The 55944-nt window shown below is 74.2% G+C and carries 50 protein-coding genes and 3 pseudogenes (2 of these 53 cut by a window edge); 30 read left to right on the forward strand and 23 right to left on the reverse strand.

From position 1 onward, the window contains the following. On the forward strand, nt 1–464 hold the 3' portion of the coding sequence (locus tag ACLGIH_RS02560) for a hypothetical protein (RefSeq protein ID WP_416523557.1). 316 nt of this gene lie to the left of the window's left edge; only the last 464 of its 780 coding nucleotides appear in the window; its start codon lies off the left edge, out of view; it ends in the stop codon at nt 462–464. Nucleotides 465–1083: 619 nt separating this feature from the next. On the opposite strand, the gene ACLGIH_RS02565 is transcribed toward ACLGIH_RS02560, so the two are convergent. Together ACLGIH_RS02565 and ACLGIH_RS02570 are read right to left on the reverse strand one after the other, a co-directional pair. Next, a complete protein-coding gene (locus tag ACLGIH_RS02565; RefSeq protein ID WP_416523558.1) occupies nt 1084–1806 on the reverse strand; it encodes an FAD binding domain-containing protein in 723 nt (240 codons plus the stop codon). 235 nt (nt 1807–2041) lie between these two features. Then, a complete protein-coding gene (locus ACLGIH_RS02570) occupies nt 2042–2479 on the reverse strand; it encodes a DNA-binding protein (protein ID WP_416523559.1) in 438 nt (145 codons plus the stop codon). A 122-nt stretch (nt 2480–2601) separates the two neighbouring features. Between ACLGIH_RS02570 and ACLGIH_RS02575 the strand changes: the two genes are divergently transcribed. Together ACLGIH_RS02575 and ACLGIH_RS02580 are read left to right on the forward strand one after the other, a co-directional pair. Then, a complete protein-coding gene (locus ACLGIH_RS02575; protein WP_416523560.1) occupies nt 2602–3465 on the forward strand; it encodes a DMT family transporter in 864 nt (287 codons plus the stop codon). 317 nt (nt 3466–3782) lie between these two features. Beyond that, entirely contained in the window at nt 3783–4238 is a 456-nt protein-coding gene (locus ACLGIH_RS02580; protein WP_416523561.1) for a hypothetical protein, read from the forward strand. A gap of 37 nt (nt 4239–4275) precedes the next feature. On the opposite strand, the gene ACLGIH_RS02585 is transcribed toward ACLGIH_RS02580, so the two are convergent. Next, the gene (locus ACLGIH_RS02585) at nt 4276–6654 is read right to left on the reverse strand and encodes a glycoside hydrolase family 65 protein (protein WP_416523562.1); all 2379 of its coding nucleotides are present in this window, start codon (nt 6652–6654) and stop codon (nt 4276–4278) included. Beyond that, complete coding sequence (locus tag ACLGIH_RS02590) at nt 6651–6818, reverse strand: hypothetical protein (protein ID WP_416523563.1); 168 nt, start codon at nt 6816–6818, stop codon at nt 6651–6653. The genes ACLGIH_RS02585 and ACLGIH_RS02590 overlap by 4 nt, the downstream gene beginning before the upstream one ends. Before the next feature lie 414 nt (nt 6819–7232). Between ACLGIH_RS02590 and ACLGIH_RS02595 the strand changes: the two genes are divergently transcribed. Further along, nucleotides 7233–7685: a flavodoxin family protein gene (locus ACLGIH_RS02595; protein WP_416523564.1), complete on the forward strand. Its 453-nt coding sequence runs from the start codon at nt 7233–7235 to the stop codon at nt 7683–7685. A gap of 22 nt (nt 7686–7707) precedes the next feature. Here the strand turns inward: ACLGIH_RS02595 and ACLGIH_RS02600 are convergent. From ACLGIH_RS02600 to ACLGIH_RS02625, 6 genes and pseudogenes are all read right to left on the reverse strand, one after another. After that, nucleotides 7708–8163, reverse strand: a pseudogene (locus tag ACLGIH_RS02600) (tetratricopeptide repeat protein); the annotation flags it as partial. Between the two features lie 105 nt (nt 8164–8268). Further along, nucleotides 8269–8654: pseudogene (locus ACLGIH_RS02605) on the reverse strand (VOC family protein). A 269-nt stretch (nt 8655–8923) separates the two neighbouring features. After that, nucleotides 8924–9595, reverse strand: a complete 672-nt coding sequence (locus ACLGIH_RS02610; protein WP_416529266.1) for a lytic polysaccharide monooxygenase auxiliary activity family 9 protein — start codon at nt 9593–9595, stop codon at nt 8924–8926. A gap of 252 nt (nt 9596–9847) precedes the next feature. After that, the gene (locus ACLGIH_RS02615; protein WP_416523565.1) at nt 9848–11998 is read right to left on the reverse strand and encodes a DUF1996 domain-containing protein; all 2151 of its coding nucleotides are present in this window, start codon (nt 11996–11998) and stop codon (nt 9848–9850) included. Nucleotides 11999–12211: 213 nt separating this feature from the next. Further along, on the reverse strand, nt 12212–12361 hold the full coding sequence (locus ACLGIH_RS02620) for a hypothetical protein (RefSeq protein ID WP_416529570.1): 150 nt from the start codon (nt 12359–12361) through the stop codon (nt 12212–12214). Between the two features lie 11 nt (nt 12362–12372). Next, a pseudogene (locus tag ACLGIH_RS02625) lies at nt 12373–12740 on the reverse strand (MFS transporter); the annotation flags it as partial. A 250-nt stretch (nt 12741–12990) separates the two neighbouring features. On the opposite strand from ACLGIH_RS02625, the gene ACLGIH_RS02630 reads away from it, so the two are divergent. The 11 genes from ACLGIH_RS02630 (at nt 12991) to ACLGIH_RS02680 (ending at nt 25697) form a co-directional block, all read left to right on the forward strand. Continuing rightward, entirely contained in the window at nt 12991–13443 is a 453-nt protein-coding gene (locus ACLGIH_RS02630; protein ID WP_416523566.1) for a hypothetical protein, read from the forward strand. A gap of 90 nt (nt 13444–13533) precedes the next feature. Next, on the forward strand, nt 13534–14331 hold the full coding sequence (locus ACLGIH_RS02635; protein WP_416523567.1) for an SDR family NAD(P)-dependent oxidoreductase: 798 nt from the start codon (nt 13534–13536) through the stop codon (nt 14329–14331). Nucleotides 14332–14494: 163 nt separating this feature from the next. Then, nucleotides 14495–15193, forward strand: coding sequence for a class I SAM-dependent methyltransferase (locus tag ACLGIH_RS02640; RefSeq protein WP_416523568.1), 699 nt, complete (start codon nt 14495–14497; stop codon nt 15191–15193). Between the two features lie 201 nt (nt 15194–15394). Continuing rightward, nucleotides 15395–16513 carry a substrate-binding domain-containing protein gene (locus tag ACLGIH_RS02645; RefSeq protein WP_416523569.1) on the forward strand — a complete coding sequence of 373 codons (1119 nt, stop codon included), beginning with the start codon at nt 15395–15397 and terminating at the stop codon, nt 16511–16513. 249 nt (nt 16514–16762) lie between these two features. Then, nucleotides 16763–18094: an ABC transporter substrate-binding protein gene (locus tag ACLGIH_RS02650; protein ID WP_416523570.1), complete on the forward strand. Its 1332-nt coding sequence runs from the start codon at nt 16763–16765 to the stop codon at nt 18092–18094. Between the two features lie 25 nt (nt 18095–18119). Further along, nucleotides 18120–19109: a carbohydrate ABC transporter permease gene (locus tag ACLGIH_RS02655; RefSeq protein WP_416523571.1), complete on the forward strand. Its 990-nt coding sequence runs from the start codon at nt 18120–18122 to the stop codon at nt 19107–19109. Next, the gene (locus ACLGIH_RS02660; protein ID WP_416523572.1) at nt 19106–19969 is read left to right on the forward strand and encodes a carbohydrate ABC transporter permease; all 864 of its coding nucleotides are present in this window, start codon (nt 19106–19108) and stop codon (nt 19967–19969) included. Before ACLGIH_RS02655 ends, ACLGIH_RS02660 begins: the two co-directional genes overlap by 4 nt. Continuing rightward, a complete protein-coding gene (locus tag ACLGIH_RS02665) occupies nt 19966–20997 on the forward strand; it encodes a hydroxyacid dehydrogenase (RefSeq protein WP_416523573.1) in 1032 nt (343 codons plus the stop codon). The genes ACLGIH_RS02660 and ACLGIH_RS02665 overlap by 4 nt, the downstream gene beginning before the upstream one ends. Nucleotides 20998–21002: 5 nt before the next feature. Further along, nucleotides 21003–22901 (forward strand): DUF2264 domain-containing protein, encoded by a 1899-nt coding sequence (locus ACLGIH_RS02670; RefSeq protein ID WP_416523574.1) that lies wholly within the window; start codon nt 21003–21005, stop codon nt 22899–22901. A 164-nt stretch (nt 22902–23065) separates the two neighbouring features. Then, a complete protein-coding gene (locus tag ACLGIH_RS02675) occupies nt 23066–23305 on the forward strand; it encodes a hypothetical protein (protein ID WP_416523575.1) in 240 nt (79 codons plus the stop codon). 112 nt (nt 23306–23417) lie between these two features. After that, a complete protein-coding gene (locus ACLGIH_RS02680) occupies nt 23418–25697 on the forward strand; it encodes a catalase (protein ID WP_416523576.1) in 2280 nt (759 codons plus the stop codon). Nucleotides 25698–25730: 33 nt separating this feature from the next. Here ACLGIH_RS02680 and ACLGIH_RS02685 read toward each other — a convergent pair whose 3' ends face one another. Both ACLGIH_RS02685 and ACLGIH_RS02690 read right to left on the reverse strand, forming a co-directional pair. Further along, on the reverse strand, nt 25731–26612 hold the full coding sequence (locus tag ACLGIH_RS02685; RefSeq protein WP_416523577.1) for a diacylglycerol/lipid kinase family protein: 882 nt from the start codon (nt 26610–26612) through the stop codon (nt 25731–25733). Nucleotides 26613–26687: 75 nt separating this feature from the next. Further along, nucleotides 26688–28286 carry an FAD-binding oxidoreductase gene (locus ACLGIH_RS02690; RefSeq protein ID WP_416523578.1) on the reverse strand — a complete coding sequence of 533 codons (1599 nt, stop codon included), beginning with the start codon at nt 28284–28286 and terminating at the stop codon, nt 26688–26690. 71 nt (nt 28287–28357) lie between these two features. Here ACLGIH_RS02690 and ACLGIH_RS02695 point away from each other — a divergent pair, with 71 nt between their 5' ends. Beyond that, entirely contained in the window at nt 28358–28975 is a 618-nt protein-coding gene (locus ACLGIH_RS02695; protein WP_416523579.1) for a TetR/AcrR family transcriptional regulator, read from the forward strand. After that, complete coding sequence (locus tag ACLGIH_RS02700) at nt 28972–30579, forward strand: glycerol-3-phosphate dehydrogenase/oxidase (protein WP_416523580.1); 1608 nt, start codon at nt 28972–28974, stop codon at nt 30577–30579. Before ACLGIH_RS02695 ends, ACLGIH_RS02700 begins: the two co-directional genes overlap by 4 nt. 364 nt (nt 30580–30943) lie before the next feature. On the opposite strand, the gene ACLGIH_RS02705 is transcribed toward ACLGIH_RS02700, so the two are convergent. Then, entirely contained in the window at nt 30944–31222 is a 279-nt protein-coding gene (locus ACLGIH_RS02705; protein WP_416523581.1) for a hypothetical protein, read from the reverse strand. 342 nt (nt 31223–31564) lie between these two features. Here ACLGIH_RS02705 and ACLGIH_RS02710 point away from each other — a divergent pair, with 342 nt between their 5' ends. Then, nucleotides 31565–31930 carry an STAS domain-containing protein gene (locus ACLGIH_RS02710; RefSeq protein WP_416523582.1) on the forward strand — a complete coding sequence of 122 codons (366 nt, stop codon included), beginning with the start codon at nt 31565–31567 and terminating at the stop codon, nt 31928–31930. Between the two features lie 25 nt (nt 31931–31955). On the opposite strand, the gene ACLGIH_RS02715 is transcribed toward ACLGIH_RS02710, so the two are convergent. Further along, a complete protein-coding gene (locus tag ACLGIH_RS02715; protein WP_416523583.1) occupies nt 31956–32396 on the reverse strand; it encodes an ATP-binding protein in 441 nt (146 codons plus the stop codon). Nucleotides 32397–32768: 372 nt separating this feature from the next. On the opposite strand from ACLGIH_RS02715, the gene ACLGIH_RS02720 reads away from it, so the two are divergent. Together ACLGIH_RS02720 and ACLGIH_RS02725 are read left to right on the forward strand one after the other, a co-directional pair. After that, nucleotides 32769–33971 carry a glycoside hydrolase family 64 protein gene (locus ACLGIH_RS02720; RefSeq protein WP_416523584.1) on the forward strand — a complete coding sequence of 401 codons (1203 nt, stop codon included), beginning with the start codon at nt 32769–32771 and terminating at the stop codon, nt 33969–33971. Between the two features lie 221 nt (nt 33972–34192). After that, nucleotides 34193–34597 carry a VOC family protein gene (locus ACLGIH_RS02725; RefSeq protein ID WP_416523585.1) on the forward strand — a complete coding sequence of 135 codons (405 nt, stop codon included), beginning with the start codon at nt 34193–34195 and terminating at the stop codon, nt 34595–34597. Between the two features lie 52 nt (nt 34598–34649). On the opposite strand, the gene ACLGIH_RS02730 is transcribed toward ACLGIH_RS02725, so the two are convergent. Next, entirely contained in the window at nt 34650–35993 is a 1344-nt protein-coding gene (locus ACLGIH_RS02730; protein WP_416523586.1) for a glycoside hydrolase family 10 protein, read from the reverse strand. A 361-nt stretch (nt 35994–36354) separates the two neighbouring features. Between ACLGIH_RS02730 and ACLGIH_RS02735 the strand changes: the two genes are divergently transcribed. Further along, nucleotides 36355–38898, forward strand: coding sequence for a SpoIIE family protein phosphatase (locus ACLGIH_RS02735; protein ID WP_416523587.1), 2544 nt, complete (start codon nt 36355–36357; stop codon nt 38896–38898). 112 nt (nt 38899–39010) lie between these two features. Next, nucleotides 39011–41743, forward strand: a complete 2733-nt coding sequence (locus ACLGIH_RS02740) for a SpoIIE family protein phosphatase (protein ID WP_416523588.1) — start codon at nt 39011–39013, stop codon at nt 41741–41743. 101 nt (nt 41744–41844) lie between these two features. On the opposite strand, the gene ACLGIH_RS02745 is transcribed toward ACLGIH_RS02740, so the two are convergent. Further along, nucleotides 41845–42018 carry a CsbD family protein gene (locus ACLGIH_RS02745; RefSeq protein ID WP_416523589.1) on the reverse strand — a complete coding sequence of 58 codons (174 nt, stop codon included), beginning with the start codon at nt 42016–42018 and terminating at the stop codon, nt 41845–41847. A 167-nt stretch (nt 42019–42185) separates the two neighbouring features. On the opposite strand from ACLGIH_RS02745, the gene ACLGIH_RS02750 reads away from it, so the two are divergent. After that, nucleotides 42186–42332: a hypothetical protein gene (locus tag ACLGIH_RS02750; RefSeq protein WP_416523590.1), complete on the forward strand. Its 147-nt coding sequence runs from the start codon at nt 42186–42188 to the stop codon at nt 42330–42332. Nucleotides 42333–42354: 22 nt separating this feature from the next. Here ACLGIH_RS02750 and ACLGIH_RS02755 read toward each other — a convergent pair whose 3' ends face one another. Further along, on the reverse strand, nt 42355–43806 hold the full coding sequence (locus ACLGIH_RS02755; RefSeq protein WP_416523591.1) for an MFS transporter: 1452 nt from the start codon (nt 43804–43806) through the stop codon (nt 42355–42357). A 190-nt stretch (nt 43807–43996) separates the two neighbouring features. Between ACLGIH_RS02755 and ACLGIH_RS02760 the strand changes: the two genes are divergently transcribed. Beyond that, nucleotides 43997–45361 (forward strand): FAD-dependent oxidoreductase, encoded by a 1365-nt coding sequence (locus ACLGIH_RS02760; RefSeq protein ID WP_416523592.1) that lies wholly within the window; start codon nt 43997–43999, stop codon nt 45359–45361. 76 nt (nt 45362–45437) lie between these two features. Here ACLGIH_RS02760 and ACLGIH_RS02765 read toward each other — a convergent pair whose 3' ends face one another. Genes ACLGIH_RS02765 through ACLGIH_RS02780 form a run of 4 tightly spaced genes read right to left on the reverse strand, consistent with a single transcriptional unit; the run spans nt 45438 to nt 47611 of the window. Beyond that, entirely contained in the window at nt 45438–45812 is a 375-nt protein-coding gene (locus ACLGIH_RS02765) for a roadblock/LC7 domain-containing protein (protein ID WP_416523593.1), read from the reverse strand. Nucleotides 45813–45870: 58 nt separating this feature from the next. Then, the gene (locus ACLGIH_RS02770; protein ID WP_416523594.1) at nt 45871–46401 is read right to left on the reverse strand and encodes a roadblock/LC7 domain-containing protein; all 531 of its coding nucleotides are present in this window, start codon (nt 46399–46401) and stop codon (nt 45871–45873) included. 38 nt (nt 46402–46439) lie between these two features. Then, entirely contained in the window at nt 46440–47216 is a 777-nt protein-coding gene (locus ACLGIH_RS02775; RefSeq protein WP_416523595.1) for a hypothetical protein, read from the reverse strand. Next, on the reverse strand, nt 47213–47611 hold the full coding sequence (locus ACLGIH_RS02780) for a hypothetical protein (protein WP_416523596.1): 399 nt from the start codon (nt 47609–47611) through the stop codon (nt 47213–47215). The genes ACLGIH_RS02775 and ACLGIH_RS02780 overlap by 4 nt, the downstream gene beginning before the upstream one ends. A 399-nt stretch (nt 47612–48010) precedes the next feature. On the opposite strand from ACLGIH_RS02780, the gene ACLGIH_RS02785 reads away from it, so the two are divergent. From ACLGIH_RS02785 to ACLGIH_RS02795, 3 genes are all read left to right on the forward strand, one after another. After that, nucleotides 48011–49108 (forward strand): YihY/virulence factor BrkB family protein, encoded by a 1098-nt coding sequence (locus tag ACLGIH_RS02785; RefSeq protein ID WP_416523597.1) that lies wholly within the window; start codon nt 48011–48013, stop codon nt 49106–49108. 38 nt (nt 49109–49146) lie between these two features. Continuing rightward, on the forward strand, nt 49147–49497 hold the full coding sequence (locus ACLGIH_RS02790) for a hypothetical protein (RefSeq protein ID WP_416523598.1): 351 nt from the start codon (nt 49147–49149) through the stop codon (nt 49495–49497). Between the two features lie 334 nt (nt 49498–49831). Further along, complete coding sequence (locus ACLGIH_RS02795) at nt 49832–50941, forward strand: hypothetical protein (protein WP_416523599.1); 1110 nt, start codon at nt 49832–49834, stop codon at nt 50939–50941. A 34-nt stretch (nt 50942–50975) separates the two neighbouring features. On the opposite strand, the gene ACLGIH_RS02800 is transcribed toward ACLGIH_RS02795, so the two are convergent. Further along, nucleotides 50976–51662, reverse strand: coding sequence for a maleylpyruvate isomerase N-terminal domain-containing protein (locus tag ACLGIH_RS02800; protein ID WP_416523600.1), 687 nt, complete (start codon nt 51660–51662; stop codon nt 50976–50978). 101 nt (nt 51663–51763) lie between these two features. Here ACLGIH_RS02800 and ACLGIH_RS02805 point away from each other — a divergent pair, with 101 nt between their 5' ends. The 3 genes from ACLGIH_RS02805 to ACLGIH_RS02815 are packed head-to-tail and all read left to right on the forward strand — an operon-like array spanning nt 51764 to nt 55472. Further along, a complete protein-coding gene (locus ACLGIH_RS02805; protein ID WP_416523601.1) occupies nt 51764–52312 on the forward strand; it encodes a (2Fe-2S)-binding protein in 549 nt (182 codons plus the stop codon). After that, nucleotides 52313–53305 (forward strand): FAD binding domain-containing protein, encoded by a 993-nt coding sequence (locus ACLGIH_RS02810; RefSeq protein WP_416523602.1) that lies wholly within the window; start codon nt 52313–52315, stop codon nt 53303–53305. Nucleotides 53306–53330: 25 nt separating this feature from the next. Then, nucleotides 53331–55472, forward strand: a complete 2142-nt coding sequence (locus ACLGIH_RS02815; RefSeq protein ID WP_416523603.1) for a xanthine dehydrogenase family protein molybdopterin-binding subunit — start codon at nt 53331–53333, stop codon at nt 55470–55472. A 122-nt stretch (nt 55473–55594) separates the two neighbouring features. Here the strand turns inward: ACLGIH_RS02815 and ACLGIH_RS02820 are convergent, their stop codons facing one another. Then, a protein-coding gene (locus ACLGIH_RS02820) for a hypothetical protein (RefSeq protein ID WP_416523604.1) crosses the window boundary here: on the reverse strand, nt 55595–55944 show its 3' end. 1072 nt of this gene lie beyond the right edge of the window; the window shows 350 of its 1422 coding nt (coding positions 1073–1422); its start codon lies beyond the right edge, outside the window; it ends in the stop codon at nt 55595–55597.

The following is a 55944-nucleotide window of genomic DNA, read 5'->3' on the forward strand; positions in this document are numbered from 1 at the left end:
CCGTCAAGTCCCCGGCGCGGAAGGGCTCGGCGGGCAGGACGTCGTCGGGCAAGGCGTCGTCGGCCAAGGCCCCGTCGGGCAAGGCGTCGTCGGTGAGGAAGGCGGGTGCGCGAAAGTCCGCGGCCGAGAAGCCGGCTTCGGCGCGGCAGGCCCGGCCGACCCTGGTGGCGCTCGTCCGCGACCACCTCGCCGGGCAGCAGGAGCCGCGCTCCGCCGCCGAAGTCGCCGCCGCACTCGGCCAGGAGCACCCCGAGCGCGGGATCAAGGCCAACGTCGTGCGCACCACGCTGGAGGGCCTGGTCGCCAAGAACCAGGCGCAGCGCACCAAGCAGGGCACGTCGGTCTACTACACCGCCTCGGAGGCCGCGCAGTCCGCGCCGGACACCGCCGCCCAAGCCGCCCCGGACGCCGCGCAGTCCGCGCCGGAGACCGGGTCGGAGCCGGAGTCGTCCGTCCAGGAGTGACCGGCGCACCGCCTGTGCCGGCGGGGACCGGTCGAGCCGGCGGGGGCGCCTGGGCCGGTCACGGACGAGGGCGGCCGGGGAGGGTCCGCCGGGCAGGCACCACGCCGCACTGACGGGGCCGCGGCCGGGCGCCGCCTCACCGCACCGACGGGGGACTGCGCTCCCGTGAGCGCCCAGCCCCTCCGCCGCCCGGGGGCGGCGGCGTCCGCCCCGGCCCGGGACGCTCGTGGAGGCGTGTCCGCCCCGCGGTTCCCCCGACACGCGCGACCGCGTCGTCGTGCGGCGGATCGCACCGTCCACCGCCTCCGCCCACGGCCGTCCTGCGCTCTCCTCCCGGGCCGCCGAGTGCTTCCCCGCCCGCCAGGTCCCGGAGCACCGACGGCACGCTCTCGTCGTCGGCACCGGCCCGGTCGGCCGGGAACGCGTCGTGCCGCCGGACGGGCCGCACGAGGGCGTCGCCGCCGCCCGCGACGGCCGTACCGCGTATGTCACGGGCGGGTTCAACCGCGACGGCCACCGGGACGGCATCACCTGGTGGACCTGGAGTCGCGCGGCACGCGCCGCTCGCGGCGGGCGCCCGCCCGCCGGGTGTCGCCGTCCTGCGCCGACTCCTCCGGTCTCAGCGGCCGGCCGCAGCGGTCAGAAGGCCGGTGACCTGGGCGCGGACGACCTCCCGGGCCGCGCCGGGCAGGCCGCCGAGGGCGGTGCCTTCCAGCGCCTCGACGGTCTGTCGGGCCCCTGCCTCGCACGGGATGCTCTCGTCGAGCACGTCGTAGCCGTCGCGGACGGCGACGCGGAGCCGGCGGGCTCCCTCGCCGTCCGCGTGCACCGCCGCGGCGACCACGAAGGGCGGCGGGCCGCCCGGCTCACCGGGCAGCTTCCGGTAGGTGCTGCGCAAGGGGGCGCGCCAGCGCAGGTTCAGCATGAGCTGACGCTTCGCCAGGACTTCGGTGAGGTCGGTCTCGTAGGTGCCGCCGGTGTCCAGCACGGTGGCGCGGGCGTCCAGGACGACGGCAGCGGGCAGCAGGCAGCGCAGGGTGCTGCCGACGATGTTGCCGCCGACCGTGGCGGTGCGGCGCACGGCTCCGGTGCCGACGGTGGCGGCGGCCCGGTGCAGCACCTCGGGCACACGGTCGTCGATGCGGTGCAGGACGACGGCCGCGCCGAGTTCCTCGCGGCCGATCGCGTTGGCCTGCGGCAGGTCACGCAGCGACATGGCGAGTTCCGGGAAGCCGTCCCGTTGCCAGGTGGACCACACGAGGGTGGCCCCGCCTATGGGCACCGCCCCGTCGGCGAGGTACTCCTGCGCTTCGGACACGGACGTGGGCAGACTCAAGAGCACGGCGACCGACCTGCCTTCCTGGGGAGTCGGTGGCGGGGGCCACAGCCGGTCGGCCCTCGGCCACGTGATCGCTGGCCTGCGCATTCTTGCCGCGTACGCAGGGGCGCGTACAGGGCTCACACCGTGCCGATGTGCGCCCCGTGGGCCGGTGCGGCGCGGTGCCACGACCGCCGCGGCGCGCGGTACGAAGGAGCCGACGCCGACGCCGGCATCGCCCCGCCCGCCCGTCCGTCCGCTAGTCCGTGGCCTCCACGCGGTCCGCCAGTCGTTCGTACCGCTGCCGGGCGGCCTGCGGGGTGCCGAGGCCGAGACCGAAGGCCAGCTCGTGCCAGGTCATGCCCCGGCCGCGCGCCATCTGCAGGAGTCCGGCCTCCAGTTCGTCCATCTCTCCACGCATCAACGGGACGAGGCTCAGCGCCGCGGTGATGTCGGCCCGGTCCACCTCCGGTTCCCCGTCCTGGAGTTGCGCGGCGCCGCTGAGCAGGAAGGCGACCAGCCGGACCGCCTCGTGCGGGCCGAGGACCGAGGGATGGACCTGACGGCGGCGCTGTGCGTCGGTGGCCGCGTGCCGCTCGGCGATGCGGAACAGGGACGCGTGCACACGCTGGGCGCGGGCCTGCTCGGGCACCGGGGGCGTGAAGGGATCGGTGGGCTGTTCGGGAGTCGACGGCATGGGACGAGCATGGTCGCGCAACAGACGCTTGTCAACGAGTTATGTTGAACAATCCGTTCAACTACTGGCAGTCCGTACCCGGCCGTCGCGCGCCGGGCCTTGATCAGCGCGAGGATCGGTGGATGGGTGCTGTGCTGCCGGTCCTCTTCGCCCTGCTCGCCGCGTTCAGCAACGCGCTGGCGACCGTGCTGCAGCGCCGCGCCGCGCTGAGCGTGCCGCAGTCGCGGGGGTTCCGTCCGGGGCTCCTCCTCGACCTGCTGCGGCAACCGGTGTGGCTCGCCGGAATGCTGGCCGTCGTGGTCGCCGGGCTGGGACAGGCCGCGGCCCTGGCGACCGGCGCGCTGGCGCTCGTCCAGCCGCTGTTCGTGCTGGAGCTGCCACTGGCGCTGATGCTGGCCTCCCTGATGGCCGGGCGCCGGCTGCCCCTGGGGCTGTGGGCCGCCGTGGCCGGGGTGGTCGTCGGACTCGGCGTCGCCCTGGCCGCGGCGGCCCCGAGCGGCGAGGACTTCCACGTGCCGCTGGACCGCTGGGTACCGGTGCTGACGGCCTGCGCCGGGGCGGCGCTCCTGCTGGCCGCCGCCGGACTGAAGCGACCGGCCGGCAAGGCCCGCGCCGGCTGCCTGGGCGCGGCCACGGCCGTGTGCTACGCGCTGACGGCGGCGCTGATGAAGGACTCCATGTACGTACTGGACGTGCGCGGGATCACCGGCTTCCTGACCGCCTGGCAGACGTACGCCTTCGCCGTGGCCGGCGTGGCCGCGGTGCTGCTGCTGGAGCACGCCATGCAGGGCGGGCCCCTGGTCGCGTCGCAGCCGGCGCTGACGCTCGGGGACGCGACGGTCAGCCTCGCGCTGGGCGTCCTGCTGTACCAGGAGGACATCCGAGGCGGCTGGTGGCTGCTGCCGCAGGCGCTCGGCGTCGCCCTGGTCGTCGTGGGCGTCCTCGCGCTGTCCCGGCACGAGGCCGATGTGCACGCCGGCCCCTGACCCCTCGCACGGAGAGGACCCCGGCCCGCCGGACAGCGGGAACGGGGTCCTCGTCGGAGCGTCGGGCAAGCCTTGCACTTGCATCTCCCCGCAGGAAGCGGGGTGTCTTTCCTTGGACCACCGACGCGCGGTCACCGGCCCCGAAGGGCGGTGCGCTCGAGATCGACCGTAACGCACCCCGGTGCCGGGAGCAGGTCGGCGACGCGCGGCATTGCTCCGTACGAGTGGTGCGAAATCGGACACGATCGTACCGTCGTATCGGAGCAGGAACCGGCGAGGCGGCGTGACGGCCTTGCGAGAGTCGGGCGGGAGCAGACATGGGCACACACCCGATGAGGGCGGCGGTCGTCCTCGGCGCCGCCACCGCGCTGGCGGCGTCCCTGGGCACGGCCTCCGCCGCGCCCCCGGCGGAGCACTCCGGGGGCCGGCAGGCGCCGGAACCCGTGCTGGTCGACTGCACCTGGCGCCCCGAGGTACGTCCCGAGGCGTTCCTGATCGCCTGCGGCGACGGCAACAGCCGGCTGGAGTCGCTGGACTGGTCGCGCTGGGACCGGCACGCGGCCGTGGCCCGCGGAGTCAACCTCGTCAACGACTGCGAGCCCTACTGCGCGGCCGGCACCTTCCACGCGTACCCCGTGACCGTCCGCCTCGACCGGCCCGGAACGTGGGAGAAGGACCCGGACGAGCGGCACTGGACGCGGATGACCCTGACCTACACCGACGGCCGTCCGGACGGATTCCCGCGCACGGTGACCTACCCCTTGTGGGACTGAATCCCGCTCGTGGGACTGAATCCCGCGGTGCCGGGATTCACCCGGGGAGCGCCAGCCGGCAGGTGTCGCCCGGCTGGATCCGGACCGCGCGGTCGGGCAGCCGGACGTCGATCGGCAGCCCGTTGGAGGACGGCACGGCGATCTCCAGCCGGCCGTGCTCCAGCCGCAGCCGCACGCCCCAGTGTTCGTGGTAGCGCAGCGAGAAGCCGTACGAGGACAGCTCCGGCAGCGGCACGGGGTTCAGCCACAGCGCTCCGGCCCGGGTCTCCAGGCCGGTCAGGCCGCGCTGGACCAGGTCGAGGGTGCCGGCCATGGCGCCGAGGTGAATGCCCTCGCCGGTGGTGCCGCCCTGGAGGTCGGCGACGTCTCCCTTGAGCGCCTCCTGGCAGAACGTCCACGCCTCGGCGCGCCGGGCCCGGGCCAGGATCCAGCCGTGGACCAGGCCGCTCAGGGTGGAGCCGTGGCTGGTGCGGGCCAGGTAGTAGTCGACGGTGTTCCGCCAGGTGTCCTCGTCGAGCCGGTGGCCCAGCCGCTCGAAGAGCGACCGGAGTTCGGCCGGGGAGAACAGGTAGCCGAGCATGAGCACATCGGCCTGCTTGGACGCCTGGTAGCGGTTGACGGTGTCGCCCTCGGCCTCCAGGATCCGGTCCAGGCGCCGGATGTCGTCGTACCGCCTGCGGTAGTCCTCCCAGTCCAGTTCGGCCAGCTCGCCGTAGCCTTCGAACTGGCTGATCACCCCTTGGTGGAAGGGGACGTGCAGGGTGCGCGAGACGTCCTCCCACTGCTGGAGTTCGTCCTCGCCCAGGGCGGTGCGCTCGACGAGTTCGCGGCGGCGCGGCTCGGGCAGCGTGCGCAGCACCTCCAGGGTGCGGGTGAGCACCCAGGCGGCGGTGACGTTGGTGTAGGCGTTGTCGTCCAGGCCGGGTTCCTCGGCGCCGGGGTAGGCCTCGTGGTACTCGTCGGGGCCGACCACGCCCCGGATGCGGTGCCGGCCCAGGTGCTCGTCCCAGACGGCCGAGTCCGCCCAGAAACGCGCGATCTGGAGCAGCATTTCGGCGCCCTTGGTGTGCAGGAACTCGGCGTCGCCGCTGGCCTCGCAGTACTGCCACACGTTGTACGCGACGGCCGAGCCGACGTGCCGCTGGAGGTGGCTGTGGTCGGGCAGCCAGCGGCCGGAGTGCGGGTTGAGGTGCAGCTGCTGGGTCTCCTCGCGTCCGTCGCTGCCGCTCTGCCACGGGTACAGCGCGCCGCGCCTGCCGATCGCGCGGGCCGCCGCGGTGGCTCGTTCCAGGCGGCGGTGGCGGTAGTGGAGCAGGGCCCGGGACACCTCCGGGAAGTGCAGGTTGAGGTAGGGCAGGACGAACAGTTCGTCCCAGAAGACGTGGCCGCGGTAGGCCTCTCCGTGCAGCCCGCGGGCTGGCACGCCCACGTCCAGGTCGGCCGTGTGCGGGGAGAGGGTCTGCAGGACGTGGAAGAGGTGCAGGCGCAGGATGCTGCCCGCTTCACCGGGCACGTCCAGTTGTGCCCGGCGCCACAGCTGGCCCCAGGCCGTGCGGTGCGAGCGGAGCAGTTCGTCGAAGAGGGGGGCGGAGCCGACCCGGTCGACGGCGGCCTGGAGCGGGTCGCTGATCGCCGGGTCGCGTGAGGTGTGCAGGGCCACCGTCTTGTCGACGACGGCGGTACGGGCGGGGCTCAGGCCCAGGCGCACGCGCTGGGTGGCGCGCAGGTGGTCGTGTTCGCACTCGACCGGCGTGTCGGCGGTCAGGCGGGCGGCGAGGCCGATCCGGATGTCGGAGGTGGTGGTGCGGCAGCGCAGCCACACCGTGTCGGGGGCGTCGACGCCGGTGTGCACGTGGGTCAGGTGGCGGCCGTCCAGGTCCCGGTAGCGCGGCACCCCGGCGTTGGTGACGCCGCCGTCGAGCGCCGCCTCCACCTCCAGCTCCGCGCTGCCGGCCTCCATGGTGAACTCGGTGCGCAGGGCGGCCAGATGGGGGTCGGCCATGTGCACCATGCGCAGCTGGCGCACGCACAGGGTGCCGTGCCGGCCGAGCCGGAAGCGGGTCTGCCGCTCCAGCAGGCCGGCTTCCAGGTGCATGACCTGGCGGTGTCCCGACACCGGGGCGGTGTCCGGGGTGAGCCACTCGCCGCCGGCCGGGCGGAAGCGGAGCGGGAGCCAGTTGGGGAGGTTGACCATGTCCTCGTTCTCCACCTGGCGTCCGGCCACGTCGGAGACGAGCCGGTTGTAGCAGCCGGCCACGTAGGTGCCCGGGTAGTGCACGTCGTCGGCGGCGCACTCGGGCAGCGCGCCGCGGGTGGCGAAGTAACCGTTGCCGAGGGTGCACAGAGACTCCCGCAGCCGCTCGGCCGCGGGGTCGTACCCGTCGTAGTCCCAGGTCCAGGGGGTCGTGCTGGTCACGTCGGCGGGCTCCCTTCGCGCGGTGCCGCGGCGGCGGACGCGGCACCGCCCGGCAGGGGGGTCCGGCAGGCGGAGCGGTGGTTCGCGGCGCGCGGCCAGGCGACCAGCGCGGTCGGATCCTCGCCCGCGTGCCCGGCGCGCGGCTGCTGCGTGTCGACGGACATCACGGTCCTTTCCGAGTCGGGACAGCGGTGCGGTCGGGCCTCGTCGCGGGCGGGTGGTGACCGGTACCAGTGCTGGTACCCGCCGGGGCACATCCCACCACCCTGGGCGGCCCGGGCGGGTGCCCGACAGGGCCGTTCGGGCCACATCGCCCGCCCGGAGCCCGCCTGGAAGCGGCAAGGCCGGCTCGCGGCGGCAAGCCGGGCTCGCGGCGGCAAGCCCGGTCGCCGTCGGCGCCGACTCCGACGGCGACCGGTGCGATGCCGCTTCTACCCCGGCTCGTTCCCTTCACGCCGTCGGAACACGGGTACCTCCGGCGCGCGGGTCTCGCGCTCCTGCTCGTACGCGCGCCGGTGGGGGCCGGGCGAACGGCTCGTGCGTTGCGGTCACCGGGTGCGGGGCGGCAGGCTTCTGGGGTGGCTACTTTGCTGATCGTGCATCACACGCCGTCGCCGAACTGTCAGGCACTGCTCGAAGCCGTGGTGTCCGGAGCGACCGCGCCGGAGATCGAGGGGGTACGGGTGGTGCGGCGGGCCGCGCTGGCGGCCACCGTCCCCGATGTGCTGGAGGCCGACGCCCTGGTGCTGGGCACCCCGGCCAACCTCGGCTACATGTCCGGCGCGCTCAAGCACTTCTTCGACCAGATCTACTACCCCTGCCTGGACGAGACGCGCGGCCGGCCGTTCGGCTACTACGTGCACGGCGGCAGTGACACCACCGGTGCCGTGCGGGGCGTCGAGTCGGTCACGACCGGCCTCGGCTGGCGGCGGGCCGCGCCGGCGGTGACGGTGACCGGGGAGCCGGGCAAGGCGGACCTGGAGGCGTGCTGGGAGCTGGGGGCGACGCTCGCCGCCGGGTTGATGGAGTGAGGCCCCGCTGCGCTCCGGGTGGTCAGTGGTCCGGTGCGCAGCAGCCGCCCCCGGTCCGACCGTCGCCGACGGCTTCGAGCCGGCAGAAGCAGGAGGCGGCGACCGGGACGTCGGCCAGTGCCATGGCGAGCTTCAGCTGCTGGGCTACGATCCGGGCCTCCCCCTCCTTGCCCAGGCGGACCAGACACTCGTGCAGCCCGGGCAGGGACCAGACGTTGCCCGGGTGCTGCAGGGCGCGCGGGAGGGTCTCGTCGAGGCCGAGGTCGGCCCGGTACACCGCCTCGGCCTCGGCGACTCGTCCCCGTTCCAGGAGCAGGGCGCCGTAGGCGTGCCGGGTGGGCTGCATCCATCCCCACGGTTCGTCGTACGGGAGGTTGTCGTCCAGCTCGATCGACCGTTCGAGGGCGGCGAAGGCGGCGTCGTGGTCGCCCTTGCGGTATTCGAGTTCGCCGTCGAGCATCGCCGTGGCGATGGCGAGGTACCAGCGCGCAGCATCAGGCCAGTTCAGCGCCGCTTTTACTGCGGTGACCCGATGATCGTCCGACACGCCCCCGGCCACGGGGAAGCGGAGCGTCAACTCCGCTCAGGGGCAGCGGTCCGCGAGCACGCAGAACTCGTTCCCCTCCGCGTCGGCAAGGACGACCCAGCGCTCGTCGCCTTGTCCGACGTCGGCGTGTCGAGCACCGAGCGCGAGCAGGCGACGGACCTCCTCGTCCTGCTCCCGGTCGGTGAGGTTGACGTCGATGTGCAGCCTGTTCTTGACGCTCTTGCCCTCGGGCACGCGCGCGAAGGTCAGGGTCGGTGGCACCGGCCCGAGGCGGTTCCTGCCTTCGGGCACCGCCGGGGAGCCGATGGTGACGATCTCGCGGTCCTCGTACTGCACCTCGTAGTCGAGGACCGAGCACCAGAACGGGCGAGACCCGCGGGATCGGCGCAGTCGATCGCAAGCTCGGTGAACTTGCTGGTCATGTCAGGTCCTCCCCGTCACGTGGCGAGTCGGCCGGAGGCCACAAAGGGGTTGGCCGACCCGGCGGCCTCTTCCTGACACGACCGTTCGCAGTTCGCAACGCCGGCGGCGCTGTCCAGGTGGTCCCGAAGCCGGGCCGCCCGTGCGATCCCATGCCGTCGTCCATACCGTACGCCGACCGTCCCGCCGGACGGGCCGTGTGGGTCCGGCGGGACGGGACGGGGGGGTGGAGGGGTTGGACGGTTGGGGATGAAGCCGGCCGCGGGAGCGGTCAGCGGAAGTTCACGTCACTGCACAGGAAGTACGTCTGGTCCATGTGCGACGCCTGCCAGATCGTGTACACGACGTGCCGGCCGCTCAGGCCCGAGGTGCTGACCGGGATCTCGTAGTTCTGGCTGGGCGCGTAGCTGCCGGTCCGGGCGACCAGCTGGAGGTCGCCCCAGGTCAGCGGCTGGGTCGTGGGGTCGAAGCCCTGCCGGGTGACGTAGACCAGGAAGTAGTCCGCGCCGTGGCTCGCCTGGTCGTACAGCCGGACGGTGAAGTCGTCGCCGATGTCGGTGGTCCGCCACGGGCCCACGGTGTCCAGGGAGTTGTACCGGCCGCCCTCGGTGCGGCCGCCGCTGCACAGCTGGCCGTCGGGGACCACGGCCCGGAAGTTGCCGCCTGAGCCGTTGCGGTACAGGCCGTTCCAGTTCCACATGGCGTTGGGATTGTCCTGCCACGCCTGCCAGCACATGGGGTCTTCCTCGGCCATGGCCGGGTTCTGGAAGTCGCTGCCCCAGCGCTGCCAGCAGCCGTAGTTGCGGGAGGCGGGGTCGACGACGGAACCGTGGGCGACGGCGGTGCCGCTCCAGGGGATCAGGCCGAGGAGGGCGGCGGCGAAGGCCGCCAGGGTGAGTGTCAGCCCTCGTCGGACTCTGGTGAGGTGTTCATGACAATGCATCATCGCCTTCTGCATCATCGCCTTCTGCATCATCGCCTTCTCTCGTGGGGGCCTGCTGGGGAGAGTCGGAACGCCCAATGGGAGCGCTCCCAAATGACAGGCTGCGCGTCGGAAGGCGGACGGACAACATCCGATTGCGCCAGTTCCACGGCGGGCATGGCGCGTTCGATACGCCGTTCGACACGACAACGGCGGGCGGGGCCGTGAGGGTCGCCCCTGCCCGCCGTGGTCCCGGGCGTGTGCGTCAGCGTCTCAGGCGGAGCGGCGCTTCGTAAGGATCAGGAGCAGGCAGCCGGCGGCCGCGAGTACCCCTCCGGTCGCCGCCGGCCAGAGGCCCAGGCCCGCGCCCGTCTCGGCGAGGCCGCCCTGGGCCCGGGGTTCGGGTGCCGGGTCCGAGGCGTCGTCGTTCCTGGCCGCGGCCTGGCCGTTCCCGTCCTGCGGAACGTCCTCCTGCGCGTCCCGCGCCGGCGGGGCCGCGGATGTGGTGGCGGCGCGGGGTTCGGCGGCGCCGGGGGCGGTGGTGGCGGCGTCAGGCGCGGGGGCGGTGGCGGCGGCGTCGGGCGGCGAGGTGTCCTCGCGGCCGCCCTGCCGGTCATCGCCGCCCTGCCGGTCATCGCCGCCCTGCCGGTCCTGGCCGCCCTCCGGTGTGGGGGCCGGGGGCTCGGTGGTCTGCTTGTCGTTGCCGCCGGGGTTGGCCTGGCCGCCCTCGTCATCGGCCTGGCCCTCGTCGTCGCCCGGGTTCTGCTGAGCGCCCTCGTCGCCGCCCTGGCCGGCGTCGTCGCCCTGACCCCCGTCGTTGCCGCCGGGATTGTCCTGGCTCCCGTCGTTGCCGCCCGCGTTGTCCTGGCCGCCCTGGTCACCGCCGGGCTGCTCCGGCTGCTGGGCATCGTCCGGGCCGCACTCCCGGCCGCTGTTGATGCACTCGACCACCTGGTCCATCAGGGCGTCGTCCATGACGTTGATGAAGTCGTTGTGATCGGTGATCGGTTTGTGCAGCTGCTCCGGGAAGCCGTCCACGGCGTACGGGTTCCGCACCTGGCCGTTCTCGATGACCGGGGCGGGGACGTCGTACACCAGGCGGACCTGGAGCTGCGGGACGGCCTGGAAGCCGTCGGGGCAGCTGCCGTCCTGCCGGACGAACGCCACATGGTCGCGGTGGTTGGCGCTGTCGATGTTCCGCCCGTCCCAGCAGCTCTGGAAGTTCGACGTGCGGACCACCTTGCTGCCCTCGGGGCAGAGCACGTACTTGTCGGTGACCTGGCGGTCCTCGAAGCCGGTGCAGCTGAACGAGGTGTTGGCGTTCTTCAGGCCGTTGGTGAAGGCCTTGGCGTCACCGGTGATGATGCGCAGGAACTTCGGCATCGCGACGACGTCGCCCCGCTTGCTGCCGACGAACTTGAGCTCGGCCTGCTCGGCCTTCAGGATCCGGCCGACGTTGCCCTCGGCGCCACCGCCCAGGTCCTTCGCGTCGAACTCCTCGGTACCGTCCTGGAGCCGCAGCACCGGCCAGTAGTAGGTGGACTTGTCACCCTGGTTCTTGCACGTGGTGCCGGCGTTGGCCAGGTCCTCGTCGCTGGCGAAGGCGTCGTTGCCCTGGTTGCCGACGTAGTCGTGCGTGTGGTGTGCGCCGTTGTCGACGCCGGGCGCGACGATGATGTTGTCGCTGTTGAACAGGTTGTTCTCGTTGACGCCGCACTCCGTGGTGAAGGAGCCCGTGGAACCCCCGTCGCCGTTGGCGGCCAGACCGTTCGGCAGGTCACGGGAGTTCGGCCGGACGTCGTCGATGTCGACGAAGTCCTCGGCGACCGGGCCGTTGCCCGCCTGTCCGCCGTTGCCGCCCTGCTGACCGCCGCCGCCCTGCTGGTCGCCGGCGCCGTCCTGTCCGCCGCCGTCGTTCCCGCCGTCGTTCCCGCCGTCCGCCTGCCCGGCCGGGGCCGCGCCCTCGGTGCGCTGCAGCGAGCACTGGGCCAGCGCGTCAAGCCCTTCAGGGCGCTCGCCGACGCGGTCGATCGCCGCGGCGATGCGCTCGACGGTCTCGGCGCGGTCCTTCTTCAGCGGGTCGAGGATGGCCCCTTCGTCCAGCCGGCCGTCGTCCGCGGTGCGGGCCGCCTCCTGCAACTGCCGGTAGGCCGTGGCGATCTGCTCGTCCAGCCGGGCGAGTTCGGTGTCGACCTCGGACCTCGCCTGCTCCGGCACGGTCGTCAGCCGGGTGCCCAGGTCCGGGCAGTCCACGGTGGCCGCGACTCCGGAGCCGCCCAGGGGGACCGCGGGCTTCGGGTCGGGCTCGGTCGCGGAGGCGTACACGTTGGCGGCCACCAGGCCGCCCCCACCCAGTATCAGCGCGACCGCCGCAGAGGTCGCGCGGCGTGCACCGGTCGGGCGTCTGCGCCTGTTGTGTCCCAAGGCGTGCTCCTACGTCGTGGCGTTCTTGGACAGAGAAATGCCCCCGGCTCCATACGGAGCCGGACCACGGAGCGTTCAAACGCCTCACGAACTCACAGGAACCTCTCACCTCACCGACGCAGGATCAGCCCGGGTGCGACCGTCGCGGCGTGCCTGGCGTGCCCTGCCCGGCCGGAAGCGTCCGGCCCAGGCGGGCGAGCGGGGAGCAGGCCATCACCACCGGGGACGACAGCATGCCGCGGCGGTCACCAGGAGGCCGGGGCGCAGCCCCCACTCCATCGCGAGAAACCCGCCGAGCAGGGAGCCGAGCGGGGCCGCCCCCATGCCGACGAACGTGATCGTCGCGGCCGTGCGGCCCTGCATCCGGTCCGGGGCAGAGCGGGCAGGCCGAGCCAACCGAGGAGACCGGCCGGGGCGGCGGCTCCCCGTACCAGCGTCCGGCAGGCATCCGCCACCACCATCACCGTGCGCGTCCGCCACCGGTCCACCCACGCGCCGACGAGGAGCGTGAGCAACAGGACCGGCGCCGGCCCCACCGCGCGGAGGACGCCCAACTCGCCGCCACCGGCGCCGAGCACGAGGACTGCGAGGAGCGGGAGCCCGATCAGAGTGGTGTGGCCGCCGAGTTGGGAGGCGTCAGGCCCGCCCGGAATCTGCGGAAGCCGCGATCCCGCCACAGACTTGGCGGAGGAGGGCGGCCGGGATCGGAGACAGCGGGTACCGCGGAGGAAGAGGACGGCACGAAGATCCCTCGGATCGCCGACGATCAGGCCCATCGGCCGCGCACGCCGGTGCGCCCGCACGGGCGGCGGACACCGCGCACCGGCTCACCGCGCTGCGCGGGCAGTGGCTCCCGACCAGGAAGAACGGTGGCCAGGGCTGAGTCTCGGCCCCCGCACGGCGTCCGTTTCAGGGCCGCGCCCGGGGAACCCGGGGACCGTCGTGCACGCGCGCGTAGCACCGCGCCCGACGTCGAGTCGAGGGAGACCTCCATGCAGACACTGGCCAAGGGCCTGCTCGCCGGGGCCGCCGGCACCGTCGCCCTGAACATCGCCACCTACGGGGACATGCTGCTGCGCGGCCGGGGGTCGAGCGAGATGCCCGCCCAGGTCGCCGACCGGGTCGCCGGCCGGACCGGCGTCGAACTGGGCGACGAGGAGACGAGGCCGAACCGTGAACAGGCCGCCGGGGCGCTCCTCGGCTACATCACGGGCCTCGGCGTCGGCGCGGCCTACGGGCTGGTACGGCGCCGGGGCGTGTCGCTGCCGGACTGGGCGGCCGGCCCGCTGCTCGGCGCGGCGGCCATGGCCGGCAGCGACATCCCGGCCACCGCGCTGGGCGTGACCGATCCCACCGAGTGGGACCGGACGTCCTGGGCCTCGGACGTCGTACCGCATCTGGTGTACGGCGTCACCACCGCGGCGGTGTACCGGGCGCTGCGCTGAGCGCGCCGGGCGGTCGGCCCGCGTACGGCGGAGTGCCGGGGGCCGGCGGCCCTGACGGTTGACCCGCACCCGGGCGGTTACCCCGTCCCCATGGACGGCAACAAGCCCCTCGCCCTGGTGACCGGGGCGTCGAGTGGCATCGGATACGAACTCGCCAGGCAGTTCGCGGAGCACGGCTTCGACCTGCTGGTCAACGCCGAGGACGAGCGGCTGGAGCACGCGGCCGAGCGGCTGCGGGAGACCGGCGCGGAAGTCCGTGCCGTACGCGCGGACCTGCGCGACCCGGCGGGCGTGGACCGGCTGGTCGCCGCCATGACCGGGCTCACCCTGGAGGTGGCGGCGCTCAACGCCGGGGTGGGGCAGGGCGGCGCCTTCGTGGACACCGACCCGGCCGACGACCAGTCCGTGATCGACCTCAACGTCACGTCGACGGTGCGGCTGGCCAAGCCGTTGCTGCGCGAGATGGTGGCGCGCGGCGTGGGACGGCTGGTGTTCACCTCCTCCGTCGCCTCGACCGCTCCGGGTGCCTTCCAGGCGGTCTACAACGCCTCGAAGTCCTTCGTGCAGTCGTTCGCCCAAGCGTTGCAGGAAGAGGTCAAGGACACCGGTGTCACGGTCACCTCCTTCATGCCCGGCCCGACGGACACCGACTTCTTCCGGCGGGCCGGGCTGGAGGACACCAGGATCGGCGCCCTGGACAAGGACGACCCGGCGCAGGTCGCCCGGCAGGCGTTCGAGGCGGTCATGAAGGGTCGGAAGACGCTGGTCACCGGCTCGGCGAAGACCAGGGCGCAGGGTGTGGCCGCCAGGTTGCTGCCGGGCCGGGCCAAGGCCGCCGCGCACCGCAGGATGGCGGAGCCGGGCACCGCACCGGAGGGCGAGGGCTGAAGCCTGTCTCCTCGTATCGGCCTGGTGGTGCAGATGACCTCCGCCGAGCGTCGCGGCCCGGCCCGGCCCGGGCCGCGGAGATGCTGCCGAGCGGCACCCGTCCCCCGAGCCCCCCGGGCAGGATGCGAGGGGTCCTTGTCCGCGGCTCGGCCGCGGTGGAACGATGCCCGGCACGCACCGGCACCGACCCACCCGGAGGACCGTCGTGACCGACGAGCAGCAGCGTCCGCAGGCCGCGGCCGTGTTCGACGCGCTGGGCGCCGCCTATGAGAAGGCGTTCGCGGAGTCGCCGGCGCACCGGCGCTCCCTGGAGTGGCTGCTCGGGCGGCTCGCGCCGGGCAGCCGGGTGCTGGACGTGGGCAGCGGGACCGGGCGGCCCACGGCGGAGACACTCGCCGCCGCCGGTCACGAGGTGCTGGGCATCGACGTCTCCCCCGTCATGGTCGACCTGGCGGCCCGGCAGGTGCCGGGCGCCTCCTTCCGGTGCGCCGACATCCGTGACGTACCGCTCGCGGACGGGTCGTTCGACGCCGCCTGCGTGTACTTCTCGCTGCTCCAGATGTCCCGCGCGGAGCAGGCCGACGTGGTGCGGAGGCTGGTGCGGGCGCTGACCCCGGCGGGTCTTCTGGTCCTCGCCACCGTGCCGCTCGACCTGGAGGGCGTGGAGGGAGTCTTCATGGGGCAGCCCGTCCGGGTGACCAGTTTCGACGCGCAGGGCCTGACCGCCGTGGCCGAGGAGTCCGGGCTGGAGGTACTGGCCCGCGAGGAGCTGCTGTTCACCCCCGCCCACCCGGAGGCGGTGCCGGAGCCGCACCTCTTCCTGCACTGCCGGCGGCGAAGGGCTCCGGCCGTCTCCCGCTGACCCGGCCCGGCACCACGGATACCGCCCGCCCCGGCACCACGCACACCGCCCGTCCCGGCTGCACGACACCGCCCGTCCCGGCAACGGCCCGCCATTTCCCGCGAGGCCCGCCGCCCGCCCCCGTGCGCGAGCCCGCCCACAGGGCGATCGATATGATGGCGGCGATCGTTCAAACGAACATTCTCGGGGCGGGGAGGCTCGATGCGGGAGCCGGTCGATCTCAGGCGGCAGCGGATTCTGGCCGCGGTGCAGGCGCGCGGCACCACGCGCGTGCGGGACCTCGCGGAGGAGCTGCAGGTCTCGGTGGTGACGGTGCGTCGGGACGTCGAGGAGCTGACCCGGGAGGGCAGGCTGCGCCGCGGCCACGGCGTCGTCCGTTCGACGCTGCCGGCCGAGGAGCCGCCCGCCGGCACCGCTGCCGGGGCCGGTGACCGGGTGGCCGTGGTGGTCCCGGAGCGGCACTCCTATCTGACCGAGACGCTGCACGGCGCCCGCACGGTCCTGGAGGAGGCCGGGCTGCGCATCGCCCTGCACATCGCGCCGCAGACGTCCGGCGCCGAACGGCCCCTGGTGGAGCGGGCCCTCGCGGACGGGGCCCGCGGGCTGCTGCTGGCCCCGCGCTGGCGCAGCCCGGCCGACGAGGAGGCCGACCACGGCTGGCTCGCGGCACTTCGGGTACCGACGGTGCTGATGGAACGCCGCCCGCGGCGCGGCAGTGCGGCGCAGGCCCTGGACTCGGTGTGCTCGGACCACTGGTACGGCGCGCATCTGGCCGTGGAGCACCTGGTGGGACTCGGCCACCGGCGCTTCGTGTTCGCCACGCGCGACGACAGTCCCACCGCGCGCTCGCTGCGCGCCGCCTTCGCCGAGATCGCCGGGGCTCATCCGCTGGTGGAGCAGTGGGCGTGGGCGCTCAGCGCGCCGGAGGCCGGGGCCGGGGGGCCGTACGCCTCGGACGAGACCGCGGCGTTGCCGGCGCTGCTGCGCAAGGTGGGCGCGACCGCGATGGTGCTGCACGGGGACGTGGACGCCCTGATGATCGTCCAGCGGCTGGCGGAGGAGGCGGTGCGGGTTCCGGAGGACTGCTCGGTCGTGGCGTACGACGACGTGGTGGCCGGGCTGGGCACGCCGCCCCTGACCGCCGTGTCCCCGCCGAAGGCCGAGGTCGGGCGGGTGGCCGCGGAGCTGCTGCTCCAGCGGCTGTCCGGAGCGTCCGGGAGCCGGTCCGTCCGGCGGGTCGAACTGCTGCCCCGGCTGATGGTGCGCGGGTCGACGGTCCGCCCGACGGACCGCCCGGCGGACCACCCGGCAGACACCTGACGGACCACCCGGCAGACACCTGACGGACCACCCGGCGGACCACCCGGCGGGCCACGTGCCGGACCACCCGAGGGGCCACCTGACGGACGGCCCGGCGGGCCGCGCAGTGGACGTCGCCACCGAATGAGCGTTTGAGCGTTTTATTTTCTCTGATCGATCTATTGACCGCTTACGCCCGGGCGTTCAGGATGCCCGTGTCCCGAACAGCCGTGTCGCGGACGACGACACGCAGGAGCCGCGGGAGGCGCCATGCCCGGTCGACACAGCCGTCGATCCGTGCTCGCCGCGATGGCCGCCGTACCGCTGACAGGAGCCGTGAGCGCCTGCAGCGCGGACGGTGACAAGCGATCGCGGAGCACCAGCAGGACCACGCGCATCACCTTCTGGTCCGCCCTGCGCGGCAGCCAGGAGGTGGTCGACGCGTTCAACCGCACCCACGACCGCGTCCAGGTCGACTTCCAGCAGATCCCCTCCGGCGGGCAGGGCGGCTACGCGAAGCTCAGCAACGCCGCCCGGGCCGGCAACGCCCCCGACGTCGCCACCATCGAGTACCCGCAGGTCCCGGGGTACGCCATCGACGGCGTCGCCCGGGACATCACCGACCTGGTCTCCGACGAGCTGCGCCGCAGGCTGCTCCCGCAGGCGCTCGGACTGACCACCTTCGAGGGGCGGACGTACAGCGTGCCGCTGGACGTCGAGCCGATGGTGATGCACTACCGGGCCGACCTGTTCGAACGCTACGGGCTCACGGTGCCCCGCACCTGGGAGGAGTTCGCCGAACAGGCGCGGACCGTCCGCCGCAAGGCGCCCGGCCGGCGGCTGGTGCTGTTCCCGACCGACGGCATGACGCAGTTCGCGGCGTACGCCTGGCAGGCCGGCGCCCGGTGGTTCGACACCTCACGCGGCGCCTGGAACGTCTCGCTCGCCGACGCGCCGTCGAGGAAGGTGGCCGGCTACTGGCAGCGGCTGATCGACCAGGACGACGTCTTCATGAACGCCGTGGAAAGCCGCCAGGCCGACGCGCAGATCGGCAACGGCCTGGTGCTCACCCGGCTGACCGGCGCCTGGGACGCCGGGGCGCAGATGAACGCGCGGCCCGGGCAGCAGGGCCGGTGGCGGATCGCCCCGCTGCCGCAGTGGGACACCGGCCGCCCGGCCGTCGGCACCCACGGCGGCTCCACCTTCGCCGTCACCGAGGACAGCCGGCACCCGGAGGCCGCGATGGAGTTCATCGCCTGGCAGGTCTCCCACCCCGACGCCCTGCGCGCCCGGCTGTCCAGTGGCACCAGCAGCCAGTACCCGGCCGCGCCCGGCCTGGTCTCCGTCGGGCGGGAGGCGTTCGACCGCTCGTACTACGGCGGGCAGGACATCTACACCCTGTTCGAGCGGGAGGCCGAGAAGATCGGCGAGGGCTGGCTGTGGGGGCCGCGGATGAGCGCCACCCAGAAGGTCATGCAGGACTCCTTCGCCCGGGTGGGCGGCGGCCGGGGCACCCTCGTCGAGTCCCTGCGCACGGCCCAGGAGGGCACCATGCCCGATCTCAGGGCGCTCGGCCTGTCCACCACCCAGCACAGCACCTGAGCCGTCGAAAGGCAGGTGACACCCCATGACCGCGACCGCCCACCCACGGGTGCCGGCCGGCGCACCGCGCGCCACCGCACCGGCCCCCTCCGCCTCCGGCCCGCGTGCCCGCAGAGCCGCCCGGCGCCGTCAACTGACCGCCTGCGGCGTGCTCATGACGCCGTTCTTCGCCCTGCTGCTCACCGTCTTCCTGATCCCCGTGGGCACCGCCGCCTACCTCAGTTTCTTCAGCGACGACCAGCCCGGTCTCGGCTTCGGCCCCGAGCGCACCGTCTTCGTGGGCCTGCGCTCCTACGCCGCCGTGCTCACCGACCCGACCTTCCTCGGCGGACTCGGCACCGTCGCCGTGTACTGCCTGATCTACCTCCCGCTCATGGTCGCCGGCGCGCTCGCCCTCGCCCTGCTGCTGGACTCCGGCATGGTCCGGCTGCGCGCCTTCGCCCAGCTCGGCCTGTTCCTGCCGCACGCGGTGCCCGGCATCATCGCGGCGCTGATCTGGCTGTACCTGTACACGCCCGGCATCAGCCCGGTGATCGACCTGTTCGCCCGGGCCGACATCACCGTCGACTTCCTCGGCGTGCACACGGTGATCCCGTCGATCGTGAACATCGCCCTGTGGAGCAACCTCGGCTACAACATGGTGGTCTTCTACGCCGCCCTCCGGGCCGTGCCGCGCGAGGTGATCGAGGCGTCCGTGGTGGACGGCGCGGGACCGGTGCGCACGGCGCTCCAGGTCAAGACGCCGCTGGTGCGCGCCTCCATCGTGATGGTGGCGATCTTCACCCTCATCTGGGCGCTCCAGCTGTTCACCGAGCCGATGCTGCTCAGCCAGTCCTCCCCGATGATCAACTCGCGGTTCTCGCCGAGCATGTACATCTACGACGCGGCGTTCACCCGCAACAACTACGGCCTCGCCGCGGCGGCCTCGGTGGTCCTGCTCGTGTGCACCATCGCCCTGTCCTACGGCGTGACCCGCTTCACCAGCCGCGCCGACATCGCCGAGGAGGCCCGATGAGCGCCACCGACAGCACCCTGCCGCGGCCGGGGCTGCTGGGCCGTACGACGGCCAACGCGGTCGTCGCGGTCTTCGTGCTCTACACGCTGCTGCCCATGGTGTGGCTGGTGCTGGCCGCCGCCAAGAACCGGGACGCGCTGTTCGGCAGCGACCTGCTCTCCCTGAGCGACTTCTCCTTCGTACGGAACCTGAAGGACCTGTTCGCCATGGACGGCGGGCTGTACGGCCGCTGGTACGTCAACAGCCTGCTGTACGCGGTGCTCGGCGCCGCCGTCGGAGCCCTGCTGAGCGTCGCCTGCGGCTACGCCTTCGACAAGTACCGCTTCCGGCACAAGGAGAAGCTGTTCGGACTGGTGCTCGCGGCCGTGATGGTCCCGCAGACCGTCCTCGCCCTGCCGCTGTACCTGATGGCCTCCGAGGCCGGCGTGGTCAACACCTTCTGGGCGGTGTTCATCCCGGTGCTGTTCAACCCGTTCGGCGTCTACCTCGGCCGGATCTTCGCCCGGGGCTACGTCCCCGACGAGGTGCTGGAGGCGGCGCGGGTCGACGGCGCGGGAGAGCTGACCGCGTATGCGAGAGTGGCGCTCAGGATGCTCGGCCCCGGACTGGTCACCGTGTTCCTGTTCCAGCTCACCGCCATCTGGAACAACTTCTTCCTGCCCATGGTGATGCTCTCCGACCAGGACCTGTATCCCGTCAGCCTGGGCCTGTACCAGTGGAACAGCTCGGCCTCCGTGTCGCCGGAGTACTACCCCGTGGTCATCATGGGCTCGCTGCTCGCCATCGTCCCGCTGATCCTCGCCTTCGTCCTGCTCCAGCGCTTCTGGCGCAGTGGACTGACCGCCGGAGCCGTCAAGTGACCCTGCACGCCCCCGGTCCCGGGTTCCGCCCCCGGGCGGCCGTGGCCATGTCCGCGGACGCCGCCGAGGCCGTCCTCGACCCCGAGACGCTCGGCGCCTTCCGCACCGTCTGCGACCTCGCCCCACCACCGGTGCTGGACGACCTCGCCACACCGCGCGCGCGGTCCGTGCTCGCCGGCACCGACCTGCTGATCACCGGCTGGGGCTGCCCTCCGCTGGACGCCGCGGTACTGCGGTCGGCGCCCCGGCTGCGGGCGGTGGTGCACACCGCGGGCAGCGTCCGCGGCCATGTCACCGACGCGTGCTGGGAGCGCGGCATCGAGGTGTCCTCCGCCGCCGCGGCCAACGCCGTGCCGGTGGCCGAGTACACGCTCGGCATGATCCTGCTCACCGGCAAGCGGGTCCTGGAGCGGGCCCGGGACTACCGCGCGTCCAGGACGCGCGGCGACTGGCTGCGAACCCCGCGTACCGAGGGCAACTACCGCCGCACGGTCGGCATCCTGTCGGCGTCGCTGATCGGCCGCCGGATGATCGAGCTGCTGCGCCCGCACGACATCGAGGTGCTGCTGCACGACCCGTACGTCGACGCGGCGGACGCCGCCGCGCTCGGCGTGGAACGCGTGCCGCTGCCGGAGCTGTTCGCCCGCTGCGACACCGTCAGCGTGCACACCCCGCTGCTGCCCGAGACGCGCGGACTGGTCGGCCGCGACCTGATCGGCGCGATGCGCCACGACGCGGTGCTGATCAACACCTCGCGGGGCGCGGTCGTGGACCAGGAGGCGCTCACCGAGGCCGTGCTGGCGGGCCGGGTCCGCGCGGTCCTCGACGTGACCGACCCCGAGGTGCTGCCGCCGGACCACCCGCTGTGGGAGTGCGACAACGCGCTGATCACCCCGCATCTCGCCGGTTCCCAGGGCAACGAGTGGCGCCGCCTGGCCGACCTCGCCCTCGCCGAGACCGCCCGCTGGGCGTCCGGCGCCGGTTTCCTGCATCCCGTACGACGCGAAAGGCTGGCCTTCCTCGCATGAGCGGCATGAGCATCCCGTTCGAACTGCCCGCCGAGGACCGCACGGCGAGTCCGTACACCGGGTACACCCGGGCCCACTGGGAGGCGGTGGCCGACGGGCTGCTGACCGCCGCCTGGCGGTGGAGCACCCCCGGCTGCGCCCTGCTGGACCTGCCCGGGCGGCCGTCGCGGTCGGGGGTGCGCTCCGACGGCCTGGAGGGCTACGCGCGCACGTTCCTGGCGGCGGCCTTCCGGATCGCGGGCGCCGGCGGCGCCGACCCGCACGGCCTGCTGGAGCGCTACGCCCACGGACTGGCCTCGGGCACCCGCTCCCCCGGCCGCGACGACACCGAGTCCTGGCCGCTGATCCTCGACCACGACGTGCAGGGCCAGCCGATGGTGGAGTCCGCGTCGGTCGCCCTCGGTCTGCGGCTGACGGCGCCGTGGCTGTGGAAGCACCTCGACGCCGGGGTCCAGGACCGGGCCGAGGAGTGGCTGCGCGGGGCGCTCCGGCACACGCCCGCGCCGAACAACTGGTACCTGTTCCCCCACACGGTCGCCGGGTTCCTGGAGTCGGTGGGCCGCGGCGACGCCGAGACGGCGGCGGCCCGGCGGCGGGCGCTGGAGCTGATGGAGACCTGGTACCGGGGCGAGGGCTGGTACACCGACGGCGACGGGCGCGCTTTCGACCACTACAACGGCTGGGCGCTGCACCTGTATCCGGTGCTGGACGCGCATCTCGCCGGGGACACCGAGGCCCTGGCACGGTACGGCGGGCGGCTGCACGCCCACCTGGACGGCTTCGGCCTGCTGTTCGGTGCCGACGGAGCGCCGGTGCACTTCGGCCGGTCCCTGGCCTACCGCTTCGCCGCGTCCGCCGCGGTGAGCCTGGGCGCGCTGACCGGGCACACGCCGCTGACGCCGGGTGCCTCCCGGCGGCTGGCGAGCGGCGGCCTCAGGTACTTCCTGGACCGCGGGGCACTGACCGAGGACGGGCTGCTGAGCCTCGGCTGGCACGGGCCGCACGGGGCCACGCTCCAGTCGTACTCCGGTCCGGGGTCCCCGTACTGGGCGTCGAAGGCGTTCGTGTCCCTGCTGACGCCCGTGAACCACCCGCTGTGGACGGCCGTGGAGGAACCCGCGCCGGTGGAGCGGGCCGACCGGGTGCTGGCGCTGCCCGCGCCGGGGCTGCTGGTGCAGTCGACCCGCGCGGACGGGATCGTACGGCTGCACAATCACGGCAGCGACCATGTGCGCCCCCACGAGGGCGAGTCGGCCGACGGGGACGACCCGCACTACGGGCGCCAGGCGTACTCGACCCGGACCGGCCCGACGGCTCCGGGCAACGTGGCGGACAACCACCTGTCGGTGGAGGTGGCCGGGCGGCACAGCGTGCGGCGCCGCATCCACCCGCTCGGGGCGGGGCACGGCGACGGCTGGGGCTGGGCGGCGTCCTGGCACCGCCCGGTGTTCGCGGGCGGGCCCCCGATGGTGCCGGGTCTGCGGGTGGAGAGCGTGACGGTGGCGCAGGGCCCGTACGAGTTGCGCGTGCACCGGGTGACGGGGGCGCCGGCCGGGTCCCGGGTCACGCACACCGGCTGGGCCACCGGCCCCGAGGAGCCCCTGGTCTCCGCGCTGCACCCACTGCACGGCTGGGACCCCGGCGCCGGGACGGTGCGCGCTCCGCAGGGCACCGCCTACACGCGCTGGTCGCGGGTGCCCCGCCTCACCGGCCGGGCGGAGGGCACCTCGCTGCACGTGAGCCTGGCCGTCCTGGCCGCCGCACCGGGTCCGGGGCCGCTGGCGGACGCCGTCACCGAGGTGGCGGCCGGTGAGGCGGGCGTCGAGGTGCTCTGGGCGGACGGGGCACGCACGCGCGTGCAGTTCGGCGACGCGGTGCGGGTGACGCACGGGGCGGGTCGATGACGCGGTGCGCGTGACGCACGGGGCGGGCCGGGGCCGTCCGGCGGCCCGGGGGCTGCCCGGCCGGTGACGGCCCGGTGGGTCCCCCGCCCGCGCGTGTCCGGTCGCGGGCCGTGCCCCGGGCCCCGAGGCTGGTACCGCACGGGTCACGAGGAGCTGGAGCTGCCATGAACAAGTCGTCGTGTGCGTTGGTCGCCGCCCTGGCCGTGGCGGTGGCCTTCCCCGTCCCGGCGGACGCCGCGCCCGCCCGGGAGAGCCTGGGTGTCGCCCACGCCCCGGCCGATGTGACCGCGCTGGAGTGCCTCCGCGGCGGCGGCATGCTGATCGTCGCCGCGGACGGCTCGGGCCCCGGGGGGTTCACGAAGCGCTGCCAGGGCGGTACCCACGACGGCGAGACGGTCGTCTGACGTTCCCGCCCCCGAGGATCCCCGCGCCGACGCCCGCTTGCCCCGCCCTGCGTGGGTACCCGCGCCGCGATCGGCACATCAACGCACGGCCGGAACCGGAGGAAGTAGACGTATGAGCGAGGCCAACCCCCTGAAGCGGGTAGCCGACAAGGTCACCGACGCCCTTCAGGGCGACGGTGGCGGACCGGCGGACGGGATCCCCGGCAAGCCGGGCTCCGAGTCGCCCACCGTCGCCGAACCCGTCGAGCCCCGCGAGCCGCTGCCGCCGAAGCCGGACCAGAGCGGACCGGACACGGTGTCGCCCACCGGGCAGCCGACCGGCGCCGACCAGGCGCGGATGGCCCAGTCCGGGGCGTATCTGACGAACGCGCAGGGCACGCGGCTGTACGACACCGACCACTCGCTGAAGGCCGGGCCGCGCGGTCCGGTGCTGCTCCAGGACCACCATCTGCGCGAGAAGGTCATGCACTTCGACCACGAGCGCATCCCGGAGCGTGTGGTCCACGCCCGCGGGGCGGCGGCGCACGGCGTGTTCCAGAGCTACGGCACGGCGGCCTCCGTGACGAAGGCCGCCTTCCTGGCGAAGGACGTGGAGACACCGGTGTTCGTACGGTTCTCCACGGTGGTGGGCTCCCGGGGGTCCGCCGACACGGTGCGGGACACCCGCGGTTTCGCGACGAAGTTCTACACCAGTGAGGGCGTCTTCGACCTGGTCGGCAACAACATCCCGGTCTTCTTCATCCAGGACGCCATCAAGTTCCCGGACATCATCCACGCCGTCAAACCGCAGCCGGACCGGGAGATCCCGCAGGCGCAGAGCGCCCACGACACGTTCTGGGACTTCGTCAGCCTGCACACCGAGGCCACCCACCACACCCTGTGGCACGTCTCCGACCGGGGCATCCCGCGCTCCTACCGGACGATGGAGGGCTTCGGCGTCCACACCTTCCGCCTGGTGGCCGCGGACGGCGGTACCACCCTGGTGAAGTTCCACTGGAAGCCGAAGCTGGGCGTGCACTCCCTGACGTGGGAGGAGGCGCAGATCGCGAGCGGCGTGGACCCGGACTTCCACCGCCGGGATCTCGCCGACGCCATCGAGGCGGGCGCGTACCCGCAGTGGGAGCTGGGCATCCAGACCTTCCCCGACACCCCGGACCAGACCTTCGAGGGCATCGACCTGCTGGACTCGACGAACCTCGTGCCGGAGGAGCTGGCGCCCGTCCAGCCGGTCGGGCTGCTCACCCTCAACCGGAACCCGTCGAACTTCTTCGCCGAGACCGAGCAGGTCGCCTTCCACGTCGGCCATCTCGTCCCCGGCATCGACATCACCGACGACCCGCTGCTCGCCGGGCGGCTGTTCTCCTACCTGGACACCCAGATCACCCGGCTGGGCGGGCCGAACTTCCCGCAGCTGCCGGTCAACCGTCCGCAGGCGCCGGTCAACGACATGCTGCGCGACGGCATGCACCAGACGGCGGTGCACCGCGGCGTCGCCCCGTACCGGCCCAACTCCCTCGACGGCGGCTGCCCGTTCCTGGCCGGCCCGGACACCGGGGCGTACATCGAGACGCCGGTGCGGGTGCCGGAGGCGACGAAGGTGCGCGAGGCGCCCGAGTCGTTCGCGGACCACTTCAGCCAGCCGCGCCGGTTCTGGCTGAGCATGAGCCCGGTGGAGCGGGAGCACATCGTCGGCGCCTACACCTTCGAACTGGGCAAGTGCTACGAGCAGGCCGTCAAGGAGCGGGCCCTGCAGGTGCTGGCCAACATCGACCCGCAGCTGTGCGCGCAGGTGGCGGAGGGGCTCGGCCTGCCCGCCCCGCAGCCGACCGTGCCGCCGGCCGACGTCGAGCCCAGCCCGGCGCTGTCGCAGGTCGGGAAGACCTGGCCGACCGACGGGCGGATCATCGGCATCCTGACCGGCGGGCAGGGCGACCTGGACGGTGTGCGTGCCGTGCGGGAGGCGGTCCTCAACGCCGGGATGGTGCCGCTGATCGTCGCGCCGACCGGCGGCACCATCGGCTCGGGCGACGACGCGCTGACGGTGCAGCGCACCTATGTGACCGCGCGGTCCGTCGAGTTCGACGCGGTCCTGCTGGCGGGGACGCCGGGGGTGGGCAGCGACGCCTACACCGCCCGGGACGTCAAGTCCGACCCCGCGCCGGTCCGGCCGGCGGCCGGTGACCCGCGCGTCGGGCTGCTGCTGTCGGAGGCCTTCCGGCACGGCAAGGCGATCGGCGCCTGGGCGGACGGCGAGGTCGCCCTGGAGGCGGCCGGCGTGCCCACCGACGCGGCCGGCGTGGTCGTCAGCGACTCCCCCACGGCGGCCCTGGAGCAGATCACCGAACTGCTCCGCTCGCACCGCGTGTGGGAGCGCTTCACCACGCAGGTGTGAGCCGGAGCGGCCGGTGCCGCCCGGCGTGCGCCGTCAGCACAGGACGCGCAGCGCGCCGGGCAGCGCCCTGGCCGTGACCGGAAGCACCGCCTCCACCTCGCCGTCGGCGCCGTAGGGCACGTCCCGGTCGGCCTCGATGCGTATCTCCTCGCCGCGGACGACGCGCACCTGGGGCCGGTGGACGTGTGCGCCGGTGCCGAGTTCGTTCATCAGGGCGAAGAACAGCCGGCGCGGCGCGTCGTGGATCATCACCACGTCCAGCAGGCCGTCGTCCAGCCGGGCGCCAGGGGCGATGAGGCGGGCGGAGCCGTAGTAGCCGGAGTTGGCGGCCACGGCGGTGTAGCCGGTGTAGGCATGCTCCGTGCCGTCGACGGTGACCCGGTAGCGGGTCGGGCGCCAGGTGGTGACGGCGCGCAGGGCGCCGGCGTAGTAGGAGGCGGTGCCGCGCAGCAGCCGCGCATGGTTGGCGTGGCGGTTGGCCAGGGCGTCGATGCCCGCGTAGACGCTGCCGAGGACGGCGACGCGGTCGTGGACGGCCGAGGTGACCTCGATCGTGTCCACGGCCCGCGGCTCGCCGTCCAGCAGGACCCGGGCCAGATCGGCGGGGTCGGCGGGCAGGCCCAGCGCCCGGGCGAAGTCGTTGCCCCGCCCGGCCGGGACCAGGCCGAACAGGGCGCCGGTCCCGCTGAGGGCGCCGCCGATGCTCCCGGCGATCCCGTCGCCGCCGACGGCGAGGACCACGTGCCCCTGTTCCCCGGCCTGCCGGGCGAGTTCGCGGGCGTGGGCGAGGCTGTGGCTGTACTCGGTCCGGAGCCGGGCGCCCGCCTCCCGCAGCAGCCGGGCCACCCGCAGCAGCGCCGCGGCGCCGGTGGCGCCGCCCGCGGTGGGGTTGACGACGGCGGTGAACTGTCGCATCGATGTGCCTTTCGGGCTGACGGGTGGAGCCGGACAGTCGTCTCACGGGCGGGTGGGCCGGGGCAGGGGAGGCGGTCAGTCGGTGGGCAGGAGCACACCGGGGCTGAGCAGGCCGTCCGGGTCCAGCCGCCGCTTGACCGCGCGCAGCGCCGCGATGCCGAGGTCGCCGGCCTCCCGGACGTACCAGTCGCGGTGGTCGGTGCCGACGCCGTGGTGGTGGGTGATGGTGCCGCCCGCGGCGAGGATGGCCTCGTTGGCGGCGTGCTTGGCCCGGGTCCAGTGCGCCACGGGGTCGTCGCCCTGGGCGGAGACGACCGTGAAGTACAGGGAGGCGCCGTTCTCGTAGACGTGCGAGATGTGGCCCATGACCAGCGGCGGGGTGCCGGCCTCGGTGAGCGTGGCGGTGAGCGCGTCACGGACGGCGGCGTACAGGCCGGGGAGGCGCGACCAGTAGGTGGCGGTCTCCAGCGTCTCGGCGAAGGCGCCGGCGTCGAGCAGCGAGTCGCGCAGGTACGGCGCCGAGTAGCGGCCGTGGGCCCACTTCTCCCCCGGTTCCTCGCCCGCGAAGGTGCCCCCGCACGCGGCGAGGACGGCCGCGGCGCCCTCCCGGCGGTGGGTGGTGTCCTCCTCGGTGCCCTCGAAGCCGACGACGGCCAGGCAGCCCGCGGTCCCCTGCTCGACGGCGGAGCCGATGGCGTCGGGCTGGGCGAGGCCGATCATCGTCTCGGTCTCGTCGGACAGCCGCAGCACCGTGGGGCGCGGCCCGTCCTGGGCGAGCCGGCGCAGGGCGGCGGCGCCCTCGTCGAAGGAGGCGAAGCGCCAGCCCTCGTAGCGGCGCACCCGCGGGACGGGCCGGACGCGGACGGTGACGGAGGTGATGACGCCGAACGCGCCCTCCGAGCCCAGCAGCAGCTGGCGCAGGTCGGGTCCGGCCGCCGAGCGCGGGGCGCGGCCGGTGTCGAGGGTGCCCTCGGGGGTGGCGAGGGTCAGGCCCAGCACCATCTCGTCGAAGCGGCCGTAGCCAGCGGAGGCCTGCCCGCTGGAGCGGGTCGCGGCGAAGCCGCCGATGGTGGCCCACTCGTAGGACTGGGGGAAGTGGCCGAGGGTGAAGCCGTGCTCGGAGAGCAGCGCCTCGGCCTCGGGGGCGCGCAGGCCCGGTTGCAGGGTGGCGGTGCGGGAGACGGGGTCGACGTCGAGCAGGCGGTTCAGGTGGCGCAGGTCCAGGGCCACGAAGGTCTCCCGGCGCCCGGGGGCCAGGCCGCCGACGACGGAGGTGCCGCCGCCGAAGGGGACGAGCGGCAGACGGTGTTCGGCGCAGGCGCGGAGCACGGCGAGCACCTCGTCGTGGCTCTCGGGGAGGACGACGGCGGCGGGGGCCCCGGTGGCGTCGCCGGTGCGGATGCGCAGCAGGTCGGGGGTGGACTTGCCGCGGGTGTGCCGGACCCGGGTCTCGGCGTCGGCGCGCACCCGGTCCGCGCGGTCGCCGACGGCGGCCAGCAGCGCCCGGTGCGCGGTCTCGTCCAGGCCGGGCTCGGGGAGGGCGATCCGGGCCAGCCGGACCGGTGCCGTGGTCTGCGGCTTGACGCCGAGCCAGTCGCGCAGCAGCCCGGTCACGGCCTCCGGCAGCGGCGTCGCCCTGGCCGGGTCGCCCCAGCCATTCCACAGCATGTCCATGACTGTCGTCCTCACCGGTCGTTTCGCGGGGGTGCCGCCGGGGCGGCCTCACGGGCGTTACACTGTTACACATGACGCCTATTCGTCACAACGGTTCGGCCCGCCAGAACTCCTCCGACGGCGACGCGGTGCTCGACGCCGTGCGCGACTGCGTCATGGCCGTCGGGGTCCGCCGCACGACCATGACCGACGTGGCCCGCCGCGCGGGCGTCTCCCGGATGACGCTGTACCGGCGCTGGCCCGACGTCCGCTCCCTGGTCGGCGATCTGATGACGCGGGAGTGGATCGCCGTGGCGACCGGGGCCATGCCCGAGCGCCGGCCGGGGGTGGACACGCGCGCGCTGATGGTCGACGGCCTGGTGGCGGGCGTGGCGGCGTTCCGCGCCCATCCGCTGTTCCACAAGATCGTCGACGTCGATCCCGAACTGCTCCTGCCCTATGTGCTGGACCGGCGCGGAGCGAGCCAGGAGGCGCTGCTGGGCCTGCTCGCCGACGCGCTGCGGGAGGGCCACGCCGACGGGTCGGTGCGCGAGTCCCACCCCGAACGCCAGGCGCGGGCCGTGCTGCTGATCGTCCAGTCCTTCGCCCTGTCGCTGCGGACCATGACCGACGAGGACGACGCCGACCTGACCACCGCGGCCTTCCTCGCGGAGCTGCGCACCATCCTGGAGAGGACCCTCACCCCATGAGCCCCACCAGCGGCCCCGCCCCCGGGGCCGGACCGGCCCCCAGCCCCTCCGCTTCCCTGTCCGCCGCGCGGCGGACCCGCGAACTGGCCGAGGCCACCGACGGCCGCGTCGTGGACGTGCTGGTCGTCGGCCTCGGCGCGACCGGCGCCGGGGCCGCGCTGGACGCCGCCGCCCGCGGTCTGGACGTCGTCGCCGTGGACGCCCACGACCTGGCGTTCGGCACCTCCCGCTGGAGTTCCAAGCTGATCCACGGCGGGCTGCGCTACCTCGCCTCCGCACAGCTCGACGTCGCCCATGAGAGCGCGGTGGAGCGCGGCGTGCTGATGGCGCGCACGGCACCCCATCTGGTGCGCGCCCAGCCGTTCGTGCTGCCCCTGACGCCGATGGTCTCGCGCGGCCAGGCCGCGCTGGCCTGGGCCGGGTTCCGGGCCGGGGACGCACTGCGGCTGACCGCCCGTACGGCCCGCGCCACGCTGCCGGCGCCCCGCCGGCTCTCCACGGTCGAGACCCGTCATCTCGCCCCCGCCCTGCGGCCCGACGGGCTGCGCGGCGGCCTGCTGTCCTGGGACGGCCGGCTCACCGACGACGCCCGCCTGGTCACCGCCCTCGCCCGCACCGCCGCCGCGCGCGGCGCCCGGGTCCTGACCCGCGTGCGGGCGCTGGACCTCACCGCCTCCGGCGCCCGGATACGCGACGAACGCACCGGCGAGGAGGGCGAGATCCGCGCCCGCGCCGTGATCAACGCCTCCGGGGTGTGGGCCGGGGACCTGGTGGACGGCATCCGGGTCCGGCCCTCGCGCGGCACCCACCTGGTCCTGCGCTCCGACCACCTCGGTCCGCTCCCCGCCGGCCTGCACATCCCGGTCCCGGGCGAGACCAACCGCTTCGTCCTCGTCCTGCCCCAGGGCGACGGCCGGGTCTACGTGGGGCTCACCGACGAGCCCGTGGACGGCGACATCCCGGACGTCCCCGACGTGCCCGAGACCGACATCGGCTTCCTGCTCGACGTGGTCGGCTCGGCGCTGGACGTGCCGGTCCACCGCGAGGACGTCGTCGGCGCCTTCGCGGGGCTGCGCCCGCTGCTGGACACCGCCTCGCGGACGCGGCCCGGCGCCGCCCCCCGCACGGCGGACGTCTCGCGCCGGCACGCGGTGCTCACCTCGGCGGACGGCGTGGTGACCGTGGTCGGCGGCAAGCTCACCACCTACCGGCGGATGGCCGAGGACGCCGTGGACGCCGCCGTCCGCGCGCGCGGTCTGACCGTCGGCCCCTCCCCCACCGCCGGGCTCCCGCTGGTCGGCGCCGCCGCCCCGCGCGCCCTCGCCGGGCTGCGGGCGCCGCGCCGCCTGGTCCAGCGGTACGGCACCGAGGCACCGGCCGTGCACGCCCTCGCCGCCCGGGACCCGCGGCTCGGGGAACCGGTCCTGCCGGGCCATCCCGTCACCGGGGCCGAGCTGCTGTGGGCGGTGCGGCACGAGGGCGCCCTGGACGAGGCGGACCTGCTCGACCGGCGTACCCGGATCGGCCTGGTTCCCCAGGACCGGGCCGAGGCACTGCACGCCGTGCGGACACTGGTCGGCGAGGCCCTGGCGGGACGGGACTGACGCCCGGAGGGGGCCTTCCGGGACCTTCGCGGCGGGGTCTGCCGGGACCTTCGCGGCGGAGCCTGCCGGAGCCTTGAGGCGGGGCCTGCCGGGCCCCCGGAGCCTGCCACGACCTCGGGGAAGAGCCTCCCGGGGCCCCGGCGACCGTCGAGACCGCCAGGCTCGCCCCGCACCGCACGCGCCGAAACACGCTCCCGCACCACGCCCCCCGCACCGGCCGACCCCACCGCCCGAAACGTCCCGCGGTCAGTACCCCGCCGACAACGCCGCCTCCGGGGACCCGTGGTCAACCGCCGCCGACCACGCGCCCCGCCCGCGGCCCGCCGCCCGGCCGCGCACCCCGTGGGACACGGTCGCCGGCCGGTCACGCCGCCCCGCCGTCCCCCTGGACGGCCCGCCGGACCTCCGCCTCGACGTCGTGCCGCGTCCGGCCCCGCTCCCTGACGTACTCCGTCATCGCGGCGCTCGCATCGCGGTCCAGGTCGCGCCAGGCCCGGACGGCGGTCTCGTAGGTGCGCGACTGCCGCGCGGTCCACCGCGCCTGCGTGGGCGGCCCGTACGAGTCGCGCAGTTTCTTGACCCGGCTGTGCGCCTGGTCCACCGCGCGCTGCTTCTGCACGAGCTCCTCGAATGTGTGAGCCACAACACAAAACCCTAGTCAGCGGACCGCCGTCCCGCGCGCCGAGCCGGTAGGCCCGCGGATCGACGGGCAGAGGACACACGAAGACCACCACGGCGGCGACACCGACGACGACACCGGTGTCGAGACGAGTGACGGGACCGCTGACGAGACCGGTGGTCACCGCACGCCGTCCGCCCTGCCCGGAGCACTTCAACGTCCCGTCGCCGCTCCGGTACAGTCACGACCGTCCCGGGATCTTCACCCGGTACCGGGCATGTTCCCCGACGGCCCCACGGGGGACCGGCGGAGCCCTGACATCATGGCCGCGACGACGGCCGGACATACACGAGAAGCGAGGAAATCGTGGCGGACACCGAGGGAGCGGCGGTGCCGGAGCGGCTGCTGATCACCCGTACCACCACTGAGGACGACGTCTGTGTCGTCACCCTCGCGGGAGAAGTGGACCTCGACGGCAGCGCGCAGTTGCGCGACGTACTGCTGGCCGCCGTGGAGTCGGCGCGGGGCACGGCGGTCGACCTGGGGGAGGTGGGCTTCATGGACTCCAGCGGGATCAACGCGCTCATCGCCGCGCACCAGGCGGCGGAAGCGCGCGGCGCCTGGCTGCGGCTGGCCGCTCCGCAGCAGGCGGTGCGGCGGGTGCTGCAACTCGTGGGGGTCGACGCCCTGATCCCCTGTTACCCGACGCTCGAGGAGGCCGTGGCCGGCTGACCGCACGGACGCCGCGACCGCGGAGTCAGCGCAGCGGCAGACGCGCGTGCACCGTCTTGCCCCCGGCGTGCGGCCTCGTGATCACTTCGTCGCACAGCCGCGTCACGATCTCCAGCCCGTGCCGGCCGACCCGCCGCGGGTCGCGCGGCAGGAACGTGGGAAAGCCGTCCCCCGTGTCGGACACCGCGATCTCCAGACCGCCGTCCACCAGGGTCAGCTCCAGCCGGCACGGGCCCGGCGCGTGGCGCAGGGCGTTGGTCACCAGCTCGCTGACGACCAGGCGAGCGGCGTCGGGGAACGTGTCGGCCATGTCCACGCCGGCCTCACCGAGCCGTGCGACGAAACCGCCCACGACGTCGCGTGAGGCGGGGATCATCGCCGATCCGCCTGCGAAGTCCACCACCGTGGACTCGGCCTCGGACTCGGCGGAGGAGTCCGTGGCCTCGGGTCTGCGCGCCGGAGTCATACAGAGCCTCACCGTCCGGGGCCGGGGAATGGGAGCATAAGCCCGCGGCCCCTCACGATACGCATCGCGGCGGCCCTGATGACTCCATTGCCCCAACCTCCGCCGTGTCCACCGGCCTTCGGGGCCCTCGCGGGGGGATACGACGGCCCGCCCGGGGCACCTGGGAACGGCGGGCCGCTCCCGTTCCTGTCCCGGTACGCGCCAGGAGCGGCCCGCACTTCCCCCAGCGCCCATCATTGACATGCGCACGGCGTGACGGCACTCTGAGAGCGCTCTCAGAAATGGTCCGGACCAGCTCTCCCCCACCCGCCCCGACTCCCTCCTCCCCCCACTCTGCGCGCCCTGCCCCAAGGGCCGTACGGAGGTTCACGCATGCTCAGCAGGTTCCGACAGCGCATCGCCGCCGTGACGACCGCCCTCGCCACCACCGTGGCGGGCGCCCTCCTCGCCGCCGGCTCCCCCTCCCCGGCCGAGGCCGCGGTTCCCTCGACCATCCCCCTGAAGATCACCAACAACTCCGGCCGCGCCGAACCGGTGTACGTCTACACCCTCGGCACGGAACTGGCCACGGGCCGGCAGGGCTGGGCCGACGCGAACGGCACCTTCCACGCCTGGCCCGCGGGCGGCGCCCCGCCCGTCCCGGCGCCCGACGCCTCGATCGCCGGGCCGCCGCCGGGGCAGTCCGCCACCATCCGGATCCCCAAGCTCTCCGGCCGGATCTACTTCTCGTACGGCCGGAAGCTCGTGTTCAAGCTGGCCACCGGCGGACTGGTGCAGCCCGCGGTGCAGAACCCCAGCGACCCCAACAGCGACATCCTCTTCAACTGGTCGGAGTACACGCTCAACGACTCCGGTCTGTGGATCAACAGCACGCAGGTCGACATGTTCTCGGCGCCGTACGCGGTCGGCGTGCGGGGCGCGGACGGCGGTACCCGCACCACCGGTCACCTCAAGCCGGGTGGCTACCAAGGCGTGTTCGCCGATCTCCGCTCCCGCCCCGACTGGGCCGGCCTGATCCAGACCCGCCAGGACGGCACCGTGCTGCGGGCGCTGTCCCCCGGCCACGGACTGTCGACCGGCGCGCTGCCCGCCTCCGTGCTGGACGACTACATCGACCGCGTCTGGCAGAAGTACACCACCGACACACTGACGGTGACGCCGTTCACGGACCGGCCGGAGACCAAGTACCGCGGGCGGGTCTCGGGCGGCGTCATGAACTTCACCGACGGCAGCGGTACCGTCGTCACCAGCTTCCGCAAGCCCGACGCGGACAGCGTCTTCGGCTGCCACAAGCTGCTCGACGCCCCCAACGACACCGTGCGCGGCCCGATCTCCCGCACCCTGTGCGCCGGCTTCCACCGGACCACGCTGCTGACCAACCCGAACCAGCCGGACGCCGACTCCGCGGGCTTCTACCAGGACGCCGTGACCAATCACTACGCCCGCGCGATCCACTCCCGCATGGCCGACGGCAAGGCGTACGCGTTCGCCTTCGACGACGTCGGCAACCACGAGTCGCTCGTCCACGACGGCAACCCGCAGGAGGCGTACCTGACGCTGGACCCGTTCGACTGAGCCCGACCGGCCGGGAAACCGCGTTGCCCCGCCCCCTGACGGCCAGTAAGGTCGGCCCGGTGACTGCCGGGTCGGCCTCTGGCCATGTACGAGTGGGGTTCCCGGCCCGGCCGTGAGCACCCGGCGGGCCAGGGGCCCGCCCCGTCTCCTGTCTTCCCTCGCCCCGGCGCCCGGCGCCGGACACGGCAACCACCGAAGCGAAGACCCGGAGACCCCATCCCATGTCGCACCACCCCGAGACGACCACCGTCCGGCTCGACCACACCGTCGTACACGCCCGGGACCGGCAGCTGTCGGCCGGATTCCTCGCCGCCGTCCTGGGCCTGGAGGTCGGCGCCCCCTTCGGGCCGTTCCTGCCCGTCGAGCTGGGCAACGGCGTGACGCTGGACTACTACGAGACACGGGACGAACCGATCCAGAGCCAGCACTACGCCTTCCTGGTGCCCGACGGGCGGTTCGACGACATGATCGCCCGCCTGGACGCCGTCGGGGTCGCCCACTACGCCGACCCCGGCCACACCGAACCCGGGCGGATCAACCGGCTGTTCGGCGGTCGCGGCGCGTACTTCGACGACCCCGACGGCCACAACATGGAGATCATGACCCGGCCGTACCGCCGTCCCTAGCGGGCCGGGAGCCGCCGCGCCCGCCCGTCGAGGACGGCCGCGGCGGCATGGTTCAGGAAGCCGTGCAGGACCCGACGACCGGCGCGGCGTCGCTGCCGTTCTTCATGACCGTGAACCCGAAGGCGGTCGACGCCCCGGGCGCCAGGCTGCCGTTCCAACTCGGCCGCACCGTCATCACGTTGCCGCCGGCGTCCCAGGTGGGCGAGGCGTTCCAGGTGGCCGACACCTTCTGCGGCGAGGCCACGGTGACGGTCGTGGTCCAGGAGCTGATCGGCTCGTCACCCGCGGTGATGGTGACCTGGCCGTTGTAGCCGCCGTTCCAGTCCGCGGTCCTGGTGTAGGTGGCGGTGCAGCTCGGGGTGCCGTCGCCCGGGCCCCCGCCGTCACCCCCGCCGGAGCCGCCGAGCGCGGTCAGTACGGCGTCGTAGGCCGGCTTCTTGTTGTAGTTCCCGTCGAACAGCAGCGGGGTGCCGCTGCTGCGCCACGAGTACTTGTCGGTGACGCCCCAGACGGTGATGCCCGTGCAGCGGCTCACCGCCAGGCAGGCCCGGACCACCCGGGCGTAGCTGTCGGCCTGGGCGGCGCCGGAACCCTCGATGTCCAGCTCGGTGATCTGCACGTCGACGCCGAGGTCGGCGAAGCGCTGGAGGTTCGCCTGGAGGTCGGACGGGACCGGGGAGGCGCTGTTGAAGTGGCCCTGGAAGCCGACGCAGTCGATGGGGACGCCGCGGGCCTTGAAGTCGCGCACCATGGCGTAGACGGCATTGCTCTTGGCGTTGATGCCGTCGGTGTTGTAGTCGTTGTAGCAGAGCTTGGCTGCCGGGTCCGCGGCGCGGGCGGTGCGGAACGCCTCCTCGATGTAGCCGTTGCCGAGCTTGTCCTGGAAGGGGGAGCTGCGGCGGGCGCCGCTGCCGCCGTCCTGGAAGGCCTCGTTGACCACGTCCCAGCTGTGGATCTTGCCCTTGTAGTGCTGCATGACCCGGGTGATGTGGTTGTTCATTGCCGAGCGCAGGTCGGCGGCGCCCAGGCCGCCCACCCAGGACGGCAGCTGGGAGTGCCAGACGAGCGTGTGGCCGCGGACGTCCATGCCGCGGCCCAGGGCGTGGTTCACCACCTGGTCGGCGGCGCCGAAGGTGAAGGTGTTCCGGCTCGGCTCGGTGGCGTCCCACTTCATCTCGTTCTCGGGCGTCGCCGAGGTGAACTCGCGGTTCAGCGTGGAGACGTACGCGGACTCGCCGAGGTGGTTCGCGGCGACCGCGGCCCCGAAGTAGCGTCCCTTGCCCGCCGCGGCGGAGCCGAGCGTGTCGGCGGCCTCCGCGGTGTGCGCCGCGGCCGTGAGCGCGGTCGCGGTGATCAGCCCGGCCGTGGCGGCCCGGAGCAGACGTGTCAGATGCATGACATCCCTTTCCTGACGTGTGCGCGATTGCCTCGCGGTGGGGGTGGTGCGGAGAGGGATCGAAAATGCCGAGCGGAGCATCGAAAGTTTCGCTCTCATTTCCGAATTGCGCGGAGGAGGTTACGGACTGCCGGCCGCCGGGTCAACGCCTCTGTCACCGCGTTCGCGCCATCGACTCCACGACATACCGTCCACGTCCCGCACGGGATGGTTCCGGACGCGACGCCAAGAGCCGTCGAAACTTTCGATGCGCCGTGCACCCAGGATGCACTCGAAGCCGCATCCCAGGTGCAGGACGGTGTGACCGTGGCGCATTCTTGCTGTGTCGCCCTCGTGACGGCACACGGACGAGGTGGGGCCGATGACAGCAGGCGCCGAGGAGGCGGACCGGGCGGCCGGGCGGCTGGCGGCGCTGCTGATCGACGCCGCGACCGAGGCGGTCGGCACGGCCGGCGGCCAGGCCGGAGGCGTCTACCTGCGGTCCGGTACGCCCGGTGTGCTGCGCCTGTCCGCACTCGCGGGGTTGCCCGGGCCGCTGTTCCGCCCCTGGTGGGAGCTGCACGTCGACCGGCCGTTCCCGGTCGCGGACGCCTATCGGCTGGGCGTGCGAGTGATTCTGGCCAACGCCACGGACACGATGCGCCGCTACCCGCAGTTCGCGGCCGGCCTGCCGTTCCCGTTCGGGTCCCTGTACGTGCCCGTGGGCAGCGCGTCGAAGATCTTCGGCGTGCTCACCGTGCTGCGCCCGGCGGTCTCGGACAACGCCGAGGTGATGGAGGACCTGGACCGGCTGGCGCGGATCGCCGGGGACCTCGGCACCGCTCTGGAGGCCCTGGAGGACGGCGCCGCGCCGCCGGTCGCCTGGGACGGCGAGCCGCTGTGCGTCCGGCCGCCCGCGGCCCGGCGGCCCGCGCAGCACGCCGGCAGCTTCGCCTGGGAGCCGGCCACCGGCGCCCTGACCGTCGACGAGCCGCTGCGCGCCCTGCTTCCGCTGCCGGGCCGGGGTCCGTCCGCCACCCTCGGGGCGCTCATGGACACCCTGGCCGACGACGACGGGCACCGGGTCGCCGCCGCGCTGCGGCAGACGGCCGCCGGCCGGCCCCCGCCGCTGCCCCTGCCGCTGCGGACCGCCGACGGCGCGCTGCGCCTGCTGGAGCTGTGGAAGCCGTACTCCGCGCCGCCCGGCACCGACCCGGTGCGCGGCGTCGTGCGCGACCCGGGACTCGGACCCGTGGCGGACGCCGCGGCCGACCTGCTGCCGGACGGCGTGTTCTGCCTGGACCGGCTGGGCGTGATCCTCTACGCCAATCCGCGCGCCGCCCAGCTGCTGGGCAGGCCCCGGACGCAGCTCGTCGGCCACTTCCTGTGGGAGGCGGTGCCATGGCTGCGCCAGGCCGCGGCCGAGGACCATCTGCGGGGCGCGCTGCTGTCCCCCGAGCCCGTCCACTTCCACGTCCGTCGCCCGCCCGACCGGCGGCGGGCGACGACACCGCAGGACTACGAGGGGGACTGGCTCGCGATGTCCGTGCATCCGGGGCCGGACATCCTGACCGGCACCCTCCGGCCCGCGAACCGGGTGGCCGATGCCTCGGCCGGCCTCACACCCGGGCACGGCACCCCCTCGTCGGCGGCCCGCACGGGCGATCTCCCGCCCAGCGTCGCCGACACCTCCCCGCTGTACCGGCCCATCGTGCTGGCCGTGGCCCTGGCGGAGGCGACGACGCCGCGGCAGGTGTCCGAAGTGGTGGTCCGCGAGCTGCTGCCGGCGTTCGGAGGCCGGAGGCTCGCGATCTACCTGTTGCAGGACCGGCATCTGTACCTGGCGTGGGAGACGGGCTTCCCACGGGGTTTCCTGGCGCCGTTCGAGGGCGTCGCGCTGGACGCGCGTCTGCCCGGGGTCGAGACGCTGACCAGTGGCCGTCCGCTGTTCTTCGACTCGATGCAGGCGCTGGCCCGCGCCTACCCGGGCATCCCGCTGGACGCCACCGTGGGCGCCCGCGCCTTCCTGCCTCTGATCTCCTCCGGCCGCCCGGTCGGCTCCTGCATCCTCGGCTTCGACCGTCCGCGCAGCTTCAGCACCGAGGAACGCACGGTGCTCACCGCGCTCGCCGGTCTGATCGCCCAGGCCATGGAGCGTGCCCGGCGCTACGAGACGGAGGCCGCGCTCGCCCGCGGACTGCAGCGGGCGCTGCTGCCCCGGCGCCTGCCGGCCCACCCTTTGATGGAGACCGCCGGCCGGTATCTGCCGGGCACCCAGGGCATGGACGTGGGCGGCGACTGGTACGACGTCGTCGCGTCGGGCCGGGGCATGGCCCTGGTCATCGGTGACGTGCAGGGCCACGGCGTGCAGGCGGCGGCCACGATGGGGCAGTTGCGCAGCGCCGCCCGGGCCTTCGCGCTCGGCGACCGGCCGCCCGACGAGGTACTGAGCAGCACCAACCACCTGCTGATCGACCTGGACGTGGGTCTGTTCGCGAGCTGCTGCTACCTGCGGCTCGACCCGGCCACCGGGATGGTCCGCGCCTCCCGGGCGGGCCATCCGCCGCCGTTGGTGCGCCACCCGGACGGCCGCACCGAGGTGCTGGACCTCCCCGGCGGCGTGGTGCTCGGGGTGGACCCGCAGGCCCGCTATCCGCTGACGGAGTTCCGGCTGGACGCCGACGCCGTGCTCGCCCTCTACACGGACGGGCTGGTGGAGCGGCCGGGCGTGGACATCGACGACGGGATCACCGCCCTGCGGCTGGCCCTGTCCGAGGCGGGTGCCGCCGACGTACGCCCGACCGGCCGATGGCTGGCGGGGATGGCCGACCGGCTCACCACGACGACCCGGCACCCCGTGGACCGCCCCGACGACATCGCCCTGCTGCTCGCCACCCGCCGCCGGGAACCGGGGAGTCAGCCGTGAGCGCCCCGGCCGGGGCGGGCCCCGCAGGCGCGGCCCCGGGGCCGCGCGCACGTTCTCGGACCCCGGGTGACGCCCCTCGCCTCGGGCGGCGCGGCAGTGTAGACATGGGCACATGGTCCGACTAATGGGTCGATCGGAAGCTCGGTCTACCCGTCGTCCCAGCGGCCCGCTCGCTGGGCGGCAGCCAGACGCACACCGGTCGCGGCGGGGAGAGACCGCGGGACTGCGGTCGACGCTGACCGGGCGCAGTGTCGCCGGACAGGTGTTCGTCCTCCAGGTCGTCATCGTGCTGCTGCTGGTCGTGGCGGCGGTGGTCGCCCTGGTCCTCCAGGGGCAGCACGACAGCGAGACCGAGGCACGCAACCGCTCGGTCGCCGTGGCCGCGACATTCGCCCACTCCCCGGGCATCCGGGAGGCGCTGCGCAGCGAGAACCCGACGGCGGTGCTGCAACCGCGGGCGGAGGCCGCCCGCAGGGCGACGGGCGTGGACTTCATCGTCGTCATGAACACCGAGGGCATCCGCTACACGCATCCCAAGCCGGACCGCATCGGCAAGCAGTTCGTCGGGACCGTCGCCCCCGCGCTGCGGGGGGAGACCGTGACCGAGGAGATCGAGGGGACCATCGGCCCGCTGGTGCAGGCCGTCGTCCCCGTCGAGGCGGCCGACGGCTCCGTGATCGGGCTGGTGTCGGCCGGGATCACGACGGAGAACGTGGGCGTGTCCGCCAACCGGCTGCTGCCGCTGGTGCTCATCGCCGCGGGCGTGGCCCTCGTCCTGGCCACCGCGGGCACGGCGCTCGTCAGCAGGCGGCTGCTGCGCCAGACACACGGTCTGGGGCCGCACGAGATGACCCGGATGTACGAGCACCACGACGCCGTCCTGCACGCCGTCCGCGAGGGCGTGCTCATCGTCGGCGGGGAGGGCAGGCTGCTGCTCGCCAACGACGAGGCGCACCGGCTGCTCGACCTGCCCGAGGACGCCGAGGGGCGGCAGGTCCTCGACCTGCCGCTGCCCGCCGACACCGCGGCCCTGCTGGCCTCCGGGCGGGTCGCGACCGACGAGGTGCACCGGGTGAAGGACCGGCTGCTGGCGGTCAACCAGCGGCCCACGGACATCCGGGGCGGCCCGGCGGGAAGCGTCGCCACACTGCGTGACTCGACCGAGCTGCGGGCGCTGTCCGGCCGGGCCGAGACCGCCCGGGAACGCCTGGACATGCTGTACGACGCCGGGGTGGGCATCGGCACCAGCCTGGACGTGTCCCGGACCGCGAACGAGCTGGCGGAGTTGGCGGTGCCCCGGTTCGCGGACTTCGCCACCGTCGACCTGTTCGACGCGGTGCTGGCGGGCGGCCAGCCGGAGCCGGGGCACTCGTTGCGCCGCACCGCGCTCAGCGGCGTCGACCCGCAGGCCCCGCTGTACCCGGTGGGCCAGCAGCTCCGTTTCGTGGACTCCTCCCCGCAGGGCCGCAGCCTGCGCACCGGCCGGCCCGTGCTGGAACCACGGCTGGGCCGCGCCCGCGGCTGGCAGGCGCAGGACCTGGAGCGCTCCGCCCAGGTGGTGGCGTACGGCATCCACTCGCTGATCACCGTGCCGCTGCGCGCGGGCACCCTGGTGCTCGGGGTGGTCAGCTTCTGGCGTGCCGCGAAGCCGGAGCCGTTCGACGAGGACGAGCTGGCGCTCGCCGAGGAACTGGTGGCGCGGGCCGCGGTGTCCATCGACAACGCGCGCCGCTACACGCGCGAGCACAGCATGGCGGTGACGCTCCAGCGCAGCCTGCTGCCCCGCTCGCTGCCCGAGCAGGACGCCCTGGAGATCGCCTACCGGTACCTGCCGGCGCAGGCGGGGGTCGGCGGGGACTGGTTCGACGTCCTGCCGCTGTCCGGGGCGCGCGTGGCGCTCGTGGTGGGCGACGTCGTCGGACACGGGCTGCACGCCGCGGCCACCATGGGACGGCTGCGTACGGCCGTGCACAATTTCTCCTCGCTCGACCTGCCGCCGGACGAGCTGCTGACGCTGCTGGACGAGATGGTGGGCCGGATCGACCAGGACGAGGCGGCGGCGGGCGGTACCGCTCCGGTCACCGGTGCGACCTGCCTGTACGCGATCTACGACCCGGTCTCCCGGGCCTGTGTGATCGCCCGGGCCGGTCATCCGCCGCCGGCGGTGATCCGCCCCGACGGCAGTGTGGTCTTTCCCGACGTGCCCGCCGGTCCCCCGCTGGGGCTCGGCGGTCTGCCGTTCGAGACCCGCGAGCTGGAGCTGCCCGAGGGCAGCCGGCTCGTGCTCTACACCGACGGACTGGTCGAGGACCGGGACCACGACATCGACGTCGGACTGGAGCGGCTGCGGGAGGCCCTGGCGGCGGCCGGCCCCTCACCCGAGGAGACCTGCCGGACCGTGCTCGACGGCCGGGCACCGGTGCGCTCCAGCGACGACGTCGCCCTGCTGGTCGCCCGCACCCGGGCGCTGGGTCCCGACCGGGTCGCCGAGTGGCAGGTGCCGGCCGATCCGGCAGCGGTCGGGGAGGTCCGCGCCCAGGTGATCCGGCGGCTGGCCGAATGGGGCCTGGACGGACTCGCGTTCACGACCGAACTGATCCTGAGCGAGCTGGTCACCAACGCGATCCGGTACGGCGCCGAGCCCATCCACGTCCGGGTGCTGCGCGACCGCAGCCTGATCTGCGAGGTGTTCGACAGCACCAGCACCTCGCCCCACCTGCGGTACGCGGCCATGACGGACGAGGGCGGGCGCGGCCTGTTCCTGGTCGCCCAGCTCGCCGAGCGCTGGGGCACCCGCTACACGCCGGACGGGAAGGTCATCTGGGCGGAGCAGCCGGTGCCCTGATACGCGGCCGGGTGCCTGCCCTGGGACGCGGCCGGGTGCCTGCCCTGGGACGCGGCCGGTGCCGGTCCCGACGCGCGGTCGGTACCGGAACGCGCGTCCGGTCAGTGCTTGAACGCGTCCTTGCCCTTCTCCTTGGCCTGCCGGGCGTCTCCCTTCGACTGCTCGGCGCGCCCCTCCGCGGTCATCCTCTCGTCGCCCACGGCCCGGCCGACCGCTTCCTTGGCGCTTCCCTTCATCTGCTCCGTCTTGGCCTTGGACTTCTGCTTGCGAGCCACGGCCGATCACCTCCGAGTCCTCTTCGGTTGCGATCCCTTCCGGGTTGCCCGTTCCCGCCGCCCCAAACGTGTCGCGGGTCGCCGGGGTGAGCGGGCCGGGGCCGGGTAGCCGGACGGCACGGCACGACGTGACACCGAGACGACGTGACACCGAGACGGAGGACGTCATGGCTTCAGTGATGAACCGGATCAAGGAGTTCGCGCGCAGCCCGCAGGGCCGCCGGGCGACGGACCAGGTGCGGCGCGCCGCCGCCGACCCCCGCCGCCGGGGGCAGGCCCAGCGGCTGCTGCGGAAGTTCGGCAAGCGGCGCTGATCCGCCTCGGCGGCGCCGCCCGTCAGCCGTCGCTCGCGTGGGCGTGGCTGCGGGACGCCCCGGACGGGCGGTGCCGGTCGTCGCCGGAGCGGTCCCGGCGCCAGTCGAGGACCGCCACGGCCAGCGCGCACACCATGGTGGCGACGCCGGAGCCCACGGACACGGCGACGGCCTCGCGGTAGTTGTCGTGGGTGGCGTTCAGCGTGAGGTAGAACAGCCCCGGCAGTGCCGCGGTGCCCACGGCTCCGCCCAGGCGCTGGCCGGTCTGGAGGGCCCCGCCGGCGGCTCCCGCCATGCGCACCGGCACCTCCCGCAGCGTCATCGTGATGTTCGGTGAGATCACACATCCGCTGCCCAGGCCGCCCAGGAGCAGTGCCGGGGCGGCCAGCCAGGCGGCCCGGTCCCCGGGAGCCAGCCAGAGCACCAGTGCCGTGGTGCCCAGTCCCGCCATGACCGCCACGAGTCCGCACACGGTGAGCAGCCGGCCCAGCCGGTCCACCAGCCGGCCCGCCACGGCCGCCGCGACGGCGGATCCCACGGCGAACGGGGTCACGGCCAGCCCGGAGGCCAGCGGTGAGTAGCCCAGTCCGTTCTGGAAGAACAGCGCGAAGACCAGCCACACGCCGCTGAAGCCGACGAAGTACAGGGCGGCCAGGCCGGCACCCGTGGCGTAGCCGCGCGCCTCGGTGACCAGCCCCGGGTCCAGCAGGGGTTCGCCGCCCCGGCGCGCGACCCGGCGTTCCCAGCGCGCGAAGGCCGCCAGGACGAGCAGTCCCAGCGGGAACAGCCACCACACCCGGCCCACTCCCCCGGCCTCGGCGAGCACCAGCGGCAGCATCACGGCCAGGACCCCGATGCCGAGGAGCAGGACGCCCAAGGGATCCAGCCGTCCCCGGCCACCGGGGGCCACGCGGGGCAGGAGGCGACTGCCGAGCACCAGTGCGACGGCGCCGACCGGCACATTGACGTAGAAGATCCACCGCCAGCCCTCGGGGCCGGCCAGCGCCAGGATCAGCCCGCCGACGATCGGTCCGACGGCGCTGGAGACACCGACGGTGGCGCCGAACAGCCCGAAGGCGCGGCCGCGCTCCGCGCCACGGAACAGCTGCTGGATCAGCGCCGAGTTCTGCGGCGCGAGACTGCCCGCGGCGACCCCCTGGGCGAACCGGGCGACGACGAGCAGTTCGATGGTGGGCGCGGCGCCCGCGGCGGCGCTGCACAGCACGAAGGCCGCCAGCGCGGCGAGGAAGACGCGCCGCCTGCCGAACGTGTCGCCGATCCGTCCGGCCGTCACCAGGGTCAGCGCGAACGCCAGGGCGTAGCCGGAGACCACCCACTGCACGGATGCCGCCGAGGCGTCCAGTCCCTGCTGGACGGACGGCAGGGCCACGGCGACGATCGTGACGTCGAGCAGGGTCATGAAGCCCGCGACGAGGGTGACCCAGAGGGCACGCCAGCGGTTCGGATCACTCACAGGGACTCCCTCCACCAGACCGGTACGCCCCTCACGTGCGTCACCGCTCTCGGCGAACCCAAACGGCGGCCTTGGGGGGACATAAGCGCGTCTTATGACCTCATAGACCGGACCCGCGTACCGACTTAGGGTTGCCTTAGCTTAGGCTTCCCGACGAGTTGATCTGTCACCGCTCGAAGGGAACCTGATCATGCCCCGCCCGCTGCGGGTAGCCATCGTCGGCTCCGGCCCGGCCGGCATCTACGCCGCCGACGCGCTGCTCAAGTCCGAGGTGGCCGCCGATCCCGGTGTGTCCATCGACATCTTCGAGCGCATGCCCGCCCCGTTCGGGCTCATCCGTTACGGGGTCGCCCCCGACCACCCGCGGATCAAGGGCATCATCACGGCCCTGCACCAGGTCCTCGACAAGCCGCAGATCCGTCTCTTCGGCAACGTCGACTACCCGGCCGACATCAGCCTGGACGACCTGCGCACGTTCTACGACGGCGTGATCTTCGCGACCGGCGCGACGGCCGACCGGGCGCTGCCGGTCCCCGGCATCGACCTGGACGGCTCCTACGGCGCCGCGGACTTCGTCTCCTGGTACGACGGCCACCCGGACGTGCCGCGCACCTGGCCGCTGGAGGCGGAGAAGGTCGCCGTCCTCGGCGTCGGCAACGTCGCCCTCGACGTGGCCCGCATCCTCGCCAAGACGGCCGACGAGCTGCTGCCCACCGAGATCCCGGACAACGTCTACGACGGGCTCAAGGCGAACCGGGCCAAGGAGATCCACGTCTTCGGCCGCCGCGGCCCGGCGCAGGCGAAGTTCAGCCCGATGGAGCTGCGGGAGCTGGACCACTCCCCCAGCATCGAGGTGATCGTCGACCCCGAGGACATCGACTACGACGACGGCTCGATCGCCACCCGGCGCGGCAACAAGCAGGCCGACATGGTCGCCAAGACGCTGGAGAACTGGGCGATCCGCGATGTCGGCGACCGCCCGCACAAGCTGTTCCTCCACTTCTTCGAGTCGCCGACCGAGATCCTCGGCGAGGACGGGAAGGTCACCGGTCTGCGCACCGAGCGCACCGCCCTGGACGGCACCGGCAACGTCAAGGGCACCGGCGAGTTCAAGGACTGGGACGTCACCGCGGTCTACCGCGCCGTCGGCTACCTCTCCGACCAGCTGCCCAAGCTGCCCTGGGACCTGGAGACCGGCACGGTCCCGGACCAGGGCGGCCGGGTGATCCAGGAGTCGGGCGAGCACCTGCAGTCGACGTACGTCACGGGGTGGATCCGGCGCGGCCCGGTCGGTCTGATCGGCCACACCAAGGGCGACGCCAACGAGACGGTGGCCAACCTGCTGGCCGACTACGCGGACGGCCGGCTGCACACGCCCGCCGCGCCCGGCCCGGAGGCGGTGGACGCGTTCCTGGCCGAGCGGAACGTCCGCTTCACCACCTGGGACGGCTGGTACCGCCTCGACGCCGCGGAGAAGGCGCTGGGCGATCCGCAGGGCCGCGAACGCGTGAAGATCGTCGAGCGGGAGGACATGCTGCGGGCCAGCGGCGCCTGAGCCGCGCCCGGCCGAGCGGTGACGCCCGGCGCCGGCGGTCTCGCGTGGACCGCCGGCGCCGGGCGTTCTCGACCGCTCACACCTCCAGCTCGGCCTCGATCCGGCGCAGCTGGTGACGGGCCATCGCCAGGTTGGCGCGGCCGGCGTCCAGCACCAGGTAGAGGAAGAGCCCGTTGCCGCCGCGGCCCTTGAGCAGGCGGATCATGTGGTACTGGGTGTTGAGGGTGATCAGGATGTCCTCGATCTCCTCGGTCAGTCCGAGGTGCTCCATGGTGCGCAGCTTGGCCCGCACGACGTCGGTGTTGCCGGCGGCGGCGACCTCCAGGTTGAAGTCCTTGCTCCCGCCCAGCGTGCCGAGGGCCATGCCGCTGGTGTAGTCGACCAGGGCCGCGGCGGTCGCTCCGTCGATGGAGCCGAGGCATTCCTTGAGGGAGGTCTCCAGGTTGGCCATGGGTGGCTTCCTTCCGTGGGTGTCCGTTTACGGTGGTGATTCGTATGTGAGAGCCGGCTCAGGTCGGCCGGCGATGACCGCCGGTCTGGGGACGGGGCGGGTGTGCGGGCCGCTGCGGCGTGCGCACCGGCAGGGTGCCGATGGGCCGGGCCCCGTCCGCCGGGGCGGCGGTGACGGGTGCGGCGGGCGCCGGCGGTTCACCGCTCCGGTGCGGGCCGACGCGGACGGCCACCAGGTCGCCGATCCGCGCCCCGCTGCGCCGGCCCTCCAGGTGCAGCCGGCCGACGTTGACGCGGCCCTCGGCGAGGAGGGTGAGGACGGCCGCCGGACCGGCCGCGTAGGTGGCGACGTACCCGTCGGCCCCCCGCAGCAGCAGTTCCCGGAACGCGCCGCGCCCGGTGGCCTCGGCGGTGCGGTGCGCGACGCCGAGTGCGGCGGCGGTGAGCGCGGCGAGTCCTTCCGGTTCGGCCTCCGGCACGTCGTGCGCCAGGACGAGCCCGTCGACGGTGGCCGCGAGCGACCCGGTCAACCGGGGCACGCGGGCGCGCAGTCGGTGCAGTTCGTCCAGGACGTCCGTCTCGACGGCCATGAGCAGTCTCCTTTCGGCACGCTGTCGGCGCGCGCGGATCACAAGGCCTCCAAGGCGTCTCGAAGCCGGCGCAGCAGGGCCGTGTCGGGGTCGTCCCACGCCGTGCCGCAGGGGTCCACGGGCGGCGGCGGCGCGGGTTCGCGCGGGGCGGTCGTGACCAGTCCGCCGGCGGCCAGGCGGCGCAGTTCGACGAGCGTGTGGTACGTCCGGCAGGCCAGGGCGGCCGCGATGTCCGCGGCGGTGCGCACACCGTCGACCTGTGCGAGGGTGCGGCTGCGCCGGGCCGGCAGGTCCGCGGTGCCGGCGCCGGGGGTGCGCGCGAGCGGGGCGACGTCGACGGCGGAGTCGGGCCAGATGCCGTCCAGCAGGGCGCGGCGGCGCCGGGACTCGCGCACGACGGTCTCCACCGGGACGGAGCGGACCGCGCCGAGCCAGTGCCCGGCGCCCGGCCGGAACCGGTGGGCGGGGGTGTCGTGGGCCAGGGCGAAGTACGCGGCGTCGAACAGCGCGCCGAGGTGGCAGACCTCCAGCGCACCGGCCGCGAGCCGCCCGCTGTCCACCAGCCGGCGCCCCACCCGGTGCCGGGCGCCGTCCCGGTCGACCGCCTCCCACCAGCCGTCGGGGGCGACGGCACCGCTGCGGGTCAGCAGCGCCCCGAGGCCGGGGGTGAGGGCGGACTCGACGTGCACGACGCGGCCGGCCGCGAGGTAGAAGACGCCCCGCTCGCCGGAGAGTGCGCCGGTGGCGCGCTCGGCCGCCAGGGCGCGCAGCAAGGCGGACGTCGTGTCGTGGGCGGCCCAGGTCGTCGTCGTCATCCGAGCACCAGGCGGTCCGCCATCTCGGCCAGCCGGATGCGGGCCAGGGCAAGGTTTCCGTCGTCGCGGTCCAGCCACAGGTGCAGGCAGACGGTGCTGTCGAACGGGGTGCTGACGAATCTAACGAGGTGGTAGGAGTCGGCGGTGGTGACGATGAGGTCCTCGACCGGTGCTTCCTTGTCCGCCGCGGCATCACGGCCGGCCGGTGCCAGAAAGCCGCTCTCGGCGGTGTGCCGGGCGAGTTCGGCGGTCTCCGCGGCCGCCGCCTCCGGATCACCTCCCGGCGCTTCGCCCACCGACCCCAGAGCGAGTCCGCTGATCCAGTCGACCAGCGACGCACCCCGTGCGCCGGGTAACCGCATGGCTTCCAGCAGCGTCTCGTCTATTCCGGGCACGCCGGATCCCCTCCCCCTGCACAGCTGTGCCGCGAACGTGACGCCGAGACTACGGAAAGTGCACGCATCAGGTGAGGGCTTTGGCATTTTCCAGTGGAACGTGCCCCGGGTGCGGCATACTTCCGGCCGGATCACCCCGGAACACTTCGCCCGGGCCTCCCGGACCTCCCGGACCTCCCGGAGGCGGGGCTGCCGTGCCCCGGCGCGGAGGTGCGGACAGGCCCGCCCCGATGCGGATGGTGGGCGGAACCCGCCCGCGCACACCAGTGTGGGAAGGGGCCGGCACCCCGGCCACGTGTGAACGAACGCGGCCTCGGGCGAGGGGCACACACCCCCGGCGCACCGCGCACATCCCGTACGCGCAGGCGTGGCCGCGGTGAGACGGGCTACCCGCTCCCCATGGCCCGACTGCATCTACCCCACCGCGGGAAGCACACCACCCGTCAGAACGACGCCTCCGCCCGGGGCTCTCGGCGGCCCGAGGAGCGAAAGGGCGAGGAGCCGCCCGAGGAGTACGGCCCGGACGCGGCCACCGAACGCGCCGCTCCCGACTCCCCCACCGAACTTCCCAAACGCTCCTGGACGGCGCTGCTGCGGCGGGTCGTCGCCGAGTTCAAGGACGACGAACTCGTCGACCGCGCCGCCGCGTTGACCTACTACAGCGTGCTGTCGCTGTTCCCGGCCCTGCTGGTGCTGGTGTCCCTGCTCGGTATCGCCGGGCGGACGGCCACCCAGGAGGTGCTGGACAACCTGCAGCAGCTCGCACCCGGCGCGGCGCGGGACATCATCTCCGACGCGATACGGCAGTTGCAGGGCAACGCCGGCCTGGGGTCCACGCTCGCGATCGTCGGCCTGATCGGTGCGGTGTGGACCGCCTCCGCATACGTGGCCGCGTTCATCCGCTCCTCCAACGCGGTGTACGACGTCCCCGAGGGGCGCCCGGTGTGGAAGGTGCTGCCGCTCCGGGTGGCGCTGACCGTGCTGCTGCTGGTGCTCTCCGTGGTCAGCGCGCTGATCGTCGTGTTCACCGGCACCTTCGCCGAGCAGGTGGGCACCGCGCTGGGCGTCGGCGACACCGCGCTGACGGTGTGGTCGATCGCCAAGTGGCCGGTGCTGGTCCTGCTGGTCACGGTGATGGTCGCGATCCTGTACTGGGCGACCCCGAACGCGCGGCTGCGCGGCTTCCGGTGGATCACCCCCGGCAGTGTCCTCGCCCTGGTGATCTGGATGCTCGCCTCCGCCGGGTTCGCCTTCTACGTCGCCAACTTCGGCTCGTACAACAAGACCTACGGCACACTGGCCGGCGTCATCATCTTCCTGATCTGGCTGTGGGTGACCAACATCGCCATCCTGCTGGGGCTGGAGTTCGACGCCGAGCTGGCGCGGCAGCGGGTCATCGACGGCGGCCATCCGGCCGAAGCGGAGCCGTACGTCGAACCGCGCGACACCCGGGCCTGGGACGACGCCGACCGACGACGGGCGGAGCCGGGCGCCTGACGTCACATGGCCGGGTCCGGCAGGGGTACGCGGACGCCATGAACGAGCGCAGGACACCCCGACCCGAACACGAACCCGGGCGCGAACCCGAGCGCCCCGACCGCGCCGAGGAGGAGCGCACCGAGGAGGAGCGCGCCGCGGCCCGCCCCTTCAGCTACCCGTATCCCGAGCGGCACGCCGGTGTGCGCGCCACCCGGCACATCAGCCGGGAACAGGCCGACGCGGACAGCGTCCCCGGCGTGCCGGGCGGCTACGGCAGCACCGGCGGCGGCCAGCCCGGCGGCCGGAGCACCCCGCGGCCGGGCGGCGACTCCGCCGACGAGTCCGGGGTCACCGACATCGCCGGCGGCCGCGAGGCACGCCCGGACCGGAAGCCGGACCAGACCTAGCCGGCCGCGGCGGGGCCGCGTCGACGGGCGCGCCGGGCTGCGGACCACGGGGCCGGCGCACTCGGTGCCCCGGCCCCGGTCCCTCGTACGGGGGAGAAACGGGGACCGGTCACCGGTGCGCTCCGCCCGTTGAGGCCCAGGTTCACCAGGTCGCTCCCGTCCTTGTCCGGCCTGGTCCGTCCTGCCGTACGGTCGCGCGCCCCTGTCGCCCGCCATCCGCGCCGCCCCGGCCCGGCGCACCGCGGACGGGCAGTGCGGCAGCCCCCGGGTGATCACCGCCGGACGGCGGCGACGATACTGGTCCGCGCAGGTACCCCCGCCCCCAGATGGACTCATGCCGACCTCTTACACCGACCGCCCCCCGATTCCGCCCACGGTGTGGCATGCGCGCGGCCGCCACGTCGGATCCGACGCGGAGGACGTCCTGCTGCGCACCCTGCGGGAACGCAAGGGCAGCGGTGCCGTCGACGACTTCCGGGAGCCGTCGCCGGAGGACGATCCCGCGGCCGCGCGGGTCTTCGAGGCACGCTGGAAGGCCCCCGGGGACGTCACCGTGCGGGCCCGGCTGGCGCTGGCGCCCGGCTCGGCCGGCGGGCGGGAGTGGACGCTGATCGCGGAGGCCGAACAACCCTGGGACCTGGCGTGGCCGTCCCCCGCCGCGAAGTTCTGGCCCGACGACCCCGACGTTCCCTGGGATCGCGACGCCGCCACGGGCCTGCGGATGCGCGGGCTCAACGCGCTGCCCGAGGACGACAAGGCGGTACGGCGGCTGCTGCGGGACGCCGCGCGTCACTCCTGGCAGATCCATGTCGTGGTGCACGAGGCGATGACCCCGGACCACCGCGGCCGGGTGCCGCTGGCCGACCGGCTGCCGCCGGGCCTGCGGCACCGGGTGGTCGAGCACCGCGCCGCACCGCAGCAGCTGCGGGTGGTGAACTGGGCGCTTCAGCACCACGGCGTCCAGGTGCCGCGCGGCGGTGCCGTACTGCTGCCCGGCACACCGGGGCCCGCCGACCGCGACCCGGAGAGCCTCTCGGTGCGCTCCGTCTTCCTCGACGGCTCCGAGCCGACCGAACTGATCGCGGCGGTGACGGCGTTCGCCGAGCTGCCCGGGCCGCTGCCGGAGGGTGCCGAGGAGGCCCTCACCGCGCTGCGCGAGGAGTGGCGGCTGCTGACCCTGGAGGAGGAGCTGGCCCGCGAGCGGCGGCTGGTGGCCATGTACGCCGAGGCGCTCCGGGCGATGACGGAGTCCCGTGACCTGTACCGGGAGGCCGCCGAACGCGCCAACGAGGCGCTGGCCGCCTACCGGGAGGCCGCCGCGGCAGGCGGTGCGGGCGCGCAGCCGCCCGCGGTGCCGCGCGTGCCGTCCCCGCTGCGCGGCCTCACCCGCACGCTGGAGCGGCTCAAGGGCACGGGAGCGGGCCCGGCGAAGTCCGGCGACTGACGGGCGGCACGCCCGCCGGCCGCGCGGACACCGGTCAGCCGAACAGCGGGAACCGGTCGGCGTCCGCGCCGAGCGCGCGTCGTTCGGCCCCGGTCAGCGGCGCCCGGCCGGTGGCGGCACGGGCGTAGTGCTCGTCGCTCCAGTCCAGCGGCACGGGGCGGCCGAGGAGGCCGTCCAGGGTGTCCCGGACCACGGCCAGGCCGGCCGGTGCCGGGCCGGGCGCGGCGGGCAGCCCGACGGTGAGGTCGAGGTGGTGCACGGCGGCCTCGACGGCCAGGGTGAGCATCAGGTCGCCGGCCGTCAGGGCGTGGCCCTGGGTGGCCACGACGCGCTCGGGCGGGGTCGCCGCGACGGCCGTCACCGCGGCCGCCGCGGTCTCCAGGTACAGCGCGCGCAGCTGCCCGAAGTCGAGGAACATGCTCGCCGCCACACGGTTCCAGCGCCGCCCGTGCGCGGCCCCGGTGCCGTCCGGCCGCCAGTCCCGCCAGTAGGTGACGGCGTCCCGGTCGGGCGGGCCGGCGGCCGGGGTGTGCAGGGCGACCAGGGCCCGCTGGGCGTCGCCGAGCAGATGGAACACCAGGTCGCGCACGGCCCACCCGGTGCAGCCGGTCGGCCGCCAGGACTCCTCGTCCCCGAGGGGGCGGACGGTACCGGCGAGGGCGGCGTAGGTCTCGCCCAGCGTTCGGGACGGGTGCGTGGCCTTCTCCGTTTCCGCGCTCATCCGGCCAGCCTACGGAGGCCGGGCCGACCCGACGTGTCACCCGGCGGAAGCTGGATACGCGGACGGGACAGCACGGCCCGTCCCGGAAGGTCATCGACGCCATGGACAGCCAGCACCCCTCCGCGGTCTCCGCCGCGCACCGCTCGGACACCACGCTCCGGGTCAACGGCAAACCGCACACCCTCACCGTCGACCACCGCCGCGTCCTGCTCGACCTCCTGCGGGAGGATCTCGGGCTGACGGGCGCCAAGAAGGGCTGCGACCACGGGCAGTGCGGCGCCTGTACGGTCCTGGTGGACGGGCGGCGCGTCAACAGCTGCCTGCTGTTCGCCGTGGCACTCGACGGCTCGGAGGTCACGACCGTCGAAGGGCTCGCCGGTGACGGCGAGGAGCTGCACCCGGTGCAGCGGGCGTTCCTGGAGCGGGACGCCTTCCAGTGCGGCTACTGCACCCCCGGCCAGATCTGCTCCGCGGTCGGCGTGCTCGCCGAGGCCGCGGCCGGTCATCCGTCCCACGTCACCGACCCGGCGACACCCTCCGGTGAGCCGGTGCCGCTGGGCCGGGAGGAGATCCGGGAGCGGATGAGCGGCAACCTGTGCCGCTGCGGGGCCTATCCACGGATCGCCGACGCGGTGGAGGACGTGGTCTGAGTGAAGCCCTTCGCCTACGTACGGGCCGGCAGCGTCGAGGAGGCCACCGACGCGTTCGCCGCCCACCCCGGCGCCCGCTACCTCGGCGGCGGCACCAACCTCGTCGACCTGATGAAGCTCGGCGTCGAGACGCCCGCCGCACTCGTCGACGTCACCGCCCTCCCGCTGAACGCGGTGGAGGAACGGCCCGACGGCGCGCTGCGGATCGGGGCGATGGTCCGCAACGGCGACCTCGCCGCGCACCCGGTCGTCCGGGACCGCTACCCCGCGCTGTCGCAGGCGCTGCTCGCCGGCGCCTCGGGGCAGTTGCGGAACGCGGCCACCACCGGCGGCAACCTGCTGCAGCGCACCCGCTGCCCCTACTTCCAGGACCTGTCCAAACCCTGCAACAAACGGGAACCGGGCACCGGCTGCGGCGCGCTGGAGGGCGTGCACCGCGACCACGCGGTGCTCGGCCACTCCGAGCACTGCATCGCCACCCACCCGTCGGACATGGCGGTGGCGCTCGCCGCCCTGGACGCCCGCGTCGAACTGCACGGCCCGGAGGGCGCCCGGAGCATCCCCGCCGCCGACTTCCACCGGCTGCCCGGGGTGCGTCCGGAGCGGGACACCGAGATCCGCCCCGGCGAGCTGATCACCGGGGTGGTGCTCCCGGCGGCCACGGGCGGACTGCCGTCGGTGTACCGCAAGGCCCGGGACCGGGCGTCGTACGCCTTCGCCCTGGCCTCCGTCGCCGCCGTGCTGCACGTCTCGGACGGTGTCGTGGACCGCGTCGGCCTCGCCTTCGGGGCGCTGGCGCACCGGCCGTGGCGGGCCCGCCGCGCCGAGGAGGCGCTCATGGGCGTGGCCCCCACGGCGGCGGCGTTCGAGCACGCCGTCGACCTGGAGCTGGCGCAGGCCGAGCCGCTGCGGGACAACGCCTACAAGGTGCCGCTGGCCCGGCGCCTGGCCCTGGACGTCCTGGGCCGGCTCGCGTCCCCCGCCCTGACCTGACCCGGCGTCCACGAGGAGAAGCTCCATGACCGGCATCCAGACCGGCACCGCGACCGCCCTGGGCGCTCCCGCCGAGCGCCGCGAGGGCCGGGAGAAGGTCACCGGCACCGCCCGGTACGCCGCCGAGTTCGACGCCACCGGCCGCGCCCACGCCTGGCCCGTACCGGCGACGGTCGCCCGGGGCCGGGTGACCGGCGTCGAGGCCGGGCCGGCGCTCGCCGTGCCCGGCGTCCTGGCGGTGATCACCCATGAGAACGCGCCGCGGCTCGCGGAGCCGGAGGACCCGGTGCTGGCCGTGCTGCAGAGCCCGGCCGTGCCGCACCGGGGCTGGATCGTGGCCCTGGTGGTGGCCGAGACGCTGGAGGCGGCCCGGGACGGCGCCGCCGCTCTCCGCGTCGGCTACGCCGCCGAGAACCACGACGTGACGCTCACCCCGTCGCATCCGGGGCTGTACGTGCCCGACGACGCCAACGGCGGCAATCCGGCGGTGCGGGAGCGCGGCGATCCGGACGGCGCCTTCGACTCCGCCGAGGTCCGGGTCGACGTCGAGTACCGGGTGCCGCCGCTGCACAACCACCCGATGGAGCCGCACGCCAGTACCGCGTGGTGGGACGGCGACCGGCTCACCGTGCACACCTCCAGCCAGGGCACCAACGCGGTGCGCGAGGCCCTCGCCGGGATGTTCGGGCTGCCCGAGGAACAGGTGTCGGTGGCCGCCCAGCACGTGGGCGGCGGCTTCGGCGCCAAGGGCACGCCCCGCCCCGACGCGGTCCTCGCGGCGCTGGCCGCACGGCACGCGGGGCGCCCGGTCACGCTGGCCTTCCCGCGCCGCCTGCTGCCGCAGGTGGTCGGGCACCGCGCCCCCACCCTGCACCGGCTCCGCCTCGGCGCGGACGGCGACGGGCGGCTCACGTGCCTCGTGCACGAGGTGGTGACGCACACCTCCCGGGTGAAGGAGTTCGTGGAGCAGGCCGCCGTGCCCGCGCGCGTGATGTACGCGGCGCCGCACAGCCGCACCGGGCACCGGGTCGCCCGGCTCGACGTGCCCACGCCGTCCTGGATGCGCGCCCCGGGCGAGGCGCCCGGCATGTACGCGCTGGAGTCCGCCGTGGACGAACTGGCGTCCGAACTGGGCATGGACCCCATCGAGTTGCGCATCCGCAACGAACCGGAGACGGAGCCGGACAGCGGTCTGCCGTTCAGCAGCAGGCACGTCGTGGAGTGTCTGCGCGAGGGCGCGCGCCGCTTCGGCTGGTCCGACCGCGACCCCCGCCCGGGCGCGCGCACCGCGGGACCGCTGCTGATCGGCTCGGGCGTGGCCGCCGCGACGTACCCCGTGCTGGTGGCGCCGTCCACGGCGGCGGTGCGCGCCCTGCCCGACGGCGGTTTCCTGGTGCGGACCAACGCCACCGACATCGGCACCGGGGCGCGGACGGTGCTCGCGCAGATCGCCGCCGACGCCCTCGGTGTGCCGCCGGAGCGGGTCCGCACCGAGGTGGGCAGCAGCGATCTGCCGGCCGCACCGCTGGCCGGCGGCTCCTCCGGCACCGCCTCCTGGGGCTGGGCGGTCCACGAGGCCTGCGCCCGGCTGGCGGAGCGGCTGGCACAGCACTCCGGTCCGCTGCCGGAGGGCGGGGTCGAGGCGAGCGCCGACACGACCGGAGAGGCCGACGCCGAGAGCCCCTGGGCCCGGCACGCCTTCGGCGCGCACTTCGCGGAGGTCACGGTCGACACGGTCACCGGCGAGGTACGGGTGCGGCGGCTGCTGGGCGTCTACGCCGCCGGACGCATCCTCAACGCCCGTACCGCGCGCTCCCAGTTCATCGGCGGCATGACCATGGGACTGGGCATGGCGCTGACCGAGGACAGCACCATGGACGCCGCGTTCGGCGACTTCACCGAGGCCGACCTGGCGTCGTACCACGTGCCCGCGCACGCCGACGTCCTGGACGTGCAGGCGCACTGGGTGACCGAGGACGATCCGCACCTCAACCCCATGGGCAGCAAGGGAATCGGCGAGATCGGCATCGTGGGTACGGCGGCGGCCATCGGCAACGCCGTCCACCACGCCACGGGCATCCGCTTCCGCGAACTCCCGCTCACCCCGGACCGGGTGCTCACCGGACTGCTCGCCCATGAGCACCCGCCGGGCACCTTCGGCGTCTGACGGGGCCGCCTTCGGCGTCTGACGGGGCCGCCTTCGGCGTCTGCCCCGGCACGACCGCGCCCGGACCGATCCGGCGGTGGCCGGAGCGGTCCGGGCGGCGGGCTGGTGGGTGTGCGGCCCGGTCAGTCCGCCGGCCTGCTCGTCCCGGCCGCCGGGCGGGGCTGCCAGCGTCCCGCGGCGGCCTGCGACGCGACGCGGACGCACAGCGCCGTCAGTGCTACCAGGGACGCTCCCACGGCCACCGCGACGGCGACCCAGGCCGGTGCCAGCGTCAGCTCCGTCACCCGGGACAGCCTTGCCGACGGGGTCGCGCTGCCGTACAGCCTGGCCGCGGCCAGCCCCGCCGGCGCCACCACCGCCGCGGCGAGCACCGGCACGGCGGGCCGCACCGTCAGCAGCAGGGCGAGGACCAGGCAGAGCGCCGACAGGCCGAGGGCGACGGCGTATACGCGGACGGACGCGCCGTCCGGCC

This window comes from Streptomyces hamibioticus, assembly GCF_047946815.1.
GTDB lineage: Bacteria > Actinomycetota > Actinomycetes > Streptomycetales > Streptomycetaceae > Streptomyces.

Coding starts and splice junctions, on each gene's coding strand:
- ACLGIH_RS02570 (WP_416523559.1), bottom strand. CDS start 2,479: ATGCCGTCGACTCCCGAACAGCCCACCGATCCCTTCACGCCCCCGGTG.
- ACLGIH_RS02575 (WP_416523560.1), top strand. CDS start 2,602: ATGGGTGCTGTGCTGCCGGTCCTCTTCGCCCTGCTCGCCGCGTTCAGC.
- ACLGIH_RS02580 (WP_416523561.1), top strand. CDS start 3,783: ATGGGCACACACCCGATGAGGGCGGCGGTCGTCCTCGGCGCCGCCACC.
- ACLGIH_RS02590 (WP_416523563.1), bottom strand. CDS start 6,818: ATGTCCGTCGACACGCAGCAGCCGCGCGCCGGGCACGCGGGCGAGGAT.
- ACLGIH_RS02610 (WP_416529266.1), bottom strand. CDS start 9,595: ATGCATTGTCATGAACACCTCACCAGAGTCCGACGAGGGCTGACACTC.
- ACLGIH_RS02620 (WP_416529570.1), bottom strand. CDS start 12,361: ATGCAGGGCCGCACGGCCGCGACGATCACGTTCGTCGGCATGGGGGCG.
- ACLGIH_RS02630 (WP_416523566.1), top strand. CDS start 12,991: ATGCAGACACTGGCCAAGGGCCTGCTCGCCGGGGCCGCCGGCACCGTC.
- ACLGIH_RS02635 (WP_416523567.1), top strand. CDS start 13,534: ATGGACGGCAACAAGCCCCTCGCCCTGGTGACCGGGGCGTCGAGTGGC.
- ACLGIH_RS02640 (WP_416523568.1), top strand. CDS start 14,495: ATGCCCGGCACGCACCGGCACCGACCCACCCGGAGGACCGTCGTGACC.
- ACLGIH_RS02645 (WP_416523569.1), top strand. CDS start 15,395: ATGCGGGAGCCGGTCGATCTCAGGCGGCAGCGGATTCTGGCCGCGGTG.
- ACLGIH_RS02650 (WP_416523570.1), top strand. CDS start 16,763: ATGCCCGGTCGACACAGCCGTCGATCCGTGCTCGCCGCGATGGCCGCC.
- ACLGIH_RS02655 (WP_416523571.1), top strand. CDS start 18,120: ATGACCGCGACCGCCCACCCACGGGTGCCGGCCGGCGCACCGCGCGCC.
- ACLGIH_RS02660 (WP_416523572.1), top strand. CDS start 19,106: ATGAGCGCCACCGACAGCACCCTGCCGCGGCCGGGGCTGCTGGGCCGT.
- ACLGIH_RS02670 (WP_416523574.1), top strand. CDS start 21,003: ATGAGCATCCCGTTCGAACTGCCCGCCGAGGACCGCACGGCGAGTCCG.
- ACLGIH_RS02675 (WP_416523575.1), top strand. CDS start 23,066: ATGAACAAGTCGTCGTGTGCGTTGGTCGCCGCCCTGGCCGTGGCGGTG.
- ACLGIH_RS02680 (WP_416523576.1), top strand. CDS start 23,418: ATGAGCGAGGCCAACCCCCTGAAGCGGGTAGCCGACAAGGTCACCGAC.
- ACLGIH_RS02685 (WP_416523577.1), bottom strand. CDS start 26,612: ATGCGACAGTTCACCGCCGTCGTCAACCCCACCGCGGGCGGCGCCACC.
- ACLGIH_RS02690 (WP_416523578.1), bottom strand. CDS start 28,286: ATGGACATGCTGTGGAATGGCTGGGGCGACCCGGCCAGGGCGACGCCG.
- ACLGIH_RS02695 (WP_416523579.1), top strand. CDS start 28,358: ATGACGCCTATTCGTCACAACGGTTCGGCCCGCCAGAACTCCTCCGAC.
- ACLGIH_RS02700 (WP_416523580.1), top strand. CDS start 28,972: ATGAGCCCCACCAGCGGCCCCGCCCCCGGGGCCGGACCGGCCCCCAGC.
- ACLGIH_RS02715 (WP_416523583.1), bottom strand. CDS start 32,396: ATGACTCCGGCGCGCAGACCCGAGGCCACGGACTCCTCCGCCGAGTCC.
- ACLGIH_RS02720 (WP_416523584.1), top strand. CDS start 32,769: ATGCTCAGCAGGTTCCGACAGCGCATCGCCGCCGTGACGACCGCCCTC.
- ACLGIH_RS02725 (WP_416523585.1), top strand. CDS start 34,193: ATGTCGCACCACCCCGAGACGACCACCGTCCGGCTCGACCACACCGTC.
- ACLGIH_RS02730 (WP_416523586.1), bottom strand. CDS start 35,993: ATGCATCTGACACGTCTGCTCCGGGCCGCCACGGCCGGGCTGATCACC.
- ACLGIH_RS02735 (WP_416523587.1), top strand. CDS start 36,355: ATGACAGCAGGCGCCGAGGAGGCGGACCGGGCGGCCGGGCGGCTGGCG.
- ACLGIH_RS02740 (WP_416523588.1), top strand. CDS start 39,011: ATGGTCCGACTAATGGGTCGATCGGAAGCTCGGTCTACCCGTCGTCCC.
- ACLGIH_RS02750 (WP_416523590.1), top strand. CDS start 42,186: ATGGCTTCAGTGATGAACCGGATCAAGGAGTTCGCGCGCAGCCCGCAG.
- ACLGIH_RS02760 (WP_416523592.1), top strand. CDS start 43,997: ATGCCCCGCCCGCTGCGGGTAGCCATCGTCGGCTCCGGCCCGGCCGGC.
- ACLGIH_RS02765 (WP_416523593.1), bottom strand. CDS start 45,812: ATGGCCAACCTGGAGACCTCCCTCAAGGAATGCCTCGGCTCCATCGAC.
- ACLGIH_RS02770 (WP_416523594.1), bottom strand. CDS start 46,401: ATGGCCGTCGAGACGGACGTCCTGGACGAACTGCACCGACTGCGCGCC.
- ACLGIH_RS02775 (WP_416523595.1), bottom strand. CDS start 47,216: ATGACGACGACGACCTGGGCCGCCCACGACACGACGTCCGCCTTGCTG.
- ACLGIH_RS02785 (WP_416523597.1), top strand. CDS start 48,011: ATGGCCCGACTGCATCTACCCCACCGCGGGAAGCACACCACCCGTCAG.
- ACLGIH_RS02790 (WP_416523598.1), top strand. CDS start 49,147: ATGAACGAGCGCAGGACACCCCGACCCGAACACGAACCCGGGCGCGAA.
- ACLGIH_RS02795 (WP_416523599.1), top strand. CDS start 49,832: ATGCCGACCTCTTACACCGACCGCCCCCCGATTCCGCCCACGGTGTGG.
- ACLGIH_RS02800 (WP_416523600.1), bottom strand. CDS start 51,662: ATGAGCGCGGAAACGGAGAAGGCCACGCACCCGTCCCGAACGCTGGGC.
- ACLGIH_RS02805 (WP_416523601.1), top strand. CDS start 51,764: ATGGACAGCCAGCACCCCTCCGCGGTCTCCGCCGCGCACCGCTCGGAC.
- ACLGIH_RS02815 (WP_416523603.1), top strand. CDS start 53,331: ATGACCGGCATCCAGACCGGCACCGCGACCGCCCTGGGCGCTCCCGCC.